The 57,671-nt window shown below is 42.6% G+C and carries 59 protein-coding genes and 1 riboswitch (2 of these 60 running past the window's edge); of the genes, 47 read left to right on the top strand and 12 right to left on the bottom strand.

Annotation, left to right across the window (positions count from 1 at the left end):
* From AC58QC_RS15985 to AC58QC_RS15950, 8 genes are all read left to right on the top strand, one after another.
* A protein-coding gene (locus AC58QC_RS15985; protein ID WP_497416109.1) for an alpha/beta fold hydrolase crosses the window boundary here: on the top strand, positions 1–274 show its end. The gene continues 557 nt to the left of window position 1, outside the view; only the last 274 of its 831 coding nucleotides appear in the window; the start codon falls outside the window, past its left edge; the stop codon is at positions 272–274.
* Positions 275–375: 101 nt separating this feature from the next.
* The gene (locus tag AC58QC_RS15980) at positions 376–1,233 is read left to right on the top strand and encodes a DUF2785 domain-containing protein (protein WP_497416108.1); all 858 of its coding nucleotides are present in this window, start codon (positions 376–378) and stop codon (positions 1,231–1,233) included.
* Positions 1,234–1,352: 119 nt separating this feature from the next.
* Positions 1,353–2,063: a nucleotidyltransferase domain-containing protein gene (locus AC58QC_RS15975; RefSeq protein ID WP_497416107.1), complete on the top strand. Its 711-nt coding sequence runs from the start codon at positions 1,353–1,355 to the stop codon at positions 2,061–2,063.
* 62 nt (positions 2,064–2,125) lie between these two features.
* Positions 2,126–2,704: an LURP-one-related family protein gene (locus AC58QC_RS15970; protein ID WP_497416106.1), complete on the top strand. Its 579-nt coding sequence runs from the start codon at positions 2,126–2,128 to the stop codon at positions 2,702–2,704.
* A gap of 123 nt (positions 2,705–2,827) precedes the next feature.
* Entirely contained in the window at positions 2,828–3,040 is a 213-nt protein-coding gene (locus AC58QC_RS15965; RefSeq protein ID WP_497416105.1) for a CDGSH iron-sulfur domain-containing protein, read from the top strand.
* A 277-nt stretch (positions 3,041–3,317) separates the two neighbouring features.
* Complete coding sequence (locus AC58QC_RS15960; protein WP_497416104.1) at positions 3,318–3,824, top strand: GNAT family N-acetyltransferase; 507 nt, start codon at positions 3,318–3,320, stop codon at positions 3,822–3,824.
* Between the two features lie 2 nt (positions 3,825–3,826).
* Entirely contained in the window at positions 3,827–4,297 is a 471-nt protein-coding gene (locus AC58QC_RS15955; protein WP_497416103.1) for an acyl-CoA thioesterase, read from the top strand.
* Between the two features lie 255 nt (positions 4,298–4,552).
* Positions 4,553–5,020 carry a hypothetical protein gene (locus tag AC58QC_RS15950; protein ID WP_497416102.1) on the top strand — a complete coding sequence of 156 codons (468 nt, stop codon included), beginning with the start codon at positions 4,553–4,555 and terminating at the stop codon, positions 5,018–5,020.
* Positions 5,021–5,191: 171 nt separating this feature from the next.
* On the opposite strand, the gene AC58QC_RS15945 is transcribed toward AC58QC_RS15950, so the two are convergent.
* Positions 5,192–6,910 (bottom strand): S-layer homology domain-containing protein, encoded by a 1,719-nt coding sequence (locus AC58QC_RS15945; protein WP_497416101.1) that lies wholly within the window; start codon positions 6,908–6,910, stop codon positions 5,192–5,194.
* Positions 6,911–7,352: 442 nt separating this feature from the next.
* Here AC58QC_RS15945 and ppsA point away from each other — a divergent pair, with 442 nt between their 5' ends.
* Positions 7,353–9,968, top strand: a complete 2,616-nt coding sequence (gene ppsA / locus AC58QC_RS15940; protein ID WP_497416100.1) for a phosphoenolpyruvate synthase — start codon at positions 7,353–7,355, stop codon at positions 9,966–9,968.
* A gap of 157 nt (positions 9,969–10,125) precedes the next feature.
* On the opposite strand, the gene AC58QC_RS15935 is transcribed toward ppsA, so the two are convergent.
* Complete coding sequence (locus AC58QC_RS15935; protein WP_497416099.1) at positions 10,126–10,695, bottom strand: hypothetical protein; 570 nt, start codon at positions 10,693–10,695, stop codon at positions 10,126–10,128.
* Between the two features lie 148 nt (positions 10,696–10,843).
* On the opposite strand from AC58QC_RS15935, the gene AC58QC_RS15930 reads away from it, so the two are divergent.
* Both AC58QC_RS15930 and AC58QC_RS15925 read left to right on the top strand, forming a co-directional pair.
* Positions 10,844–11,929 carry a CotH kinase family protein gene (locus AC58QC_RS15930; protein ID WP_497416098.1) on the top strand — a complete coding sequence of 362 codons (1,086 nt, stop codon included), beginning with the start codon at positions 10,844–10,846 and terminating at the stop codon, positions 11,927–11,929.
* A gap of 28 nt (positions 11,930–11,957) precedes the next feature.
* Positions 11,958–12,314, top strand: coding sequence for an SET domain-containing protein (locus tag AC58QC_RS15925; RefSeq protein ID WP_497416097.1), 357 nt, complete (start codon positions 11,958–11,960; stop codon positions 12,312–12,314).
* Positions 12,315–12,451: 137 nt separating this feature from the next.
* Here the strand turns inward: AC58QC_RS15925 and AC58QC_RS15920 are convergent, their stop codons facing one another.
* The gene (locus AC58QC_RS15920; protein WP_497416096.1) at positions 12,452–12,814 is read right to left on the bottom strand and encodes a response regulator; all 363 of its coding nucleotides are present in this window, start codon (positions 12,812–12,814) and stop codon (positions 12,452–12,454) included.
* 102 nt (positions 12,815–12,916) lie between these two features.
* A riboswitch (cyclic di-GMP riboswitch) is annotated at positions 12,917–13,005 on the bottom strand.
* A gap of 748 nt (positions 13,006–13,753) precedes the next feature.
* Here AC58QC_RS15920 and AC58QC_RS15915 point away from each other — a divergent pair.
* The 7 genes from AC58QC_RS15915 to AC58QC_RS15885 all read left to right on the top strand — a co-directional run bounded on the left by AC58QC_RS15915 (position 13,754) and on the right by AC58QC_RS15885 (position 17,651).
* Positions 13,754–14,137 carry a VOC family protein gene (locus tag AC58QC_RS15915; RefSeq protein WP_497416167.1) on the top strand — a complete coding sequence of 128 codons (384 nt, stop codon included), beginning with the start codon at positions 13,754–13,756 and terminating at the stop codon, positions 14,135–14,137.
* Between the two features lie 39 nt (positions 14,138–14,176).
* A complete protein-coding gene (locus AC58QC_RS15910) occupies positions 14,177–14,560 on the top strand; it encodes a histidine phosphatase family protein (RefSeq protein ID WP_497416095.1) in 384 nt (127 codons plus the stop codon).
* A gap of 263 nt (positions 14,561–14,823) precedes the next feature.
* Positions 14,824–15,141, top strand: coding sequence for a YolD-like family protein (locus AC58QC_RS15905; protein ID WP_497416094.1), 318 nt, complete (start codon positions 14,824–14,826; stop codon positions 15,139–15,141).
* A gap of 18 nt (positions 15,142–15,159) precedes the next feature.
* Positions 15,160–15,330, top strand: coding sequence for a hypothetical protein (locus tag AC58QC_RS15900; protein WP_497416093.1), 171 nt, complete (start codon positions 15,160–15,162; stop codon positions 15,328–15,330).
* Between the two features lie 16 nt (positions 15,331–15,346).
* Positions 15,347–15,823, top strand: a complete 477-nt coding sequence (locus tag AC58QC_RS15895; protein WP_497416166.1) for an alpha/beta hydrolase family protein — start codon at positions 15,347–15,349, stop codon at positions 15,821–15,823.
* Between the two features lie 115 nt (positions 15,824–15,938).
* Complete coding sequence (locus AC58QC_RS15890; protein WP_497416092.1) at positions 15,939–16,439, top strand: NUDIX domain-containing protein; 501 nt, start codon at positions 15,939–15,941, stop codon at positions 16,437–16,439.
* 261 nt (positions 16,440–16,700) lie between these two features.
* Positions 16,701–17,651 carry an isopenicillin N synthase family dioxygenase gene (locus tag AC58QC_RS15885; RefSeq protein WP_497416091.1) on the top strand — a complete coding sequence of 317 codons (951 nt, stop codon included), beginning with the start codon at positions 16,701–16,703 and terminating at the stop codon, positions 17,649–17,651.
* 244 nt (positions 17,652–17,895) lie between these two features.
* Here AC58QC_RS15885 and tlp read toward each other — a convergent pair whose 3' ends face one another.
* On the bottom strand, positions 17,896–18,117 hold the full coding sequence (gene tlp, locus AC58QC_RS15880; protein ID WP_497416090.1) for a small acid-soluble spore protein Tlp: 222 nt from the start codon (positions 18,115–18,117) through the stop codon (positions 17,896–17,898).
* A gap of 250 nt (positions 18,118–18,367) precedes the next feature.
* Between tlp and AC58QC_RS15875 the strand changes: the two genes are divergently transcribed.
* Positions 18,368–18,574 carry a hypothetical protein gene (locus AC58QC_RS15875; RefSeq protein WP_497416089.1) on the top strand — a complete coding sequence of 69 codons (207 nt, stop codon included), beginning with the start codon at positions 18,368–18,370 and terminating at the stop codon, positions 18,572–18,574.
* Positions 18,575–18,795: 221 nt separating this feature from the next.
* On the opposite strand, the gene AC58QC_RS15870 is transcribed toward AC58QC_RS15875, so the two are convergent.
* A complete protein-coding gene (locus tag AC58QC_RS15870; RefSeq protein ID WP_497416088.1) occupies positions 18,796–19,221 on the bottom strand; it encodes an SRPBCC family protein in 426 nt (141 codons plus the stop codon).
* Between the two features lie 182 nt (positions 19,222–19,403).
* Here AC58QC_RS15870 and AC58QC_RS15865 point away from each other — a divergent pair, with 182 nt between their 5' ends.
* Positions 19,404–20,363 (top strand): stalk domain-containing protein, encoded by a 960-nt coding sequence (locus AC58QC_RS15865; protein ID WP_497416087.1) that lies wholly within the window; start codon positions 19,404–19,406, stop codon positions 20,361–20,363.
* A 30-nt stretch (positions 20,364–20,393) separates the two neighbouring features.
* Positions 20,394–20,705 (top strand): hypothetical protein, encoded by a 312-nt coding sequence (locus AC58QC_RS15860; protein ID WP_497416086.1) that lies wholly within the window; start codon positions 20,394–20,396, stop codon positions 20,703–20,705.
* A gap of 383 nt (positions 20,706–21,088) precedes the next feature.
* Here the strand turns inward: AC58QC_RS15860 and AC58QC_RS15855 are convergent, their stop codons facing one another.
* The 6 genes from AC58QC_RS15855 to AC58QC_RS15830 form a co-directional block, all read right to left on the bottom strand.
* Entirely contained in the window at positions 21,089–22,138 is a 1,050-nt protein-coding gene (locus tag AC58QC_RS15855) for a YeiH family protein (RefSeq protein ID WP_497416085.1), read from the bottom strand.
* Between the two features lie 40 nt (positions 22,139–22,178).
* The gene (locus AC58QC_RS15850; RefSeq protein WP_497416084.1) at positions 22,179–22,970 is read right to left on the bottom strand and encodes a FadR/GntR family transcriptional regulator; all 792 of its coding nucleotides are present in this window, start codon (positions 22,968–22,970) and stop codon (positions 22,179–22,181) included.
* Positions 22,971–23,172: 202 nt separating this feature from the next.
* Positions 23,173–24,330, bottom strand: a complete 1,158-nt coding sequence (locus AC58QC_RS15845) for a UxaA family hydrolase (RefSeq protein WP_497267113.1) — start codon at positions 24,328–24,330, stop codon at positions 23,173–23,175.
* Positions 24,331–24,333: 3 nt separating this feature from the next.
* A complete protein-coding gene (locus AC58QC_RS15840; RefSeq protein ID WP_497416083.1) occupies positions 24,334–24,612 on the bottom strand; it encodes a UxaA family hydrolase in 279 nt (92 codons plus the stop codon).
* Positions 24,613–24,725: 113 nt separating this feature from the next.
* A complete protein-coding gene (locus AC58QC_RS15835) occupies positions 24,726–25,511 on the bottom strand; it encodes a sulfite exporter TauE/SafE family protein (RefSeq protein WP_497416082.1) in 786 nt (261 codons plus the stop codon).
* Positions 25,512–25,544: 33 nt separating this feature from the next.
* Positions 25,545–26,291, bottom strand: coding sequence for a GntR family transcriptional regulator (locus AC58QC_RS15830; protein WP_497416081.1), 747 nt, complete (start codon positions 26,289–26,291; stop codon positions 25,545–25,547).
* A 156-nt stretch (positions 26,292–26,447) separates the two neighbouring features.
* On the opposite strand from AC58QC_RS15830, the gene AC58QC_RS15825 reads away from it, so the two are divergent.
* From AC58QC_RS15825 to AC58QC_RS15775, 11 genes are all read left to right on the top strand, one after another.
* Positions 26,448–27,170 carry a succinate dehydrogenase/fumarate reductase iron-sulfur subunit gene (locus AC58QC_RS15825; RefSeq protein ID WP_497416080.1) on the top strand — a complete coding sequence of 241 codons (723 nt, stop codon included), beginning with the start codon at positions 26,448–26,450 and terminating at the stop codon, positions 27,168–27,170.
* The gene (locus AC58QC_RS15820; protein ID WP_497416079.1) at positions 27,170–28,906 is read left to right on the top strand and encodes an FAD-binding protein; all 1,737 of its coding nucleotides are present in this window, start codon (positions 27,170–27,172) and stop codon (positions 28,904–28,906) included. The genes AC58QC_RS15825 and AC58QC_RS15820 overlap by 1 nt, the downstream gene beginning before the upstream one ends.
* A gap of 58 nt (positions 28,907–28,964) precedes the next feature.
* Positions 28,965–29,378 (top strand): succinate dehydrogenase, cytochrome b556 subunit, encoded by a 414-nt coding sequence (sdhC, locus tag AC58QC_RS15815; protein ID WP_497416078.1) that lies wholly within the window; start codon positions 28,965–28,967, stop codon positions 29,376–29,378.
* A gap of 88 nt (positions 29,379–29,466) precedes the next feature.
* Complete coding sequence (locus AC58QC_RS15810) at positions 29,467–29,829, top strand: succinate dehydrogenase/fumarate reductase transmembrane subunit (protein WP_497416077.1); 363 nt, start codon at positions 29,467–29,469, stop codon at positions 29,827–29,829.
* A 22-nt stretch (positions 29,830–29,851) separates the two neighbouring features.
* The gene (locus tag AC58QC_RS15805; RefSeq protein ID WP_497416076.1) at positions 29,852–30,757 is read left to right on the top strand and encodes a fumarate hydratase; all 906 of its coding nucleotides are present in this window, start codon (positions 29,852–29,854) and stop codon (positions 30,755–30,757) included.
* 15 nt (positions 30,758–30,772) lie between these two features.
* Positions 30,773–31,378: a FumA C-terminus/TtdB family hydratase beta subunit gene (locus AC58QC_RS15800; protein ID WP_497416075.1), complete on the top strand. Its 606-nt coding sequence runs from the start codon at positions 30,773–30,775 to the stop codon at positions 31,376–31,378.
* 91 nt (positions 31,379–31,469) lie between these two features.
* Positions 31,470–32,297 (top strand): response regulator transcription factor, encoded by an 828-nt coding sequence (locus tag AC58QC_RS15795; RefSeq protein WP_497416074.1) that lies wholly within the window; start codon positions 31,470–31,472, stop codon positions 32,295–32,297.
* A complete protein-coding gene (locus tag AC58QC_RS15790) occupies positions 32,294–34,060 on the top strand; it encodes a sensor histidine kinase (RefSeq protein ID WP_497416073.1) in 1,767 nt (588 codons plus the stop codon). The genes AC58QC_RS15795 and AC58QC_RS15790 overlap by 4 nt, the downstream gene beginning before the upstream one ends.
* A gap of 61 nt (positions 34,061–34,121) precedes the next feature.
* The gene (locus AC58QC_RS15785; protein WP_497416072.1) at positions 34,122–35,432 is read left to right on the top strand and encodes an ABC transporter substrate-binding protein; all 1,311 of its coding nucleotides are present in this window, start codon (positions 34,122–34,124) and stop codon (positions 35,430–35,432) included.
* 72 nt (positions 35,433–35,504) lie between these two features.
* On the top strand, positions 35,505–36,404 hold the full coding sequence (locus AC58QC_RS15780; protein ID WP_497416071.1) for a carbohydrate ABC transporter permease: 900 nt from the start codon (positions 35,505–35,507) through the stop codon (positions 36,402–36,404).
* A complete protein-coding gene (locus tag AC58QC_RS15775) occupies positions 36,401–37,231 on the top strand; it encodes a carbohydrate ABC transporter permease (RefSeq protein ID WP_497416070.1) in 831 nt (276 codons plus the stop codon). The genes AC58QC_RS15780 and AC58QC_RS15775 overlap by 4 nt, the downstream gene beginning before the upstream one ends.
* A 107-nt stretch (positions 37,232–37,338) precedes the next feature.
* Here the strand turns inward: AC58QC_RS15775 and AC58QC_RS15770 are convergent, their stop codons facing one another.
* Positions 37,339–39,921 (bottom strand): LamG domain-containing protein, encoded by a 2,583-nt coding sequence (locus tag AC58QC_RS15770; protein WP_497416165.1) that lies wholly within the window; start codon positions 39,919–39,921, stop codon positions 37,339–37,341.
* Positions 39,922–40,359: 438 nt separating this feature from the next.
* Between AC58QC_RS15770 and AC58QC_RS15765 the strand changes: the two genes are divergently transcribed.
* From AC58QC_RS15765 to AC58QC_RS15695, 15 genes are all read left to right on the top strand, one after another.
* Positions 40,360–41,709, top strand: a complete 1,350-nt coding sequence (locus AC58QC_RS15765; RefSeq protein ID WP_497416069.1) for a hypothetical protein — start codon at positions 40,360–40,362, stop codon at positions 41,707–41,709.
* A gap of 138 nt (positions 41,710–41,847) precedes the next feature.
* A complete protein-coding gene (locus AC58QC_RS15760; RefSeq protein WP_497416068.1) occupies positions 41,848–43,467 on the top strand; it encodes an extracellular solute-binding protein in 1,620 nt (539 codons plus the stop codon).
* A 110-nt stretch (positions 43,468–43,577) separates the two neighbouring features.
* Positions 43,578–44,546: an ABC transporter permease gene (locus tag AC58QC_RS15755; protein WP_497416067.1), complete on the top strand. Its 969-nt coding sequence runs from the start codon at positions 43,578–43,580 to the stop codon at positions 44,544–44,546.
* Positions 44,547–44,577: 31 nt separating this feature from the next.
* Positions 44,578–45,444, top strand: a complete 867-nt coding sequence (locus AC58QC_RS15750) for a carbohydrate ABC transporter permease (protein ID WP_497416066.1) — start codon at positions 44,578–44,580, stop codon at positions 45,442–45,444.
* A gap of 15 nt (positions 45,445–45,459) precedes the next feature.
* Positions 45,460–47,433 carry a DUF4838 domain-containing protein gene (locus AC58QC_RS15745; protein ID WP_497416065.1) on the top strand — a complete coding sequence of 658 codons (1,974 nt, stop codon included), beginning with the start codon at positions 45,460–45,462 and terminating at the stop codon, positions 47,431–47,433.
* Between the two features lie 115 nt (positions 47,434–47,548).
* A complete protein-coding gene (locus AC58QC_RS15740; protein WP_497416064.1) occupies positions 47,549–49,351 on the top strand; it encodes a sensor histidine kinase in 1,803 nt (600 codons plus the stop codon).
* A gap of 4 nt (positions 49,352–49,355) precedes the next feature.
* Positions 49,356–50,408: a response regulator transcription factor gene (locus tag AC58QC_RS15735; protein ID WP_497416063.1), complete on the top strand. Its 1,053-nt coding sequence runs from the start codon at positions 49,356–49,358 to the stop codon at positions 50,406–50,408.
* Positions 50,409–50,419: 11 nt separating this feature from the next.
* Positions 50,420–51,358, top strand: coding sequence for a GNAT family N-acetyltransferase (locus tag AC58QC_RS15730; protein WP_497416062.1), 939 nt, complete (start codon positions 50,420–50,422; stop codon positions 51,356–51,358).
* A gap of 102 nt (positions 51,359–51,460) precedes the next feature.
* Positions 51,461–52,297, top strand: coding sequence for a sugar phosphate isomerase/epimerase family protein (locus AC58QC_RS15725; protein WP_497416164.1), 837 nt, complete (start codon positions 51,461–51,463; stop codon positions 52,295–52,297).
* Between the two features lie 20 nt (positions 52,298–52,317).
* Positions 52,318–53,634 carry a hypothetical protein gene (locus AC58QC_RS15720; protein WP_497416061.1) on the top strand — a complete coding sequence of 439 codons (1,317 nt, stop codon included), beginning with the start codon at positions 52,318–52,320 and terminating at the stop codon, positions 53,632–53,634.
* A 2-nt stretch (positions 53,635–53,636) separates the two neighbouring features.
* Positions 53,637–54,932 carry a M20 family metallopeptidase gene (locus tag AC58QC_RS15715; protein WP_497416060.1) on the top strand — a complete coding sequence of 432 codons (1,296 nt, stop codon included), beginning with the start codon at positions 53,637–53,639 and terminating at the stop codon, positions 54,930–54,932.
* 6 nt (positions 54,933–54,938) lie between these two features.
* Complete coding sequence (locus tag AC58QC_RS15710) at positions 54,939–55,334, top strand: Rid family detoxifying hydrolase (protein WP_497416059.1); 396 nt, start codon at positions 54,939–54,941, stop codon at positions 55,332–55,334.
* Between the two features lie 38 nt (positions 55,335–55,372).
* On the top strand, positions 55,373–56,131 hold the full coding sequence (locus AC58QC_RS15705) for an SDR family NAD(P)-dependent oxidoreductase (protein WP_497416058.1): 759 nt from the start codon (positions 55,373–55,375) through the stop codon (positions 56,129–56,131).
* A 14-nt stretch (positions 56,132–56,145) separates the two neighbouring features.
* On the top strand, positions 56,146–57,261 hold the full coding sequence (locus tag AC58QC_RS15700) for an alanine racemase (protein ID WP_497416057.1): 1,116 nt from the start codon (positions 56,146–56,148) through the stop codon (positions 57,259–57,261).
* Positions 57,239–57,671, top strand: partial view of a hypothetical protein gene (locus AC58QC_RS15695; RefSeq protein WP_497416056.1) — the beginning only. The gene runs 3,281 nt beyond the window's last position; the window shows 433 of its 3,714 coding nt (coding positions 1–433); its start codon is at positions 57,239–57,241; its stop codon lies off the right edge, out of view. The genes AC58QC_RS15700 and AC58QC_RS15695 overlap by 23 nt, the downstream gene beginning before the upstream one ends.

The raw sequence follows: 57,671 nt of genomic DNA, 5'->3' as shown, positions 1-57,671 counted from the left end.
TTTAGCATCTGAGTGGAGGAAAGATGGGTATTATTTTAAATTTGATCCCTTTGAAGCTATTGAAGACCTACAACAACCGACACTAATCGTACTAGGTAAGCAAGACGCTATTTGCGGCTTTGAGGATCAATTGAAGCTCTTGGGTAAACTGAGTCATGCTTCGTTTGCAATACTCGATCAAGCAGGACATATGATTCAAATTGAACAAAGGGAGTTATTGATGAATTTGCTGACAGATTGGCTACAGCGAATGGGAAATATGCATAACGGCTAATCGTTAGGACTCAAGTTTGAAAACCTCAGGATCTAATTCAATTAATCAATGAAAAGATTTGATTTTTTCTTGTCAAAGCACAATTAATAAGGAGAATCACAGTGGCAACTGTCTTGAATTCATCAGAAAGTGATCTTCTTTCACGTTTGAAAATAATAAAAGCTAATAATTTCGAAGTTCATGATGAAATAAACCCTTTTTCTCTTGTAGAGGAAGTAGTTAATAATCTTGGCTGCCTCGATCCAGAATTGCGAGACGATTTCGGATATACATTGCTTGCCCATTGGATATACAGACAAAAATTGTTTGCACCACAACAATTACTTTATCTATTATCACGTTTCAATTCAGAGAAAATGTGGTTTAACAATATTGGTGTTGGAGACTCTCCAAGCGTATTTTTGAGAAGTTTTACAAGCTTAGGAATCAACTTGTTGCTTCGTGTTGATGCTATTGAGCCATTTATGAATTGCGATACATGGGAACTCCTACTTATAAATACTGTTGATTACTGTAATCAGGAGAGAGACCTCAGAGGTTATGTAAACGATAATGGTTGGGCACACGCCGCAGCTCATGTTGCTGATGTTTTAAACACTTTTGCTCAGCATCCGCAGTTTACATATAATCATACATTGAAAATTATGACTGCTTTGCGAATGATCATTGATAACTCCCAGACAGTATTTATTCATGAAGAAGACGAAAGGATAGCACAGGTTCTAGTATCACTTTGTGAAAATGGACATTTATCTTTTGAAAAACTTTCCGTCTGGTTTGAGGATGCTCACTGTAATCTTGAAACATATATTGACAGCATGCAAAGAAGAATTACGTGGAAAAACGTCTATCGCTCTTTGCTAGTACAACTTTCCCGCAAAAAACTGTTTAGTTCATTTGAAAATCCCGATAATGAACTAGTACAAGTAGCAATAAAGTTCGAACCATATAGAATGTGATCAGCTTGGATGCCAGCCACAAGTATCTATTTCAATGATCCCGATGGAAATAGTCTTGAACTTATAGCTCTATTGGAGGGTAAACCAAATGTCTATTCAAGAAGGGGGAGCGGATCAGCGTGCAAAAAATAAACCCATTAGAAGCAGCAAAACAATTTGTTTCCCGTTATTTTCCAAATTGCCAAGGAGCGTTATTAGCAGGAAGTGTTGTCAGAGGAGAAGCCACAATAACGTCAGATTTGGATATTGTTGTATTTGATAAGAACCTGATTTCAGCTTATAGGGAATCACTTTTTGAATTTGAATGGGCAATTGAGGTTTTCGTACATAATTTAACCTCTTATAAGGATTTTTTACAATCTGACTATAAAAGAGCGAGACCATCATTACCGAGAATGATCTCGGAGGGGATTGTCCTAATAGATACAGGCATAATTGAATCTATAAAAAGTGAAGCCAATGAGTTATTGGATAGAGGTCCAGAAGCTTGGACGCAAGAAACAATTACTACCAAAAGGTATTTTCTTACTGACGCATTAGATGATTTCATTGGTTCTTCAGATCGAAGTGAAGAAGTTTTTATCGCTAACCACTTAGCAGAGGCTATTCATGAGTTTGTATTAAGAACCAATGGTCATTGGATTGGTGCTTCTAAATGGATTGTTCGTTCATTAAAAAGTTATGATCAACAGTTTACCGAGGTTTTTTTAGAAGCATTCAATGACTTTTATAAAAATGGTGAAAAAGATAAGGTCGTATCACTAGTGGATAACATACTTGAATCGCATGGTGGTAGATTGTTTGCTGGGTTTTCTCTAGGAAAGCAATAAGGGAGAAGATTGATCTATTGAATAGAGACTCAGTTGAGTCTAGAATCCAGGGGGGCAAAGACTTGAATCCAAAATTCAATCATCAAAAATTCGTGGTTAGAAAACAGATCCTTTCTCTGGTTGGCGCTAAAATTGATATTTTCGACATGGATGAAAAGGCAATTTTGTTCTCGAAGATGAAAGCCTTCAAGCTGAAGGAAGACATCCGAATATACGGGGATGAAACAATGCAAAAAGAGTTGATCAGCATTCAAGCGCGAAGCGTCATTGATTTCTCCTCAATCTTCGACGTAGTTGATGTCGAAACCGGGTGTAAGGTAGGTTCATTGCGACGCAAAGGGATGAAGTCGATCTTCAAGGATGAATGGGCGATTCTGAGCCCAAGTGATTCTGAGATCGGATTGATTAAGGAAGATAACGCACTGCTTGCTCTTTTGCGAAGATTCCTGACGAATTTGATTCCTCAGCATTATAACGTGGAGGTGAACGGGACCAAGGTCGCAGAGTTCAAACAAAATTTCAACCCGTTCGTCCAAAAGCTAAACCTCGATTTTTCCGCTGATCACAAAAACAAGCTTGATCGCCGCTTGGGACTCGCCGCCGCGGTGCTACTGATCGCCGTCGAGGGCAATCAGGGATAGCCTAATACTATATTTAACACTGTGGCTCCTCTGCCGATCTGCCATTTGAACGGTTGGCTCGTCTTTTTCTGGTGATCGTTGAATATACTTGTATATTAACAATCGAACATAGGAGGCAAACTAATGGCAGAAGAAAACAAAGTGACAATTAAAGTGAACGATAACGGATCACTTCGGGTGACGGGGCCGGTCGAGTTGGTGGACGCAGAAGGCAACCTGTTCGAGCACAAAGAATCGTTCTCTTTGTGCCGGTGTGGGGAATCGAACAACAAGCCGTTCTGCGATGGCAGGCACAAGTCCATTGGTTTCGAAAGCACGCCGAGAGCAAAGAAGTAGTAAATCATGGCAAGTGGCAACTCGTTCGTGCATGAAGGGTAAAAAAGGTATACGCCCAATATTTACCAATTGAAGCGATTGCCTTACGAAGAAAGAAATTACAGGAGCTGAATTATATCAGCTCTTTTTTTGATTTCATTAAAGTAATGGGTAGATTAGTTAACATGTAATGGGGGCTATTGCTATATAAATGGGAAAAGGAAAAGTATGGGCATTACACGAATAATTTAATGAACTATTTTTATCCCAAGTTAATCATTTACGAGGAGAATGTTGAGTGGAAACACAACGTTGTAGCATTAAAATAACCAATCAAGCTGACTATATTGATCTGAAAAGCTTATATAATGATATTAAAGTATGGGATTATTTGGGCGGTCAAAGAAGTACACAGCAAATCGAGGAGAGAATCACAGAATGGATAAATCCAAAACAAAATTGCCAATATTGGACAGTTAGAGAAATAGTTTCAGGTGCATTTTTAGGATGTATTTTATTAACACCACACTATGATGGAGAATATACTCAAATTTCATATATGTTTCTATCAAGTTATTGGGGTAACGGTTATTCATTTGAGGCAATAAGTCAAGTGTTGTGCCATTCCTTTGAAGATAAAGTATTTAATAAGCTCTTTGCTGAAGCGCAATCCGCAAACACTTCTTCATGTGGCTTATTAAAGAGGCTTGGATTTTATGAATTAATGAGAGTTAATCGCTTTAATGCCGAACAAGTAATTTTTGCTATTGACCACACCAAGCTGAATAATAGAAAGGATGATTAACAATGAGAGAAATACCTTATGTGCAGCCTGACTTGCAGGGATGGCTTGGAAAGTTCAACTTCTTGATTCCCATAAAAGTGCGATACCATGAAACGGATATGACGGGCCATCTCAATAATGTGAGTTATTTTATTTATTTCGAACAAGGACGTATTGATTATTTGGATCATCTCCAGTTGGCGGATGATCTGTTTAACGAAGAGACGGTTGCGGTTGTTGCGGATTTGGAATGTCAGTTTTTAGGGCAAATTCTGATCAGGGATCCTCTAAAGCTCTATGTAAGAATAGCAAAATTGGGTCGCTCCTCCATGGATTTTGAATACGCTATTGTAGAGACGTCCATGAATCAAATAAAAGCAGTAGGCCGAGGCGCCATGGTTCATATCGACAAAAAGAACGGGAAAAGCATGCCCATACCCAACGTTGTCCGGGAAAAAATCATTGCCTTTGAAAGGACAAATCTCAGTAATTAATGCCTTCTCGAATTTATAAGAAGCATTTGAGTATTTGCTTTTTCATGTCTTTCAATATTGTTAAAGCTCAATTATTGAGGTGGAAATGATAAATTTCATTTAGAAAGATAAAAATTACGGAGAACAATTGTCGTTATGGGAGGAGAATGTAGCAAGGAATTTTATGTTTCTCGACTGAATTGACCTTAGCTGAGTCATATTTTCTTTTCATGAATAAAGTGTATAATCAATTTTTCAAAGAAGGGAATGTATGATATGCCGCAAAAACCACGGTCTTTCATATACCATGACGAGAAATACGGATTTATTCTGAATATCCCCCGCTGGTGGAAACCATATTATGTTATCAGAAAACAGAAACACTTGTATGACAGATCGGTTTACTCCGTTGTATTTAAGTTTAGATATAAAGGCAAGATGTACGGCAATATTGTTGATGTTTCGGTGTTCCAGATGACCCGTAAGAAATGGGAGAAGTTCTATCAAGGCAGCTATCTGATATTTCTGGCTGAATCAAATGGTCTAGTGTTTGCCCTTAGTACTCCTGGAGAGCCACCTTCCGAATTTTATAATGACAACGGTGAAAAGATTAAAAAATATGAAGTTCCACTCCGCTTGCTTGAACGAATGATTAACCAAGATGTGCCCCGCATCATAAAGACGTTTCGTATCCTGAGAAAAGTAAGGATAGTCCGTTCGGTCCCACAACTGTACCAGAAGTAGAACTATGGAAAGAAAAATCATTAGCTTGTGTTCAAGAGATATACAGACGGGGAAGTTGATTTTCACATAAATGGCAACGAGGTTGCCAACATGGATCAGCAACCTCGTTGCGCTAGAGTAAACTCAACACATTCAGCCTAATGTATTATATTCCTAGTAAAGATGGTTCAATTACTCAGGAATAACCCAACCTTGAACCAAGTCCAGCATGTCCTGCTTGGCGAGTTCCTTCTGCCCGATGACCGTCGAGCTCAGCGTGTATCGGATCCTGGTGTCTGGCTCGCCAGACACCGGCCGAAACAGGCTGACAACATAAGCCGTATGCTGCTTGCGATCGGGATCATCCGCAAATGTAAACTGTCTTTCCACCATTGAAGCTGGCCCATGCGGTGTTGAGATCGTTTCCTCCGAGACCACAATGTCATCTGGTTGTCGTACAATCACAAGGCCCTTTCTTTCAATGGACATGTACGCTTGCAATGCTAGATTTTTGTAGGTTGCGAGCTTTCCGTCTTCCAGCAAATTTTGTCCATCCGGGGCGACAACATAATGGGTTGGTTTTGTTGTGGGATCAGGTTTTGCATAAAAGGACACTTGAATGCCTGTTATCGACGTATGGATATAAACGTCTAACGTTGAAAGAGAGAGATGGTTCGATCTACTGTAATCAAGTTCGGGGTCGCCCATTCTGAGTTCCCAATCTTGTACCTGGGCTTGATCTCGTACGAGAATCTTCATCTCATCTACTAAGGTATTACTGGTCAGGCTTCCTTCATTCTCACCTAGAAGGCTGATCAAGGAGCTTCGAAGCTTGTTGATGTAGTAGTCATCGAATTGCACGGTTTTCTGCTGGTTGCCCCAAAAGCGGTGAATGTTCAACTGCATCGCTTTATTCTGGGAGTGATCGAGCTCCTCGAAAACCTCATATTCGAAAGGTTTGTCGAAATAGGGGAGACCCGTTGACTGTAAACTCATATCGTACGTGCCAAACGTGATTAAGACTGCAGCATTTCCCTTTCGACTATAGGACAAGCTTAGTTTCTCTCGATCTGGATCATACAAGCTGTTCGCGATAGCATAGACATGCTCATTCATATGCGGATTGTACTTCTCTTTAAGGCGGACTCGATAGGAAGGATCCTCGGGACCCACTTTATTATTGGTGAACACGACACTTCCTTTGTCGACCTCGTATGTAAAATAAAGGATGGGACCGGATTGTCCATTGCTGGTCTGATATCCCTTCAATTTCTCGCCAGGGAGACTGTTTAGCTCCGATGGATCCGAAGGGGTGCTTGGTCGTACTTTCACCGTCGTCCAACCTTTTTCTTGAAGTCCTTTGACGAAAGTTAACGCTTCCGCCCGGGTCAAATTCTCTTCCCCTCGATATCCATACACTGTGATCCCTGAGTATTCTGTATTGATTTTACCTTGAGCATAGCCCTTCTGAAGCAAATACCTTACGGCTTCCGGACCTGTATAATGTTTGCCGTCTGCACCCGACACCAACTCGGCTACCTTTGTCCTGCTGATGGGCTTGTTCCGATCCTCAATCTGAATGGCTCCTCTAACAGGCATGTTGTAATCCTGTGCAGTCTCGTAGTAGGGGGCGGACCAATCTACTCCGGGATCAACGTTCACCTGCGCACCGAAGCTTCGAAGAAACAAAGTCACAAACTCCGCTTCCGTCATAGTTCGATCGGGCTGGAACGTCATATCAGCGTAACCGTTTACTAACGCTTTCTCTGCTCCCCACGTAATGGCTGTCTCTGCCCAATGGCCTGCCGTATCCGTAAATTCGGCATTGGCATGGCCAGAGCTAATTCCAGTCGAAATTAATAGGCATAGTCCAAATCCTAAAGTTAATCGGTGTGCTGTTCTCTTACTCATTAGAATCCATCCTCAATTGGTTAGTATGTAAATAAATGTAACAATACAATACTAAAACTGTATTTCATTATTCTAATTATTTAAAGAACTATTTTTAATGGTTCTTTGTATCTATATTTCCATCGGCATATGACTGTGCGCGAGCCTGTGCGGATGTTTTCAGAAGTTGAGGGTTATTTAAAAAGAGGCAATAATGCAGTGACGGAGTTCGACTCGAACCATGATTTTGTTGTGACCAATGATAGCGGAAAATCAAAAAAGAACCTGAGTAGCCTACTCAGGTTCTTTTATATTGCATATAAACTGACACGATGATATAATCAGACTACGACTTTGTATAAAAATAGAAAATAGTTAATCTATCTTACAATTTAATTGTACCATGCCGGGTAAACTCTTGTCAAATGGTTTTTCTCAATTTAATGGATCGGAGTGATTTTGAATGAGTTCTTTGATTCTCGGTTTTCAGGAAATGGAAAAAACGCAGCTTTTGCTGGTTGGTGGAAAAGGGTTAAATTTAGGGGAATTATCAAAAATTGAAGGCATACAAGTACCAGAAGGATTTTGTGTTACAACTGTGGGATATCAAAAAGTCATCGAACAAAACGAAACGTATCATGCTTTGTTGGATCGACTTACAATGCTAAAAGTAGAAGATCGAGATCAAATTGGTGAAATCAGCAGGAAGATTCGACAAATGATTGCTGAAGTAGAAATTCCTTCCGATGTTGTGAAAGCAGTTACTCACTATCTCTCCCAGTATGGTGATGAACATGCTTATGCAGTGCGTTCTAGTGCGACTGCTGAAGACTTACCACATGCCTCTTTTGCTGGTCAACAAGACACCTATTTAAATATTATCGGCGTCGACGCCATCTTGCAGCATATCAGCAAATGTTGGGCTTCCCTATTTACGGATCGCGCGGTAATCTACCGTATGCAAAATGGATTTGACCACAGTCAAGTTTATTTATCCGTCATCGTTCAAAGGATGGTATTCCCACAGGCTTCAGGAATTTTATTTACCGCGGATCCAATTACTTCCAACCGAAAATTGCTATCCATCGATGCCAGTTTTGGACTTGGAGAAGCGCTGGTCTCTGGTTTGGTATCTGCCGATAGTTATCAAGTACAGGATGGGGAAATCGTCAATAAGAGGATAGCAACAAAAAAATTGGCTATCTATGGACGAAAAGAAGGCGGAACAGAGACACAGCAGATCGATCCTGATCATCAAAAGACTCAAACACTTACTGAACAACAAATTTTAGAACTGGCGCGCATAGGAAGACAGATCGAAGCTTATTTTGGTAGCCCACAAGATATCGAATGGTGTTTGGCCCACGATACATTTTATATTGTCCAGAGTCGTCCAATCACGACTTTATACCCCATCCCTGAAGCGAATGATCAAGAAAATCACGTCTATCTGTCTGTCGGGCATCAACAAATGATGACAGATCCCATAAAACCATTGGGATTGTCTTTTTACCTGTTAATTACTCCTGCACCTATGCGTAAAGCCGGTGGGAGGTTGTTTGTTGATGTTGCACCTAGGCTGGCTACACCTGTCGGCCGGGAAACTTTATTAAATGCCCTGGGATCCGATCCGCTCATAAAAGGCGCACTCATGACCATCGTAGCGAGAGAGGATTTTATAAAATCGTCACCTGTTGATGATAAACAAATACCTAGTTCCATTAAAAGCAATGAAGAAATATCGTCTTGGGATTTTCAAGCACGAATCGAAAATGATCCGACAATCGTTTCTGATTTGATTAAGCGTAGTCAAACATCGATAGAAGAGCTAAAACAAAACATCCAAGCGAAATCGGGATCGGATTTGTTTGATTTTATTCTAGAAGATCTCCAGCAATTAAAGAAAATTTTATTTGACCCACAAAGTTCGGCTGTGTTTATGACTGCTATGGATGCTTCTTCATGGATCAATGACAAAATGAATGAGTGGTTAGGCGAAAAAAATGTAGCCGATACGCTTTCTCAATCTGTACTGGGCAATATAACTTCGGAAATGGGTCTGGCGCTATTGGATGTCGCGGATGTGATCCGTCCTTATCCAGAAGTAATTGATTATTTACAACATGTAAAAGACGATAACTTTTTGGATGAACTGATTAAATTTGATGGAGGACAGGAAACCCAAGACGCTATCTATGCTTATCTCCATAAATACGGAATGCGATGTGCCGGAGAAATCGATATGACTAAAATGCGATGGAGTGAAAAACCAATTACACTTGTCCCGATGATTCTGGGTAACATCAAAAACTTTGAGCCTAATGCTGGCAAACGGAAATTTGAGAAAGGGCGGCTGGAAGCTTTAGAAAAAGAACAAGAGTTATTAGAACGATTGAAACAATTACCGGATGGTAAACGAAAAGCCAATGAGACAAAACGAGTGATCAGCCTAATCCGAAATTTCATCGGTTATCGTGAATATCCAAAATACGGTATGATTAATCGCTACTTTGTATATAAGCAGGCCTTACTGAAAGAAGCGGAACAACTCGTACAAGGTAGCATAATTCATGAAAAAGAAGATATATTCTATCTCACTTTTGAAGAACTTCACGAAGTCGTACGCACAAATAAACTGGATTATCAGATCATCAGCAAACGAAAAGACGAGTACAAATTCTATGAAAAACTAACTCCCCCACGTGTTATTACGTCTGATGGTGAAATCATTACGGGTGAGTACAAAAGAGAAAATCTCCCAACCGAAGCTATTGTAGGTCTACCTGTTTCTTCTGGAGTGATTGAGGGTCGAGCACGTGTCATCTTATGTATGGAAGATGCCGATCTAGAAGATGGAGATATATTAGTCACCTCCTTTACTGATCCTGGCTGGACACCTTTGTTTGTATCCATTAAAGGACTAGTCACCGAAGTTGGTGGACTGATGACCCATGGAGCAGTTATCGCACGTGAATATGGCTTGCCAGCAGTTGTCGGTGTGGAAAATGCTACCAAACTGATAAAAGATGGGCAACGAATTCGTGTGCATGGAACAGAAGGGTATATTGAAATATTGTAATGTAGGTGATCGCTTGGAAAGTGCCGGTTGGTATGGGCTTGACCCGGTGGGTTATTCGATATTTGGGGACGCCTTGGAGGCGGACAGAATAGAGTCACAAAATGTGCAGGCACCCATTTTTGGGTGCCTTTTTAACTTGCCGTTAGAGATTCTTAATCTAGGTTGTGCCGGAACCTTTACCAGTACCACCGGTTCCGCCAGTGCCTTTACCAGTTCCGCCAGTGCCTTTACCAGTTCCGCCAGTGCCTTTACCGGTTCCGCCAGTGCCTTTACCGGTTCCGCCAGTGCCTTTACCGGTTCCGCCAGTGCCTTTACCGGTTCCGCCAGTGCCTTTACCGGTTCCGCCAGTGCCTTTACCAGTACCACCAGTGCCTTTACCAGTGCCACCAGTGCCTTTACCCGTACCTTTTCCTGTGCCTTTTCCCGTACCTTTTCCTGTGCCTTTTCCTGTGCCTTTTCCTGTGCCTTTACCCGTACCTTTACCTTTACCTTTACCAGTGCCTTTACCAGTACCGCCAGTGCCTTTACCGGTACCACCAGTGCCTTTACCAGTACCGCCAGTGCCTTTACCAGTACCACCACTGCCTTTACCAGTACCACCACTGCCTTTACCAGTACCTCCAGTACCGCCAGTTCCTTTGTTTGACACAGGATTTCGAACTAAGAACTCATCCAGCCCGATATCTTGAGCTTGTTTAATTAAGTCTAATATTTGAGTATCTCCCATAGTGACACCCCATTCGTAAAATTCCTTGAAAATCCAGGTGCTGTATTTTATGTAAAGCGCTTTTTATTTGTTCTAGTCTTAAGTCTAGATTTATTATCAACACCACTTACTTCCTCATATGATATAAAAAAAGCAAGGGAATGATTTAATGGAACATACTGCTATTCCTACTTATCGTATAACAATTGAGCCGAAAGATCTTAAGGTATTAAATAACGATGTATGGAAAGATGACCCTGTTCCTTCCAAATTAATTGTAGACAACATTCCTTATGAGATTGGGATTTCATATCGGGGGGATCATACCCGTAAATTTCGAAAAAAATCCTATAGCATCGACTTTAGGTCATATAAAGAAGAATTTGCTGGGCGTGAGATACACTTAAATGCGGAATACCGAGATCCATCCTTATTACGCAACAAGCTTTCTTTTGATTTTTTCCAGAGCATTGGATGTATTGCTCCAAATAGTAAGCATGTATTTTTAGAATTGAATGGGGAAAAAAAGGGGATTTATCTAGAACTTGAATCAGTGGATGAATTTTTTTTACGAAAAAGAGAACTACCGCAAGGTCCTATTTATTATGCCACGATCTACCATGCAAATTTTTCTTTATTAACACCGAAGCAAAATCCAAAACCTTCACTCCTATCTGGATATTTTCAAAAAATGGGTAGTGAGAAGGATAATCAAGATTTAGAAAGGTTTATTATGAAAATAAATACAATTAACCGAGACCAATTTGGTGAAGCGATAAAAAAGGATATGGATATCAACAATTATTTATTGTGGTTATGCGGAGCAGTTTGTACCCAAAACTACGATGGGTTTATTCATAACTATTCTTTATTTCGAAATGAAGAGACGGGATTATATCAGATGATCCCTTGGGATTATGATGCAACTTGGGGACGAAATTGGAATGGTGAAATAATGGAATATTTTGCTGTTCCAATTGAAGGCTATAATACACTCACTGCACGCCTTTTGGATGTAATGGAAATAAGGCAGCAATACCGTCGTATGATGGAAGAAGTTTTAGAAACGAAATTTACGGTTAAAGCTATAGAACCTATGGTGACAAATCTCCATAAGCAATTAAACCCCTATATTTCTTTGGATCCATTTAAAAAGGAATCCATTGCGCTATTTAATAGTGAGCCGGAATTAATCCTACGCTTCATTGAAAAACGCAACGGCTATCTTCGAAAGCATCTAAAGGATCTTGCATAAAGGAGGGAGTACGCTGAAAAAAATTGAAATGAAAAATACAGGGAAATATGGTAGAGGAGTTTTTGCAACCGAAAATTTTAAAAAAGGTGACTTAATTGAGTCAGCTCCGATTATTGTTGTCTCCAAAGACGAATGGGAAGAAATGAGGGAAAGCATTCTCAAAAACTATGTTTTCCGTTGGGGAGAGGATAAAGCTATAGTTCTAGGATACGGTGTTTTATATAATCACTCTTTTTCACCAAATGGGAGATATTTATCGAATAAAAATAATTTAACCATGGACTTCTATGCCTATAAAGATATTAAAGCGGGTGAAGAGATATTGATTAATTACAATGGAGACCCTAAGGACCAATCTTCATTGTGGTTTAAGGTTATCGATTAATACAAAGTGAAACAGATAGTTTAGTCTTACAAGAAAGGGTCATCCCGCAAAGGATGGCCCTAAATTTTGCCGTTACAGACAGCGCGGTGAACCGTATGTTAGATGTCAGTATAACTAAAGTATCCTTTTTGTCGACCTCATAAAGTTAGTAACTTTTGTACTGCATCTGCTATCCTGTCTTTATCAAAAGGCTTCACAATAAAATCGTTAGCACCTAAGGAAATAGCCTCAATAACAAAAGATTGTTGCCCCATCGCTGATACCATGATTATCTTTGAATCACTTGCGTATTTTTTAATTTCCTTTAAAGCAGTAATACCGTCCATCTGTGGCATTGTAATATCCAACGTAACAAGATCTGGGGAATGTTGAAGAAACATAGATACTGCCTCAAGTCCATTCGATGCTTCAGCAATAATTTCATGACCTAATTCTGTTAAGATGTTCTTTATCATTAATCGCATAAACATAGAATCATCTGCAATCATTAGTCTTGCCATTTAAATTTCACTCCAATGTGTGGGCTTATTTCCCGTTATTATCTATGAACATAAAAATATCCCCTTATAAAGAACAAAGGGGATTGTATCTCTCTCCCTGGGTTCGGTAACTGGCAAGCGTAGCGAAATATCTCGCCTTAGCCCCTTTAGCTTTGCGTCACTAATTTTCATTAGTTTTGCCCTTATCGTACAGAAGAACTAATATCATGTTACTAAAAATTATAACACCTCTATTACTAGTAATAAAGTCCTATATTTAGAGGAAGCGATTATTAACGTTTTAATAACATAAGTCCAAGCCAATATAATAGCCAATTCATATACTGTTACTATCTTGTGATCAAGAGGGTGATAGGGATGGGATTAATATTTAATCGAAATGTTAGAGTTACTTTTTTCTCGGGTTTTAACTTTACTGGAAGAAGTCTAACATTTAGAAGAGGCGTGGCAGTTTCAAATCTGGGATTATTCGGTTTTAACAACATCATCTCCAGTTTTCGGCTAAGAAATGTTTTTTTTCCTAGTCAAGTTACGTTAGTACTGTTTTCAGGGCGCAACTTTACAGGGAATTTTCGGATTTTCCGTGGCAGCCAGAACATTTCAGACTTACGAGCTTTCAACTTTAACAATGTAACCTCGTCGTTTATTCTAGTTGGATTCCGGATAACAACTTCTCAGATTCGTAGCCTTCAACGCACAGGCAGTATGCCAAGCGGCATTTCCGAATTATAGGCTAAAGGGACGCTGAAAAGCGCCCTTTTTTCTTGAAATTTTTTTTTGATTCAAACCTAATAAAAAAAATGTTGCATATAACTACAAAAGAATTTAATATAGTAAAAATTACCATTGGAGTTATGTCAGGTGAGTGACGTTATGGTTCCCCGCATTATTGGGATGGGCGGTTGGGTGAGAGATTATTTAAAAAAAGGAGCTAAACATATGATCGAATTTGAATGTATACATCATGTAAGTATAGCTGTGAGAGACTTAGAAAAAGCTAGGGGATTTTATTCAGAGGTTCTTAAATTACAAGAAATCGAACGTCCACCTTTTAAATCCAAAGGTATATGGTATGCAATTGGGAAACAGCAGCTTCATCTATTAGAACATCCAGAAGCTGAAACATTACGTAGAAGTGGAATTGATTCTGTTGATGGTCATTTTGCTGTTTGGGTTAAAAGCTACAAAAACACAATACAATGGCTTGAAGAATCTGGCATTCCATACGAAGCTAGACCTCAAAGTGTTGCAGGGTTTGCCCAAATATATATTCTTGATGTGGACTGCAATATTATTGAATTTGATGCTGCATATGACTCATAAATAAAAAACGAAGAAGGATAGCTACTTGTGGTGATGTGAGTGGCGTTCCGTAGACGATTCTCCCTCACTGGAGATGAATCGGTTAAAACAGCTGAAATACTTTCAAGAGCCCTTAGTAAAGATCTTGTAATCGATCACAGACTTGTCGAGCAAAACTATGGGGTATATGAAGGAACTTATCGCGACAATGAAAATTTTAAAGAAGCAAAAAGACATTTCCCAAATAAGCTTTCTGGTGGGGAGTCAATTTTAATGGGTAGAACCGCTGCGGAAAGATTCGGTATTATATTTCAGTACATAGAAGCTCAAGCTACTCAGCTTTCGAAAGAGGAACAGAGATCTGCTTCGCGGTCGTTGTTGAAAATTAGGTTGCAAATCCCTCATTTGCCAGAATGGCAGTTGGGGGATCTTTATTGTTTTTAGTACTTGCATGGCGAATACGTGTTCGGTATATAATAACTAATACGAACGTACGTTTTGTTATGGCGGTGGGAAATTTGAGTGTTATAGAGATGGAGGAGCTGAAGATAGATAAAGACAAAATCAACCACGAATGCAGTCGGTATTCATGTAGAATACAAAGTCCGAGGAAATATTTACTTGGCAACGGACAGGGCCGGTAAAATTGGGGGGGCATTATAGATGAGTAAAAACTAGAACTGAATGGTCTATGGGAATCAAGTCGGATGATGCTTCCTCAACATAAAGAGTCCGCAATCAGGGGTCAGAAAGAAAAGCAATACATTCAGCGACAAGCACTCGATGAGCAAGAAATTCATTTCATCTCTGCTACACTTAGCCAATCCCAAATTTACAAAAGAACTGTACAACTCACCATTTATGACAAATACCAGTCACGTACTGTTTCGGGTGTAGTGACGCGCTGCAAGCATGGAGAATTTCGTTTGGACACCGTTGATCCGTGCAGCGGGTTAGAGGATTGGGATTGGATCAGATTTCAAGATGTATTGAAAGCGGAGCTAAGTAAAGAATGGACAGAATGATTAGGGGGAATTTGGATAATGAGGATGGGGTTATCATGTAACGATGAAAATGGTTCAATTCTGTATCAAGCGGAAGTTGAACTTATACAAAGCAATCATTCAAGTTATGCTGAGGCATTTCGAATTCTCTACAAAAGCGATGGACTCAAAGTAGTCGGTTTTATTGTAAAACCTAAAGGGGCAAGATAGGTTTGGCGGTGATGATATTAATGATGTAATCAATCTAATCAAAGTTGCTGATCAATTACCTTATATAGATACAACGAGGAAAGTAATGATAGGACAGTCCAGAGGTGGATTGATGACATACTTAGCAATTAAGAAAAAGTTAGATCTTAAAGGGGCAGTCATTTTAAGTGGTATTACTAATTTGAACGATCTTTATAAAAGCCGTGGAGAATTTATGAAAGATATTCTTGAACGTTTAGTTGGAGACCCTATTATTAACGAGGATGAATACATAAAACGCTCACCTATTAATTGGGTTGATGAAATAAATATTCCGCTCCTAATAATTCATGGAGCCAATGACATGGATGTCCCAGTGCAGCAAGTAAGGGAATTTGTTCAAAAATTAAACGAATTAAACAAGAACTTTAAGTATGTGGAATACCCCGAAACAGATCATCTCCTTAATAACAAATTGGAAGAAATTAAGGGGGAAATCATTCGTTTTTTTTAGTAACCAATTATAATCATATCAATATTGGAACGAATTCATCTAAAATCAATTATGTTATTAATAGGATCCAAACATTATCATAATCTCATCCATAATAATCCAAAGGGTGAGAAAATTGAGCGTTAACTGGCATGAGTCTTATTTAGGCAAAGTTCGCAAAGTTATTGGTACACAAAAGATTATCGTTAACTCAGTACGGGCGATCCTACTTAATGATCTTGGCCAAGCCTTGTTTATAAAGCGTCGCGGCGATAAACAGTGGGGTATGCCTGCAGGGGCCATGGAATTAGATGAATCAGTATTTGATGCCCTAAAGCGAGAAGTTAAAGAAGAGACGGGACTTAACGTTCATAAGGCTACATTAATAGCAATTTACTCTTCCCCTACAACACAAACATTCACAGACCGATGGGGGAATGAACATCATGTGATAGAATATTTATTTAGAGTGGATCAGTGGAATGGAGTGCTTGAAAAAGTGACAGATGAAAGCGTAGACGCTGATTTTTTCCCATTAGATATTCTACCTGAAACATCAAGTGAGCATTTTGCAAATCATCACAAAAGAGTATTTAGGGATTTTGAAAATTTTGATGGAGAATTAATATTGGAATAGTAATCGCAATGCGCTAACACAGAACGAGAGTTAAGAAATTGTTACATGATTGAAATCTTATATTCATCTTGCATTACTCATTCGGGATTATAATAAAACTCGACCCCCTTTAAAATATAAACTTAGACCCTCAGCCCGTTGCTGTAGGTCTCTTTTTGATTTTAAACTATATAGTGCAGATTAATTATTTTGATTTTTTCACAATATAAGATATAATAATTAAGCAAATTGAAAGCGATTTCAATACAGGAGGTAATGTATATGACAGCGTCTTATATTCGTACATTAAATTTGAAGGATTTTACTTATGGAAACACAGAGCAACGCAAGGCATTCGCTGAAGCAGTCGGTGCAGGATTAAAAGAAACAGGGTTTATTATTCTAGAAGGACATGGTGTGAACCCCGATCTCATTGATAAAAACTACGAGCTTTGGGAAAGGTTCTTCGGTTTAGACGTAGAAACTAAGAAAAAATATGAAGGCGTTAAGGGTGGAGCACGCGGGTATACAGGTTTTGGTAAAGAACATGCAAAAAATCGTACAGTTGGTGATTTAAAAGAATTTTATCACATTGGTCAAGAACTGCCATTAGGACATCCAATGTCACTCGATTATTCCGCTAACATTTGGCCGGAAGAAGTATCTGAGCTTCGTAAAGATGGCATTAGCTTTTACAAAGAATTGGAACGTGTTGCCCGCAACATGCTTGAAGCATTAGCACTACATATGGATTTGCGTCCAAGCTTTTTCACTGAAATGATCACAGATGGTAACAGCATTCTTCGTGCCATCCACTATCCGCCACTAGATGAATCTATGGATAAAAATGCAATCCGAGCTGCCGAGCACGAAGATATTAACTTGATTACATTGTTGGTTGAGTCTACTGCGTCAGGTCTCGAATTATTAACTCGTGAAGGAGAATGGATGCCGGTTATCGCGAAAAAAGGACAAATTATCGTCGACGCAGGTGATATGTTGTCACGAATTACAAACGAAGTGATTCCTGCTACTACGCACCGAGTGGTAAACCCAGTTGGTTCGAACACATCCCGTTACTCGATGCCATTCTTCGTGCATCCTTACAGTAATTTCATACTGGAAACTATTCCTGTCTGTATATCGGACAACAATCCGGAAAAGTATCCTCCAATTACAGCCGGGAACTTCTTGTATGAGCGTTTAGTTGAGATTGGATTAATCAAAAAATAAGTCAGACTAGAAATGACCGCCACAGCATTTGATTGTGGCGGTCATTTTTTTGAGGGGAGTATGAGTCTTTCTAATGATGAAGATCCATAGTCCGTTATGATGGCTCACTACCCATTGGGTAACTTCCCCGAACAAGGAAGGACTTTTCAACGTATTGAAAACACCCCATAGCAGATTTTGGTTGAACCAGAATGGTTCTCCGATATCACTACTAAGGGGGCTATTCAACAAGTGGGAAATTCTGTTATTCTTGTGCGTTGGATTCGTCTTGTTTCTCAGCGATAAATCCTTTGATGCTCTCTTTGCGGCGAGCATTTTTGGATTCGATGCTCTCTTTGTCTACAGCAGAAATTTCATCCGCATGTTCATCCAAATAATCCTCAGCTTCATTTAGATTGGCCATTGTATTATCGATGGCATTCTGAATACGGGCTGGGTTATCTTCGCGATTGTCTGGCTTAGCCATGGTTAGTAGTTCCCTCCCTTTGTGTCGTTAGATTGACATCCTGTTATATGATTTCAAATGATCAATCAGATTATTCATTCAAACAAAAAAACGACTACGCCGTCCTTCTAGGACGACGAGAGCGTTTATTAGAAATATAGCCAATATATTGTGAGACATATAAAGTCCCTATTGACCCTAACACTGAGGTCAGGGTTTATAATGAGATAATCTCGAGCAGAAATCTACTAGAAAGGAAATTAGATACGTAATGAATATTACTCCACAAGAAGAAAACATGATTAAGGCTCTTCGTGAGGCTGCATTACCCCCTTTATTTGTGCTCATACGAATTAGAAATGATATTTCAAATGACACTTTAAATGTTGAAGAGTACCGAAGAGAAGACGTCGTAAAAACATTAGAAAAATACATCGGACCACTATGGAAAGACTATCATGAGAGGAAGAAATCATAACTATACAGTGGCTGCAATCCCGCACCACTTAGATTGATATTAAGCTCTAACGATGTACAGTTTGGCAGATAGCCCAGTAGAATTCAAAGCGTAAAGCAGATTTATCCTATTCAGCAGTCTCTAACTTTAATTTACTTAGCATAAAAACCCTTCCGAAAGGAAGGGTTTATGCTTCAATAACTATGATTAAAACCGCATGTTCGATTCACTTTATCCTAATATTATTCTGAAATTTCACAATATTTTTTAAAATTGTCTAGAAACGCCTGCCAGCCTGCTTTTTGCATCTCAATGGGATTGGTGGTTTCTGCTTCAAAAGCTTCAATTACCTTAGTATCGTTTTCTTGACGAATAAAAGTGATTGCAACTTTTCTTCCATCTCCCAAAGTGTAAGAAATAAATTCATTAATTCTCACTTCATCATAAACTCCACCAAGATCAAATCCAAAGCTTCCATCCTTTGCTTCCAATCTTGTAAGAAATTTACCGCCAACCCTTAAATCATTTTCGGCATTTGGTGCATGCCAATCATCAGAAGCAAAAGACCATTTCGTTATATGCTGTGGTTCAGTCCAATATTCCCACACTTTTTCAGCTGGTGCATGTACCGTGGTTTCTACCGTTATTGTTTGATTAACTGTTTCCATTATAATTACCGCCTCACTATATGTAATTTAGATTATCTAGAGTTTATTATACCATTAAACTATTGGAAGACCATAATTGAGGGGCTTGCTTCGCGTAAAATAACATCAAATAAATTCCTTATTTTTACAACAAAATGGAACCTTTTGCGTCTATATTTATAACAACGAAAAGGGGTGTCGTATTGAAAAAATTTATTGTGGGATTAGGCTTTGGTTTGGCTATTGCTTGTTCATCTGTTGCTTTTGCATCGAACACTATTCAAGCTTTACTATTCCCAGCAAGTTTTGAAATTAATGGTGGTAATGTTGCATTAAACAATGAATACAAGGTCCTGAATGTAGATGGACATGCTTATGTACCCATTCGCTTTATATCTGAAAATTTAGGGGCAACTATCGACTATGATGCGGAATCACAAAAGATTTTTGTCAAAAATAAAATCTTGGACTTAACAGATCCAGATTACAAAAATATATCCGTTGGTAATTTAATATTAACTAAAAATGGTAATAGCACAAAAGTTACAGGGCAATTGAGAATGGCAGGTGTTGGAAGTTCAAAAAATAAAATAGAAGCATACTTAACCTTTTATAATGATAAAAGTGAGAAAATTGGCGATATTGCAATAAGCGGAAATGATTTCGGGGTTGATTCTCAAACATTCGTGTCAGAGGGTTCAGGTGATTTCAGAGCATATTCAGCGGTTAACCTTCATATCGGTGTTGTAAATGATCGTATTATTAGTGAAGCACCAAGCATTCTTTATGAAAACACCAAATATAAATTCACTCTCGGACTTCCTAATACTTGGGAAGGTAAGTATGATGTCGAAGAAATAGTAAGCGAAAGTGAAGCTGGGAGTAAAGACTATTATAATTTTATTGATAAAGCAAATAAAGGATATGGGGGAGTTATTTTCACGATCACCGTATGGACAAAAGAGGATTGGATTAAAAACGGTCCATCAGCTTTGGAGATTGGTCAAATTTATAAAATAGGAGAAGAAGGGAATAAAATATTCACATTGAGCCCTCCTGGAGATGTTGAATACAATCCACAGGATGAAATGTTAAAGGCAGAATTCCTTTCAATGTACGACCACATAAACACAATTAAAATCACTTTTAAGATTAAACATTAGTGAGAATAAAATGTATCTATGTGGGTGACAATGGTTAAAAAGGAAATAGAGGGTGTACAAATGAGACAACGAAATGATGAAATAATGATCCACGAAAATGACGCAATTTTAGCAGAAATAACACTTAAGCATATCCGTCAAGGAAGTTACGAGTTAAAGGCATTTTCAGAAGCTGCCGAGCGTATAGGAAGCAGTATCAGCGCGTGTTCATTCAGATGGAATTGTATAGTTAGAGAAGAATATGAAGAGGCAATTAATGCGGCTAAAGCTGAACGTATACACCAAAGAAATAGCGTGCGAAATAGATCAGGATCTTTATTTCTGATAAGTAATCGGGGATAAGGTTTTAATGATTACAAAGCCACTTGCCAAGGTGGCTTTTTTCGTTTGACAAATGGGGAATTGGTTGTCCATTTATATCATTCATTCGTTTAGTTGATTGACAAAATATAAAATCACATGTATTATTAATACAAGTAAACCAATCGGAATTAAAATGAATGTGAGGCTGATCACTATGTTTTTACTTAAAGAAATTATATGCAGTTTATTGTTATGTGTCTCGTTCCTTTGTTATTTTAAAGAGTTTAAGCAAGGTGATTGGCGGTCGGAAGGGAATTAATCAAAAGTAAGTGAGGCAGTTCAATAACAAAAAAAACGGTATACCATCAGATTGACGGCTACCGTTACTGTTGAACACCAATTGTAAATATAGATGAGAAGAATTAGTAAAAAACGGATATAAGTACCTGCCCCAGTATTGTCAGCGCAACAAATCCCACAATAGCCATAACAATCGTGTTTCTTCCTACTTTTTTGAAATCCGTCATGTTGATACTCAGTCCAAGTCCTGCCATTGCAATAGACATTAAGAAAACGCTTGCCGCAACTAAGAAGTGAATAATGGACGAAGGCAATAGGCCAGTCGTGTTTACCAAACTCATAGCTAAAAATCCGAAGATGAACCAAGGAACGGGTAAGTTTCTCCAACTCTTTTTGTCCATTTCTGTTCGCTCATCGGTACGGTAGAAGAAACTCAATACAAGAGCAACAGGGATCAGGAGAGCCACTCTTCCAAGCTTGACTAGAATAGCTGTCTCACTGCCTATATCTCCGCCGGGAACTCCAGCTGCTATGACGTGTGCCAGTTCATGCAGTGTAGAACCTGCAAAAACTCCGTAAGTATAAGGGTCAAGCCCAAAATAGGGGTATAAGAAAATATAAAAAACAGCTCCAATAGTCCCCAAAATTGCTATGCAAGCGATGGAAATAGCCGTTTGTTCTTTTTTTGCGCCTATTAAAGGTGCAACAGCGACAATGGCAGCCGCGCCACAAACCGCGGTGCCAACGGCAATCAAAACCCCTAACGACTTATCCACCCGTAACCATTTACCCAAGAAGATCATGATTGTCAAAGTAAATGCAATCACGATCATGTCGATCAAAACGACTCGCATTCCAGCATGCAAAATTTGATTAAAATTTAAGCGAACTCCCATCAAAATGATTCCAGCCCGAAGTAAAAACTTGCTGCTGAACGTTATGCCGATACTGGCACCTACAGGGATATCCATCACGGATTTCCATAGGACACCCAGCATGATGGATATAATCATAATTCCCATTATGGAAAAGAATGGAGCCTCTGCAATACGGCCCGCCAAAACAGCAAGAGTCGCCGTCAAAGCGATGCCTTTTAGAGGCTTTTTCCAACTGGCCATATCACTTACAGCGGTTGTTCCGAGAGGACCCGGCTGTGCATTAGGAATCTGCAAACTGACATCTCCCATCATCAAATTTCGTTCTAAAAATTAACTAGAGCGGCTTCACAGATATGTCAGAAGGTTCTTCACTTTCATCCTTTAAGCTGACTGGTATTCCTGCTAGTTCTAGTTCAAGGAGAAGAGTTCTTTCGACACTGCTAAGATGTTCGAACATTCTCGAGCGCGCCAGCTTTGCGTTTCGATCTTTAATGGCCTCTGCAATAAGCATGTGTTCCTTCAGGGATTGTTCGACCCGCCCCGGGATTTTCATGGATTGCATCCTGCTTTCCCGCAGTAAATCAATCAAATTGGTCATGACCCGCATAACAACTTCATTTCCTGCTGCTTCAGCGACTGTCAGGTGGAACTGCTGATCGGATTCGGACATAAACTTATCACGTTCTTCTTTGGTTTGAAACTGTTGCTGCACGATGACTTTATTGTAACAATCACGTGTCGTTTCGTAGATTTGGTTCAAGAAGTCAGATGTTCCCCGCTTAGCCGCTTTGGCGGCGCTCTCCGTTTCAATCATCTTTCGAACTTCGAACAATTCATAAATCGTGTCTGTCTGCAGAAACAAAAAGGAGGCTAAATTGTCAAGTCGCGCGCTTTGATCTGCAACAAAAACGCCATGCCCCTGGCGTATGTTAAGTAAATTCATTGCTGATAAAATTTTGAATGCTTCTCGAATGGTTGGCCGACTAACATTCATCATTTCCGCCAATTCGCGTTCAGATGGAAGCTTATCACCCGGCTTAAGCTGACCGGAAGCGAGTAGTTCGTGGATGTGTTCGACCACTTTGCGTGAAAATGTTTTACGTTCCTCATTAATCGATTTAAACACTCGAATTAACCTTCTTTCTCTTAACCCTGCACAAGGGACAGACTTAACTTCGTGAATGAACGGATCAATTATAGCAAAATAGTGATCTAAAGACATCCATTTCACGATACTCGGAAGGATGAAGCTCACAATACATGTATAGTTGGATACCTCGGAGGGCATCCAACTATGATGAATTGCAGCGTATTTGAACTCAAGTGTCTTAAGCGCTTCTATACAGCTTGGTCATAACGAATTCTTTATGTCCAAGCGCTTCTGCTGCAGTCAAACGTCCGTTTACAACACGGCAGAGGTAATCCATCAGCAGATCGCCCGCTTCAGTTAAATTGATCTCACGGGATAATAGTCCACTGCAGTCAACATCGATATGTTCACTCATTGTGTTTACTGTTTTTGGATTTGCTGTAACTTTGATAACGGGTTCAATCGGATTGCCGATAATGTTGCCTTGACCGGTAGGGAAGAAGTGAAGAACCGCTCCACCTGCTGCCATCAGCGTAATGCATTCGGCGGCTGCAGAAGATGTATCCATAAAGTACAGTCCAGGTCCGTTTTGCGGCATTTCACCTGGTTCAAGAGCGCCAATTACCGGCTTACAGCCTGTTTTCTCGATATTGCCAAGTGCTTTTTCCTCAATCGTCGACAATCCTCCGGCAATGTTACCTTGCGTCGGTTGAGAACCAAGAAGGTCGACTCCTTGAGATTTAATTTCACTAATGTAATCGTCGTAAATGGACATAAACTTCTGGCGGACTTCTGGGGTAGCACAACGATCAGCAATCAGATGCTCGCCGCCTGTCAGCTCAGAGGTTTCGCCGAAAAATACAGTTGCACCAGCATCGACCAGACGATCAACGGCTTGCCCGACAGTAGGGCAAGAGCCTAGTCCTGTCGTTGTATCAGACTCACCGCATTTAATGCTAACTTTCAGTTCGCTTAGTTCGATAGGTTCACGCTGCAACTCAGAAGCCCATTGAACGAATTCTTTCGCTTTCCAGGAAGCTTGACGAATAATTTCCAAATCACCTGTTCCTTCGATGGAGAAGGAGGCGACTGGCTTACCCGTTTTGGCAATACCATCAGCAATGACTTTTGTCCAATTCGGCTCAATTCCAATGACGATAACTGCTGCAACGTTAGCGTTGCAACCTGTACCGATCATAGTACGGAAATGCAGCTCAAGGTCTTTGCCATATTGAAGGCGCCCGTAAGCGTGGGGAAGGGACATAACGCCCTGAATGTTACGTGCTACAGCTTCACAAGCCGTATTGGAGATATCGTCTACAGGAAGAATAATTACATGATTGCGAATACCTACATCGCCGTTTTCTCTACGATAACCATAAAGTTGTTTTGTCATCTTCTACCACCTCAAAGTTTTAATATTGTGGGTATGAACATAATCACCGATTTTAAACCCGTTTGGTGCATATCCGATTGGCAAGCCATATTCCAGAACATGACCTTTTGGAGCCAATTCGGCAATGGACACTTTGTGACCGAGCGGGATGGAGCTATTGGCTATAACCTCAATAGTTGACTCGTCATCCATAAAGACGCCGATTACTTTCTCGCCGGATTCGATGTCAGACGTAGCCACGCCGACATGATCTCCTTGTTTGTGAATTAGAAATTTGTGCATCGTGTAAGCCTCCTTGTAGATTTTTTGGTACCTATCATAAGTGAAATAGGTAAGTGGTATTACCAGTTATGAGTTCAGTATAATCTGACAATTCGGTTTTGACAATAACAATTTCAAAATTTTGGTACGAGACCATAAACATGAAGTAGATCCGCCCAAATTTTGAACGAAACGATAATGATCGCAACAGACATAATGGCATGTAAAGATTTAGATTTCATCCTTTTCCCGAGTCGTGATCCGATTAGTCCGCCAGGGACAGCACCAATGGCCAAAATTAAACCTTCGAGCCACGGGAAACCTGTTCCAGCAGTTCCAAACGTTTTTCCGATAAGGGCACCAACCACAAGAAGTAATCCAACCGCTAGTCCAGTACCTACTGCTGTTCTAGATTCGATTTTAAATAGATTTATCATAACTGGTAAAAATAAAAAACCAGCGCCTAAACCAAATAAACCGCCTAATAAACCGATGCCGAGGCCTAAACAAACAGCCCATATCTTGTTGCGGTACGGTGTGGAGTTCGCTTCAACCCGCCGCATTAACATAGAGGCCGTTGCAATCAAGGCAAGTATGGCAAAAATGGCGGTCAGCAGCTCATGGCTCATCAGTTCCGATAAAGCGCTGCCTAAAGCTCCGCCAATCAATGAGGGTGGTCCCATATATCGAGTCAGGTACTTATCAATGAGACGGCTTCTCCAGTAAGTAACCAATCCCGAGCTTGAGGAAAAAAGAGTCTGAACGATAACCATTCCCGCTATCATATGCATGTTGTATTCCTGTCCGAACAAAGGAGGGGTGAGCAGCAATAAAAAAGTGAGAATTAATCCACCTCCAACAGACATTAGCCCCGTTAAAATGCCACCGATTAATCCAATGAGTATCAAAGCAAATGACATATCATCCAACTCCTCATTAGCTGCTGATTTGTCCTATTTTCTAATCCCATCAACCAAGAAGGAATTACCCGGTACATTCATGTTCAGTTCACATAAGTCAGACCGCAAATAAAGCTTGATATGCTCGATGGGCTGCTCTTCCGCGGTGAAGCTAGTTCGCGACAACTGGAGCAATGGATCTTTGGCCGGAATCTTCAAGAGTTCAGCTTGTTCTTTATTGGCAGAAAGGGATCGAATGGACAGGCTAGCATTTTTCAAAGAGTATCCTCCATGCTTAGTGAGCAATGTGTAACCAGCATTTTGTTCGGCCAATTGCCAGGTTACGGTGGAAGCTAGACTCACTGGCAAATACATGAGACTGAAACCAAAAATCTCTTCATCGCGGTAGTACATCCTTTTGAGGAAAAGGGATTGTGTAAACTGTTCCCCCAAAATGCTCACAACATCATCTGGTGTATCGGTAACCTTCATTTCAAGAAGCTTGGGTACAAGATCTTTTTGCAAGAAAGAATCATAGAACGCTTCCATGCCGCCCAACTCTTGTTTAAGCATCGGACCAATGACGAAAGTTCCTTTCCCTTGCTTTCTGACAACTAATCCTTTTTCATGCAAAATTTCAATAGCCTGCCGGGAAGTCATACGGCTAACATTGTATGTTTCCATTAGCTCTGCTTCAGTAGGAATTTTCTGATCAGGTTGAAGCTCTCCCAATTGAATGGCAGACTCGAGAATCGCTGCTATTTGAGCATACATACTGATGTGGCTAGTGCGATCTATCATGAAAATAACCCTCCTAATATAGAAATTTAAAAAAATTCAATACAATTAATTTTCTGAAAATTAAAGATTGACGAATCGTTCTATAACATTATAATACATATTATAACGATTGTGTACAATACGAAAACGAAAAGATTTTGAAATGAGGGGATCCTTGTGGCAGATGTCAAAATCAAAGTGCTTCGCTATCATCCAGATGTCGATACGGAGGCACGGTATGACTCATATACCGTGGATGCGAAAGAGAATATGACGGTATTGGATGCGCTATTTATTATTCTAACCGAACAAGATCAGACGGTTTCTTTTCGATGCTCCTGCCGTCTCGGCATGTGTGGTTCCTGCGGAATGATCATGAATAATAAAGAAGGACTCGCTTGCCGGACGAAAATTGCGAAGCTTGGCTCGGAGATTACGGTGCGTCCACTGAGGAATTTACCGATCATTAAAGATCTGGCTGTTAATATGGATCCATTCTTTAAACAGTGGCAGCGTATCAAACCTTATTTTGTACCAACTGCTGAAGCGGAAAACGACTTTGCTGTGATTCCCCCAGATTCGGGCAGCCGTGAAATTATTGATCAAAACATAGACTGTATTACTTGTGGAGCCTGTTATTCAGCTTGTACTTTAGTATCTTTAGACGATAGCTACATCGGTCCTGCCGCATTAAATCGCGCTTATACGCTTGTTGCGGATGAACGGGATCAAGGGACTGGGCAGCGGATGGAAGTGGCTGCAAGTGAGGATGGTGTTCTCCGGTGTCATACCCTTTTCAACTGCATGGAAGTTTGTCCGAAAAAGCTAGCTCCAACTTGGTCCATCCAAAAATTGAAATCACGCGCAGTCACCGCTGCATTAAAGGGAGGTAGCAAATAATGGAACGTGTCCAATGTGATATTCTCATTCTTGGAAGCGGAGGTGCGGGTCTATTTGCCGCTCATCATGCTTACGACCGCAATCCGAATTTGAAGATTATTGTAGCTGCAAAAGGACTGGTCGGGAAAAGCGGATGCACCCGAATGGTTCAAGGTGGTTATAATGTCGTTCTGAATCCGAAGGATTCCCTCGAAATGCATTTCAAAGATACCCTTAAAGGCGGCGGTATGATCAACAACCAAGAATTGGCGTGGACGTTAGTCAGCGATGCACCCAAACGAATTCGTGAATTGGAAACGAAGATGGGCTGCTTCTTTGACCGCAATCCGGATGGAACGGTTCATCAGAAGGCTTTTGCCGGACAATCGTTTGACCGCACGGTACATAGAAGAGATTTAACGGGAATAGAAATTATTAACCGACTCAGGGATCAACTTTATGCAAAGGAAAGCGTTATTTGCTGGGATGAAGTGCGTGCTGTCGAGCTTTTATATAATGACGATCAAAGTGTTGTGGCTGGGTGCTTAATGTTAAATCTACGAACGGGGAAATTTATCGTGGTAGAATCTTTGGCTGTTATTATCGGAACTGGCGGCGGAGCAAGCATGTATCGAATTGCTGCTCCATCCCTGGAAAAAGCCGCAGACGGCATGGCAATGGCTTATCGGGCGGGTGCTAATTTCATTGATATGGAAATGATGCAATTCCACCCAACGGGACTGCTAGCCGAAAACTCGCGTTTGAATGGCGGCGTATTAGAGGAAGGGCTTCGAGGTGCTGGCGGTCACCTGTATAATTCACTCGGTGAACGATTTATGCAAAAGTATGATCCGGAACGAATGGAACGTTCGACGCGGGACCGTGTAGCGCGAGCAGCCTACATGGAAATTATGGCCGGACGCGGTACTCGTTTGGGCGGTGTACAAGTATCCGTTGCTCATTTGGGGCGTGAAAAAGTGTTGCAAATGTTCCCGGGCATGGTTGATCGATGCAAAGATGTTGGTCGCGATCTAAGTATGGAGCCCGTAGATGTAAGTCCTACCGGACATTTCCACATGGGTGGAGTCACCATTGATAAGGATTGCTTTAGCGGAATACCCGGTCTGTTTGTTGCCGGTGAGGATGCCGGTGGAATTCATGGTTCGAATCGCCTTGGAGGAAACGGAGTGGCAGACTCCACAGTTTTCGGAGCACGAGCAGGAGATGCTGCTGCTGAATATGTGATGGCAGTGAAACGCCATAAAGTTTCTGAAAGCCAGGTGGATCTATTTGTTGATCAAATGATGCAGCCTTTCAAACGGGAAAAAGGTGAAAACCCTTTTCAATTGCGTAAAGAAGTTGGCGATTTGATGTGGGAGAAGGTAGGGCTCGTAAGAAATGGCCCCGATCTCAAAATTGCCCTTGAGAAGTTAGCGGAATATGCTGAACGTGTGAATCGAATTAGCGTAGCTGGGGTAAGAGACTATAATCTCGCATGGCATGAAGTGTTGAATGTTAAAAACATCGTGCAAATTGGCCAAATGATCGCATTAGCTTCCTACTTGCGGACAGAAAGCCGTGGTTCCCACTTCCGTACTGATTGTCCGGTAACAGATAATGAGAATTGGTACAAAAATATTTTCATGAAGCAAGGTCAAGATGGGCCTGAGACAGAAATTCGTCCTGTTGAATTTACTCATGTGCAGCCTGAAGAAATTTTCGGTGAAGTTGCTAGAGTTAAGTTCGCAGCAAGTTAATAAGGTTAACTCGCGATGAAGGCTTTCCTAAAGAAGGCCCCTAGAAAGGGTGAAACAGATGGCGGAATTTAAAATAACGAAGGATCATAAATTAGTAGATGTCGATCCCCAGATTCACAAGGTAGATGTCTTGCGACGCCATTCCGTAGGGATGAAAGCATGGCTGGTTCATCGTATTTCCGGAGTAGGATTATTACTATATTTACTAGCTCATATTGGCACGATGGGAACGGCGATGTTCATGGGGGAGGACGCTTTTCAGGGAGTTTTTAAAGTGTTGTTTCATAATCCTGTCTTTCTCTTTTTCGATTTAATCATTCTTGCCGGTGTTATTATTCATTCTTTAAATGGAATTCGATTGGTGTTACTGGATATGGGTTTTTTTGTGAAACAACAAAAAGTGTTGTTTGCACTCATTTGTTGTCTTGCTGTAGGTATATTTATTTGGCTGTTTACTCGAGCATTCCTTTAACTAAACCCCAAAAAGTGACGTTATACTTTGTAGCTTATTCCTATTACTTTTCGGGGACCCCATACCTAATTAGGAAGGAGATATATCCATGGATACGACATCTAAAATAAGAAGAAATGTTCTCACTTGGTTTTTTCAAAGAGTCAGCGGTGTCGCCCTTATATTTCTAATTTTCATTCATATGTGGAACTTGCATTATGCTCATCCCGACGTGCATCCAAGTTATCCGAATTTAATCGAGCGTTTACGTACAATCGGGTATATCGCCTTGGATTTTAGCTTGCTTGCTCTTGCGTTATTTCACGGGTTAAACGGAGTCCGCAATATCGTTCTTGATTATACAAGCAACAGACGTGTAATTAAACGCTGGAGCCTTGGTTTAATGATAGTCGGAATTGTATTTTCCCTTTGGGGTGGGGCTGCTTTAATAAAAATTATGACCATGGGTTAACAAAATTGGGGAGGGTATGGGCATGAGCAACATGCAAACGATCTGGCAAGTCGAGGAAGACATATATAAGGAAATAGAGAACGCTTGTAAAGAAATATATATTCGGTCATTAAAAGATCTTCCTCCTGATATTCGGGCAGCCGTACAGCGGGCTTATGATAAAGAAACGTATGCGACCGGAAAACAAATTTTAAGTACGATCTTAAAAAATATTGATGTGGCGGACGAAGAAAATATGCTGATTTGCCAGGATACAGGCATACCTGTGTTCTTCATTAAAATTGGCAGAAATGTTCGTTTCGATGGGATTCGACTGGAAGAAGCCATTCGTGAAGGCACGAAAAGGGCCACCCTAGAGCATCCTTTACGATCAAGTGTATGCGATACGATTACTCGTAAAAATACAGGAACTGCTATTGGTAAGAAAGTTCCAGTGCTCAATTGGGAGTTTGTTGAGGGATCGTCCATCGAGTTGATGGCGCTGCCCAAAGGTTCCGGATCTGAAAATATGAGTTATCTCAAAATGTTATATCCGGCAGAAGGGCTTAATGGCGCGAAAAAGTTTATTATTGACTGCGTAATCAATTCAGGAGCGAATCCATGTCCTCCAACCTTAGTAGGTGTTGGTATGGGCGGTACGGCAGATCTCTGTACGGCATTGGCTAAGAAAGCTGCGGCGAGGGAGATTGGTAAACCTAATCCTGATCCAACCATTGCTGCACTTGAAGAAGAACTGCTAGATGCGATCAACCTGACTGGCATTGGTCCAAATGGATTGGGAGGAGCTGTTACGGCGTTAGCCGTTCATATCGAAACGGCTGATACACATATTACGATGAATCCGGTTGCTGTCAATATGATGTGTTGGCCTGCACGCCGGATAAGAGCTACCTTTGAAGAAAGTCAACCGGTTGTAATTAGTTATTAATGAAGGGAGATTCTCATGGCACACCATCATCTTCAAACGCCTATGACAGACGAATTCGTTAAGCAGCTTCGTGTAGGAGATACCGTTACAGTCAACGGACATATCTTCGGTATTCGCGATGCGAACCTGATCCGGATGTTTGATCATAAGATTGATCCGCCGGAAGATTTAATCCCACAACTTAGAGGCGCCGTAACCATTCATACAGCTCCAGGTGTTAAGAAATTGGAAAATGGAAAGTACGAAAAGGTATGTATTGGTACAACAACAAGTACGCGAATGGATCGTTTTGTAGAAGGATTGTTCGAGCGATTCGGCGTTAAGGCGATTACTGGAAAAGGCGGTATGCTTGAACCCGGTGCGCAAGCTTGTGTCAATGTTGGCGGAGTTTATTTCTCCATCGTAGGGGGAGCAGCAGCACTAGAAACCACACAGATTGAAGAAATTGAGGATGTGTGGTGGGAAGATTTAATGCCCGAAGCGATTTGGAAACTGCGAGTTAAAGACTTCGGACCACTGCTCGTTTCCGTGGACAGCTATGGTGGGAATTTGTATAAAGATGTGAAAACCCAGGCAGTGAATAATCTCGATAAGATATATGAGCGGTTAGGTATAAAATAGCAACAAAAACGGAGCCAGCGAGATTACGGGCTCCGTTTTCAACTTATTAAGTAGTATTCAGATTTGACCTATCGGGAATGGGGAGCTCTGTATGCGAATTGTAGTTGTGGAAGATCAACAGGAATTGTGCAACGTATTGGCCAAACGAATTTCCAGGCTTCATGATGATTATGAGATTGTTGGCAAGGCGTACAACGGTTTGGATGGTTTAAAGATGATTCAAGTAACGCGGCCGGATGCAGCCTTTATTGATATCCGCATGCCCTTTATGGATGGCTTGGAGCTACTTGAACGGTTAAGCAAGGAAGAGAAGCAGCAAACGAAATGCATTATTTTATCGGCTTATTCCGATTTCCCGTACACGCAACGATCTATTCGCAGCGGTGCGTTCGATTACTTATTGAAGCCTATATCCAATTCTATTCTTGAAGAGGTACTGGTACGGCTGGCGGAAGACATGGATGCGCGAATCGGTTTGATTACAGCCAGCACGTCAACTGTGTTCGGTTTGCCCCAATATCCGCTGGGAGCATATGCAGAAAAGCAGTTAAACTTATTGATTCATGAAAAGAAAATTACGGATGAGATTGTCCTACAAGTACTAAGAATTATCAGTACAGAGTACATGCATGCTATTACACTGACCAGTTTGGCTGAGAGATTACATGTCAGTGAAAGTCACTTGTGCCGCATATTCTCAAGAAGGGTAGGGATGAACTTAATTCAATTTCTGAACAGTTTTCGCATCAATCTTGCTAAAACCCTTATGGACGATACGGAAATGAAAATCGGCGACATCGCCAAAATGATAGGTTTTGGCAATATCACCTACTTTGGCCGGTTATTTCGAAAACAAACGAGTTTATCCGCTTCGGAATACAAACAAAATTCTATTAAACCCAATGAGTTTTCGATATGAGGGATTCAATATATCCATCCCATATGAAGTCGTCCCTCCGCAAAAAGATTGTGATTGGATTTATTGTTTTTATTAGCATACCTCTCCTATTCTTTGAAATTGTCCTATTTCGCTCTTGGCTAGGCATTACTCGGGGGATTGTTGTCCATCAGTATGAAACGATTCTCGGGGATTCCATACAATCTCTTCGTCAAAACCTCGTTTCCATAGAGAAAATGAACGATACCATTTACCGCGATTATCAATACGATAACTTGCTTCTCGACAAGTTGAAATTGTTATCGGACAACCCATCTCTACCAAATGACTCCTATGTGAACGCTGTATTTACTCAACTAAGCAATCAGTTTTTCAGTCAAATGAATACTCAGTTAATGTTCACCTACCTCTCTATGCAAGGTAATATTATTTATCAACGCTCCAATCAATCCGCGCAAGTGCATGTTTCAAACTTTTTATCATCATACAAGGAAGAACCATGGTTTCAACAAATTAAGACAAACGGTCCGGTCAATTCGGTGTTCTCGGCTCATGGATCCTATTTTCAAGCTGATGATCCATCAACTTACATCTCATTTGGTCAAGTGATTCGCAGCCCGGTCGATCTGCGGCCCTTGGGTGTTAGTTTGATAACCGTAAATACATCCATCTTCGAGCAATTACTAAAGTCGCCTTCTGATAACAAATTGATCAAAACGGTTGTAACCGACTCGCAAGAGAAGCTCATTTATACAAATGACCATACCGAGCGTATCCCGGTGGATGCTTCCCATATATTTAAGCAAACGATCCAGCCTTACAACTGGGAAATCAAGGCCTATCTCTCTAGTGAGCGTCTTTCACAGCGTTACATCGTGCCTTTAATCCAGAACAACGGGCTATTTGTCATTGCTAACCTCCTTATGCTGGCTGTGATTATCGGGTTTGTAACTCGTCAATTAAAGCCTCTATACATATTGGCGGACAAGATGGTGAAAGCCAAGGAAGGTCATTTTCATGTGAAAATCGGTAAATATTCAACCGATGAGCTCGGGATGCTATGCGATATATTCAATGAGATGACGACGGAAATTCAGCGTCTATTCGAAAATCAGAAGAGGGAATATCAGGAAAAGCTTCACTTCCAAATGAAGTCACTGGAGTCGCAAATCAACCCTCATTTTATCTATAATATGCTCGACTTGATCCAATGCCGTGTATACGAGGGAGATCCAGATAAATCATCGGATTTAATCGTAGCACTGTCAGTCATTTTACGGTATACGACGACCCGACCCGGTGAGAAGGTGACGTGCGCAGAAGAACTCAAATGGTTGAGAGATTATATCTTTCTACAGCAGCAGTTGATCGGCAAGCGGGTGGACGTTCAGATTGAATTCGAGGACCGGATCATGCCCAATAAGGTGAATAAGCTCATTCTACAACCCATTATAGAGAATGCATTCATTCATGGGTTCGAACAAATAAGCATAGACGCCAAACTGCTGATAAAAGTCTATGAGGATGCTGGCCGACTTTGCTTTGAAGTAAGGGATAACGGCCGAGGTTTTCCGGAGCCGATCGATCTGCACTTGACTCGGAACAACGTAGACGAGTTGAAAGATTGGGGAACCGGGTTATACGTGACAGCACAACGTTTTTTACTTCAGACTGACAATGCAACTATCCATTTACACAGTGTCCCTAATGAGGGTACGCACATCGTAATGAAGCAAGATTATGTATCTCAGCAAATCTGTACGAATGATATGCTAATTCCGTAGGATAGAACGAAAAACGAAAGCCTTTTATAATAAATATAATATATAAAAGGAGGTTGTGCCTTTGTTCCGTAAAACTATTTCATGGGGTGTCATCAGTGCGCTGCTGCTAGTGTTGTCGGTAGGGTGCTCAAGCAACGAATCGTCCAATGTCAGCACAGACAAGCCGCTTCCGCAAAGCAGCATAAAGCCCGAGGTGAAGAAGGATCCGGTTACTCTCACGATGCAGATCGCTGAAGGGTTGATCGTCAACAAGGATACGGTATTAGGTATGATTAACGAATTCAAGAAAGTGCATCCTGAAATCAATGTGGAACTGGAGACACTTCCCGCCGATCAAAGAAATGCAAAGCTGCAAACGATGATCACGACAGCTGAAATGCCAGACATTTACCAGCTCAATGCGCTACACGAGTTGACCGCACTGTCTAACAAGGCGGGTTATCTATATGATATGAGTCAGTTGGAAGCAGCCAAGAATTTCTCTGAGGATGTTCGCAAAGGTGTTACTGTGGACGGGAAAATGGCGGAATTTCCAACCGGTCTTGGCTTCGTGGGATTTGCGTACAACATCCCCCTCTTTGAATCCATCGGCTATTCGAAGCCGCCGCAAACTTGGGAGGAATTGATGGATGCCGGAGAAAAGCTGAAAGCGAAGAACGTACCGCTCCTTGTATACGCCGGCAAATGGGCGACGGCGATCGGTAACGTGTTCCACTGGACTTTCGGGAATAAAGGGCTAACGGATAAGGATTTCCAGACCGCCTATTTAAACAATAAAGTGGATTGGACAAAATACAAGGATGTTTTGTTAGAAGGCTATGACCGATTCAATAAGTTGAATAAATACGTGCTGACCGGAAGCTACACATATGCCATCGAACAAGGCTTTCAGGCTTTTGCAAAAGGCCAGGCGGCTATGGTGCTTGGTGGAACGTGGTCTACGCCAAATATCGAGCAGAATAACCCGAACTTCAAATGGGGCTTCATGAACTTGCCTTATGCGCCAGATAAGGATAATAGCTATATTTATACGATTGAGGACGGTTTGACTATTAATGCGAAATCGAAACATCTGGAAGAATCCAAAACGTTCATGAACTGGTTCTTTAGCAAAGAAAATTTTGCCAAGATTATTAAGGCCAAACAAAACATGTCGGCGATGCCAGGCATTGGCGAGGTCTCACCGGTATTTGCCGATACGCAAAACTGGCTAAAATCCGGTAGAGTCACTACATTCGCCAACCTGAAACCGATGACGAACCCGGTTTTCATCAAGTTGGCTGAGACGGCGCAAGGCGTTACATTCGGCAGTGATGTGAACAAAGCTGCAGATGAGTGGATCAAGGAATACAACGATAAAATTAAAAAATAAACCGATGTTTCGGTTGGAGGGAAGACTTCATGCTTCTCTCCTTTTTTGCTAAAAGTTTGGAGGAATGCGCACATGAGAAGCAAAGGTTCATTAAACCTCAAAACGTTTTGGATCGGCATTCTGTTTTTGCTTCCTATTTCTGTTATGATTGTCACGTTTATGCTCATCCCCGTATTTCAAACCATGTACTACAGTTTCACGAATTGGGACGGACTGGGTGAGTACCGTTTTATCGGCTTCAGAAATTATCAGCGAATTTTTTCGGATGCGTCTTTCGTCAAGACGTTGTATCGCACACTTTGGATGGGAGTTGCTATCGCCTTACTGACGAATGTTATCGGTATGCTGCTCGCTCTCGCCGTCAACCAGGCATTCAAGACGAAAAATGTGATGCGGACGCTGTTTTATTTCCCTAAACTACTTCCAATCGTTTTAGGGGCGTACGTGTGGGGCTATATTTTGGACACGAATAATGGGTTGATGAACAAACTCCTCAGCAGTCTAATGGGAAAACCAGTAAAAGTTTTATGGGTCGATTCACCCGACTTTGTGGCCTACACCATAATCCTGGTTGCCGTTTGGCAGCTGACCGGACCAATTATGATCGTTTACTTGGCTGCCTTGCAGTTCGTTCCCAATGAGATAAAAGAAGCGGCCATCATGGATGGGGCATCGCCCAGCCGCAAATTTTTCAGCATCATCCTGCCGATGATTGCACCCGGTATTACGGTAAACACCCTGATCGGGTTGGCGTCCGGGCTCAAGCTATTCGACCTGCCGTTTGCCTTGACGGGTGGAGGTCCTGCACGTGCTAGCGAGACACTCGCAATCCGCATATACAGAAACGCTTTTCAATCGCTTGATTTGGCCTACGGAATGGCGGCAGCCTGCGTATTGGTCATATTTGTACTGGCCATTACACTACTGTTCGTCGTTGTGACCAAGAAATATGAGGGGAGGGCTTACGAATGAATCCGCGAATGAAAAAAAGACTGTTCGAAGGATCCGTCCTACTACTAGCTCTTCTATACAGCATCCCATTGTATTTAATAGCGGTCAATTCGCTGAAATCTAATAAGCAAATTCAACAGCACCCCTTGTCTTTCCCAGATTTTAGCATCGGGCTGGATAACTTTGTTCGAGCATTTAAAGCAATGGAAATACTTAAAGCTTATGCCGTCACTTTTACCATTGCCTTAATCAGTTTAACGTATATCATTTTCTTCTCCGCCATGGCCGCGTACGCCATCGCTAGAATCAATCATTGGTTTTTTCAATCCGTTTACTGGTTTTACGTTTCACTCATTTTGATGCCGATTCAGGCGGCTTTCATCCCACTTATCTTCGTCTTGAAAAAATTTCATCTGTATAACAACTTGTTCGGCATCTCCGCAGTTTATATCGGGGTGCTTTCCTCGTTCAGCATTTTTATGTTTGTTGGATTTATCCGGGGAATCTCCATTGAACTGGAGGAGGCCGCCAAGATAGAAGGCTGTTCGACGATCCGTTTATTCGTTCAAATTGTCTTTCCGCTGATGAAGCCGATTAGCGCCACACTATTTATTTTTCAATTCGTACACATATGGGATGACCTGTTGCTGCCCCTTGTATTACTAACCTCGAATAAATATCCTACAGTTACATTAAGTTTGTACAAGTTTTTCTCAGACCTTGGTCAGACCGATTTAAGCTTGCTGTTTGGAGGATTTATACTCGTATTGGCTCCGGTTATCGTCATGTTCTTATTTTTGCAAAAATACTTTGTCAGCGGGCTGCAGGCAGGAGCTTTAAAAGGTTAAGGCCAACGGAAGATGAGTAAGGAATCGTTTTTTGCATCTTAAGCACAAAGAAGCCAAACCCACAGTTAGTGGGCTGGCTTCTTCTGCAGTTATTACAGTTACTGGGATTAACGTCCCAGCTCGTATTGATCCATGATTTCGGTACCGCTTAGTGCACGGGTGAAGACGCGAGTATCATCGATCCAACCCTTCCAGAGGTTCCCGAAAGTTTTACTTGCGCCAATGATCATCCCACTTGCTTCGGAGGAGACGGTTCTAGCAGCGGAATTCTCCAGAACACCGTTCATGTAGATTTTCGCCGTCGTACCATCGTACGTTACTGCAAGTTGAACCCATTGGTCAACTGGAATGTTCGTAGTACCGATTAGCGGTAACCCGCCGAGGTATGTTCCGACAACGCCTGTGCTGTCGCGATATAACCAAATCTTACCATTGGTACCGTCTTGTTGTAATACATATTTTGCAGTACTGGCAGCACCATCATGTTTCACCCAAGCAGTTGCAGTGAAGCTGCTAGTGCCTGGATTTGCGACGTTAGGACTAGTTGCATAGTCGTTTACGCCATCCAAGTATAGGGCATTACCAACTCGACCTGTAGCGAAGCTAGCGCCGTTAATCAATGTGGCTGCTTGGCTATAGCTTGCGGAGTCGCTGCCTACAGTACCGGAAGTCTCGTTGAACTTCCACCAAGTACTATTGTACTGGTCCTTGATCTCGTTCGCGGTCAGCTGACGGTTGTAAATGGCAACCTCGTCAATACCTCCGTTGAAGAGGTTGCCGAGAGTCTTACTTGCACCAATAATCATTCCGCCAGTAGGTTCAGAATTCATTGCGATCGTGCGAGAACCATCCTGTACACCATTCAAGAACAGGCGGACCGTCGAACCATCATAGGTAACGGCAACGTGTGTCCACGAATTGAGTGGAATAGTCCCAGTCGAGAACGTTCCAGTACCGCCGAGGAAAGTTTCCAGGCGACCGTCTTGGTAACGCAACAACCAGACCTTACCATTGGTTCCGTCCTGCTGGAGAATGTATTGCGAAATGCCCGTGTCAGTGTCCGGTTTCACCCAGCCCGAAGCGCTAAATGCGCCATAGTTCGATGGGGAAGCTGGATTCAAGATGTGTGGAGTAGTAACATAAGTAGAAGAACCATTGAAATCCAAGGCGTTGCTAATCTTACCACCGATCCAACCGCCACCGTTTACCACTGTCCCATTACGAGCATATTCCGTGCTGTCAGCCGCAACTGCACCACTGGTTTCGTTGAAATTCCAATAAGCCTGACGCTCCAGGTCGGTAACATTCAGCGTCGTAAACACTGCAAAACTTTGCGAATTTAGGCGCACTTGGGTATGTCCGATGAAGTCAGCCGAAACTGTACCTTTATCGGTAATACCACCATCACCATTCTCATTCCAAACGAACAATCGGAACGCTGTGTTCGCGCCAACTCCGTTAAAAGAGATGGTTGTCGTAGCACCAGTGTCGTTCAGTGCGTAGACTGCCAAATTGCTAGAGCTTGGATCTTTGAGGGCATTCACGATCTTGCCACTAACCGATCCTGTTACACTCACGAGGTTCCAGTGGCTGTTAGCCGTGTGTGTGAACAACCGCGTTGCGTTGTACACTGGCTTCAATGGGTAGCCGTCTGTTCCACTACCGATTTCGCTGTGGTACTGCGTACCATTATCATACTTCGCTTTGTAAGCATCCCATTTAGTCAGGGCAACGAACTTCCTCTTCATTGCATTCATCGTAAATTCGGCATGTTCATAAGCGATGATTACGGTATCTCCGATAGGGGTAGATGTGCCGTTTAGGCAACCTGGGTCGTAAGTGCAAGTGGTTTTCTCACCACGCACCCCGTACTCCATGATGTACACCGGCTTCTGCCCAGCTGCCGATAAACCGTTAATAATGGTGCGTACGCCATCTAAACGATCTATCCCATACTGTACATCATCATAATCCCAGTAAATGTGTATGGAGTAACCATCAAGGATATCGGTCATGTGGGCATCCATGTAATCGAACCAGGACTGTTGATTAGTAAGCAACAGATCGCCACCGATAAATTTGATACCGCTCTTGATTCCAAGTGTTGTAAGCTGCGTGTTCAGAGTTCGGTAGAACGTTTCATAATCGCTTTGCGTGATCGAGGTCGAGTTGACTTCGTTCTGAATCGTTACGTACTTGACATTGGAATAACCCAGCGTAACTTTCAGACGGTACAACTCGTTCGCAAAAGCCTGCATCTGCGTCGTGATATTGGTGTAAGGACCATGCCAATAGGTGATGTTAACTTCAGCACCCGAGCTTTGCGCCAACGCCACAGTTTGCTCGAAGGAAGCCATATAATCTGGATAAGTGACGGTATCTTCGCCTTTGGAATCGTAGAAGATTCGAACGATCTGCGAATCAAGCGCTTTTACTTTACTTTCCAACAGACCAACGTTACCTGCAGTAATTCCGTCTACTGCGCTGATCGTAGAGTAAAGGTTCTGATTGTACTCCGTACCACTGCCGACGAAATCGGATTGCAACACGGTACCTGTATTTATTGTGAATTCGGATGCAGCAAGTGCGTTCTGAGGAGGGAGAGTTAGGACAGCGGAAGCAACAGTTAGAAGAGTAACAGCAGCGGATATTACGGACTTCTTAAACAATTTGAAAGACTTCGATCTCATCACCGTTTCACACTCCATTTCCGGATTTGTGATCGGGACATCCAGATGCAATCATCTCTTGATGGCAGTCAGTATTAACATATACGATGACTACAAACTTGATGTGCATCCGACCAATGTGTAATTGGTACATTTGAAACCTTGACTTTCGAAACTAGTTGTATTAGTTGGAACTCAGTTTCCTTACTTAAGGCCTCCTTTCCATGAAATAGGTTCCCTGCATCTCTAGATATAGCGGAAATAGATTGCCATGTATATGTGTTTTTTTATTAATTCATGGCGAAATCGATTGTGGAAGCGCTTAATATTCATTTTTTTGATGCAGTCATAAAAACACATGATTTTTGCCGTCTGTACATATTCCTTTTTCATTGCTCCCAGTACTATTAAGATAAGTAATTGAGTTGGCGGAACTTATGCAAATAGGAGTTGATTCATTTGAAATTCGCGGTCGCAAAACAATGCATTACGCCCGATACTCCTGTTTTTTTAGCCGGCTTCGGAACTAGGGATCGAAAGAGCGAAGGGGTGCTGGATGACATCTTCGTTAAAGTTGCCTGGCTTGAAAACATGGGTCAGCTTGTTGTGATTACGTTGGATGCACTTGGTGGGGATCGCAGCTTTGTAATGGGCGTTAAGAAAGCGTTAAAAGAAGTATTCGGGTTAAATGCGGAACAGGTGTTGATTAATTTTTCACATACACATTGCTCCGTATTTTTGACGGGCGAGGCACGGGAAGGACGCAGAGGCGGGTACAGCCTTGGGCAGGAGCAATGGCCGGAGAAGGACGAGGATATCGATTATGGGGAGGACATCCGCTATTATCGTTATATTCGCGATACGATAGTCGGCTTGGTGCAGCATTGTTCGGAAAACTTAGCAGATGGCACGCTACAACTGATAAAAGGGATTTCTAAAGCAGGGGTTAGTAGACGGCTCATGACGGAAGAAGGCTTGATGTTCAAGCCCAATTTCCAAGCGGAAACAGATCAAGACCTTTTCGTGCTCCAATTGCTTGATTCACAGGGCGAGCATAAAGGACTGTTGTTCAGCTACGGTTGTCATCCGACCTGTATTGGCCCGAATAAGGTTTCAGCGGAGTTTGTGGGTCTTGCTTGCACGGAATTGGAAGCGTCGTTTCCGGACAGCATTGCGATCTTTTTACAGGGCTGCGGGGCGGACATTAAACCGCTGAAAACTGTCATCGGAGACCGCTTTAAATCGTGTACAGTAGAAGAAATGCGAGAAGCTGGGGTGGAATTGGCAGAAGATGTAAAGCGGACAATGTCCGAGTGTGAAGCTCTGCAGCTTACAGGATCCATGCAGACTGCTGAGGTGGGAGTAAGACTTTTCACAGAGCCATGGGGGCTTACTGAAATGCTCGCCATCGTAGAGGACGAAACGAAAACCGAGTACAGAAGACGAGCGGCCAGACGAACGGTTGATGCTATTTACGAGGGCAGTGTGCGCCAAATTCTTCCTTTTACAATCACAGTGTGGGGTTTGGGTGATGGGTTCCGGATGATCGCATTGGAAGGAGAGGTACCCTCTCAATATGCCATCTATATCAAAAGGTTGTTCTCAACAATGAACGTAATGGTACTAGGCTACAGCAACGGAGTTCCTACTTATATTCCCACACGTCAAATATTGATAGAAGGCGGATATGAAGCGGAGGCATTCGTCCTTCACGGGTATCGCGGGCCTTTCGTACCGGAGAATGAATGGATTATACTAGGTGCCGTCAAAGAGGCAGAGGAAAGGCTTCATACACCAAAAGAGATGTAAACATAGTAAATAAGTCATAAAAGCACATAACATCAACTATTTCTTCCATATTCGAATGTATCTATTTCTTTTAAGCTAGAAGAAACGTATAACGTTTAAGCATGGCCAATTTGAAGCAAGGTGAAGGGGGAAAAACGCATGAAAAAGTGGTTACCCGTAGCACTCACAGTCACGATGAGTATTTCCGTATTGCTTACAGCATGTAGCACTAAAGATGCGCCTGCAGCAACAGATGCTAAAGCAACTGCAACAGAAACATCCAAGGCAACAGAGGCACCTAAGGTTCAGGCAACGTTTAACGTTATATCCAACGATGGTGGATACGCTTACACCAAGACGGCGACTAAAGAGGATCCGTATCACATGGAAATGGCAAGATTATTCTCCGAATTTTCAGGTCAGCCGACCACTATTAAGTATGAATTTATTCCATCGGCCGATTATACACAGCAAGTGACCGTTCGTTTCGCATCTGGTGACATACCAGAGGTTGTTACATCGGACTCCATTCTTAACTCTGCACACGCTACTGCGGTGGAGAATGGCATATTTCTACCATTAAACGATTTGCTAGACAAGTACGGTAAAAATATTAAGGCAAAAGTTCCACAAACGACTTGGGACCTTCCCGCTTTGAGCAAGGATGGGAAAATTTATGGGATTCCGAAGCTGCTAACTCCAATCAACCCTCAAGCACTTCTTATCCGTAAGGACTGGCTCGATAAATTAGGCATGAAACAACCTGAGACGATGGAAGAGTATCTCGCTTTCTTCGAAAAGGTGAAAACGACAGATCTGAATGGCAATGGAAAAAATGACGAAGTCGGTTATGAAATTCGTGGTTTGTTTGGATTCAGTAACTTCTTCTTCTATGCTCAAGGTATTTCACCGGGTGAAAATGGAGCGCTTGTTTGGCACGATGTAAACGGCCAGTTCCTCCCGGATATTATTAATCCGAAAATGAAAGAAGCTATGCTGTTTTACAAAATGCTATACGATAAAGGCTATATTAACAAAGACTTTATTAACGTAAAAGACGCGGATTGGACGAAGGCGATTCAAGACGATAAAGTTGCGACTTGGAGTCATGATTTGCGGAATTTGAATAGTTGGACGCCGGATAAATTTGCTGGAAAAAGCGCGAAAATCGACTTGCTGCCAGGTGTGAAGCAAGCCGATGGGAAATATATACTCGGTCCAAAAGGAACTGGTATTGCTAAAGTGTATATTCTGACCAAAAACGCGAAAAATCCAGAGCGCTTCATCCAATTCCTTGACTGGACCTACTCGGATAACGCGAAGAAAGACACTTTCTTCCGTTACGGTATCAAAGACCGTAACTACACAGAAGCAAACGGTCAAATTACTTGGGATCCTAAAGCTCCTGTTAACGCGAATGAAAAGCTGCAATACCAAACACTCGTGAATCCGGCAGGCGATACACGGATGGATCCTGAAGTGATTAAAAGAGAAGGCGTAATTGATCCTGAGTTGGTTAAAAAAGGCGTTGGATTCGAAGAGAAAAACTTGTTCGAGATCCCAAGTATGAGCATGCCAACGCCAGATTCGATCAAAACAAAACCAGAACTTGGTTTCGCTGCCGGTTCATTGTTCCTGGATACGCTAACCCAAATTATGATTGGCAAGATTGATCCTGACAAAGGCTTTGACAATTTCGTGGCTGATTGGAAAAAACGCGGTGGAGAACAGGCGATCAAGGAAGCAAATGACTGGTATGCTAAAAACAAAAAGAAATAATGATGATCAACTTGAGGGGGAAGTGAAAACTTCCCCTTTCACTCTAATTTCCATCATTCAAAGAGAATACGTTATACGCTGTTGAGCAATCAAGCAAAGGTGGTTTTCTGATGAGCAACACTTCCCCAACTAAAAATATCGCTCCAAATCGGAAGCTGTCACGTTTTAACATCTCATTACTAATTAACAAGATCGGTTCCAATCGTAAGCTGGCTCTATTCCTTATTTGCTTGCCTGGGTTAATACATTTTGCAATATTCAAATATATCCCTTTGTTTGGGAATGTTATTGTTTTTCAAAAGTATGACATTTTCAAAGGTATTTTCGGCAGTCAGTGGGTAGGCTTTTTGCATTTTAAGAACATGTTTTCATTATATGATTTCTACCATCTACTTAAAAATACCCTTATTATCAGTTTTTATAGGTTGTTTTTTAGTTTCCCAGCACCGATTATTCTCGCTTTGTTTCTGAACGAGATCAGGCACATGCTGTTCAAACGTACGATACAGACTATGTTGTATTTCCCTCACTTCTTGTCATGGGTAATCGTTGGAGGGATTTTCTATCAGCTGCTTGATCCTCAAGGGATTATTAATGATCTCCTCGCATGGTTCGGTATGGATAGAATCATCTTCCTACAGGATTCTCGGTTTTTCAGAGCAATTGTAGTTAGTTCTGCTATATGGAAAGAAGTTGGCTGGGGCATGATTCTTTATTTAGCAGCTATTGCGGGGATCAATCCTAATATTTATGAAGCTGCTACTGTTGACGGTGCGAACCGCTGGAAGCAAATGTGGTACATTACGCTGCCTAGTTTGCTGCCTACACTTGTTATCTTGCTCCTGTTGCGTATCGGACACATACTGGATACCGGTGTTGAAGAAATATTGATTTATGCTAACTCGCTTAACCGGAACGTTGCGGATGTGTTTGATGTCTATATTTATCGGGTTGGTATTCAAGGTGCCCAATACAGTTATACGACGGCCCTCGGCTTTTTCAAAGCAGTCGTAGGACTAATATTGATTTTTGGAATGAACAAGTTAGCTAAACGCGTAACAGGAGAGAGTATCTACTAAGGGTTGTTTTGGCGAGAGGAGGGACTGTACATTGCCAATTTATAAATCTGAACGATTGTTTCATTTCATTAACGGTTTGTTTTTTACAGTGCTTAGCCTCACAATGCTTGCTCCTATGCTGCATGTGCTTGCAGTTTCTCTAAGTTCTAACGAATTTGTGAAATTAAATCAAGTCTTCTTATGGCCTAAAGGGTTTAATACGTCAGTATATCAAATTATACTTACTCAATCCCATATGTGGAGGGCTATGGCCGTTACTTGCTTTATTACTATTATGGGGACTCTTGCCTATTTGTTTTTTACCTCCACGATGGCCTATGCGCTTTCAAGATCGATGATGCCTGGACGTAAACTAATATTGAAGCTCATTATTGTTACCTTCATTTTCTCAGTGCCGCTCATACCTAAATTTCTAGTCATCAAAAACTTAGGAATGATCAATACGTACTGGGCTCTAATTCTTCCAGGAGCGGTGGGCGCGTTCGGCGTCATTATTATGAAAACGTTCTTTCAGGGAATCTCAGCAGAGTTGTTCGATGCTGCTGCAATTGATGGATGTTCTGAATTCGGGATTTTTGCCCGAATTACGATCCCACTATCTCTGCCCGTATTTGCAACTTTAGGACTTTTTCATGCGGTAGGCGAGTGGAATTCATATTTTGATGCTTTGATTTACATCCGAGACAAACAAATGTATCCACTGCAAATTATTTTGCGGGGCATCGTCCAAGATAGTCAACTTTCACTCGAGTTCGACCAAGCACAAATTCTCGAACACACCGTCGAATCGATGAAGTCCGCTGTCATCATATTTGCAACGGGCCCCATTATTCTCGTATATCCATTCTTACAAAAGTACTTTGTCAAAGGTGCTAACGTGGGTTCTTTGAAGGAATAGGAGGAGATACCGCATATGGTATTGAACAATGCACAAGTTAAAGTAATGACGATTGCGATAATGAATGATCAACCGACCATCCATTTTGCCATTGAAGAACTTTCGAAATATTTACTTCTCATGTCACCCGAGTACCTAATTAACACACGTATTGATGCCCCCCATACCGAGAGTGAAGCAGCTTACCTTCGGGTAGGCTTGTTCGGTGAATTGGGCATTTCAATGCCAGAATTGGCAGATCCTGAGTTGGACGATGCTATTAACATGAACGTAACGGACGGAAGGGGACATATTGCCGGTTCCAATCCACGCAGCGTTCTGCTTGGCGTGTATAGGTTCCTCGAAGAGGCCGGATGCCGCTTTCTACGACCTGGAGCAGATGGAGATTATATACCCAAGAAAGCACTTGAGACCATTAATGTTAACGTTAATGAGAAAGCAACCTATCGGCATAGAGGCCTTTGCATTGAGGGAGCAGTGAGCATTGAGAATATGCTCGATAACATTCATTGGGCGCCGAAAGCAGGCTTCAACTCCTACTTCCTGGAATTCAAAACTCCGTATACGTTCTTTGATCGTTGGTATGGTCATCGGCATAACAAGTACAAACAACCCGAGACTCTTACAATCGAACAAGTGGACGCTTTTACGGTTGAAATGGAGAAAGAGATCAAAAAACGGGGTCTCATCTACCATGCTGTAGGTCACGGTTGGACCGGAGAGCCTCTCGGACTTCCTTGTCTAGGCTGGGATTCCGTTGATTATAAGGTCGAAGAAGAGAAATCTCGTTATTTTGCGTTAGTGGATGGAAAAAGGGAGCTATGGCACGGCGTGCCGTTGAATACGAATTTATGCTTCTCCAATCCGGAAGCAAGAAGGTTGGTCGTGCAATACGCTGCTGATCATGCGCAAAATAACCCCCATATCGATATGCTGCATTTCTGGCTAGCCGATGCGTTCAATAACCACTGCGAGTGTGAAAATTGCGTTAAGGCGTTACCGTCAGATTTTTATATCATGATGTTAAACGAATTGGACGAGGAATTGACGTTAAGGAATCTGAGCACCAGAGTCGTGTTCCTGCTTTATTTGGATCTATTGTGGGTACCTGAGACAGAAACATTGAAAAATCCGGGCAGATTCATGCTCTTATTCGCACCCATTAGCCGAACCTACAGCCAAAGCTATGATTCGGATACAACGGGTATCAAAATCCAACCTTTTGTTCGAAACCGTCTGAAGTTCCCGACGAACATCCGAGAGAATGTGGCATTCTTGAAAGAGTGGCAGCAATTATTTGATGGTGATGGCTTTACCTACGAGTATCATCATATGTGGGATCATTATCTGGATCCTGGATATTTCCAAATGGCGGATATGATTAGCCAAGACGTGAAAAATTTAAAGATGCTTCAGTTAAACGGAATCATCAGTGATCAAACACAGCGCTCCTTTTTCCCAACTGGCCTAGGCATGTATGTGCTTGGAAAAACGTTATGGAACGATGAAGCGGACTTTAGGCAATTAGCCAAAGCGTATTTCCTTGCTTCCTTCGGGGATGAGGGTGAAGCTTGTTTAACTTATTTGGAAACGATCTCTGACCTAATTGATCCACCTTATATGAGAGGGGAGAAGCCAAGGGTCAGCAGCGAAGCAGCTGAGAAACTGCGGTCTGTACAAGAGGTAGTGAACGCTTTTCGACCTGTTTTGGAGAGAAACCTAGGTTCTGAGCTCCATCCAACGATCGCAAAGTCATGGGATTATTTACAAATTCATGCGAATATCATAAGTCTTCTTGCTTCTGCTTTAGAGGCTAGGGCGGATGGTAAGGCAGAGGAAGCGCGACAACTTTGGGCACAGACGTCCGATTATGTAGAGCGGAATGAAGATCTGTACCAACCAGTGTTTGATGTTTTCCTGTATATTCAAACGCTGCACAAGATGTTTGATGATGAAACAAAAACTCATTTCGGCGGCGAAGTCACCTAGGAGTCTGTCCGATGGAGTATTTCCATCGGACAGACTCCTAAGTCGTAAAAAGGTTGTCCAAAATGAAACGCTTCCATGGTATAATAAATTTTAAAAGCTGTTAGGTGGGATAAGGATGGTCCAAATTAGGAAGCTATCGATGCATGTGAAATTGGCCATCCTGGTTCTTGGCTTTGTCTGTGTCCCTTTTTTAGTATCTGGCATGATCTGGTACGAAAAGTCAACACAAAGTATCGAAAACAACGCGATACACTACAGCCGACAAATTGTGGAACAAATTAACGATAACCTCGACTCATACTTCGTGGAGCTTGGCACCATCACATCTCCCGTTTTAACTTCTCCATTAGTGAATCAGTTTTTAAATTCAAAAAATGTAGACACTTATGACATGTACGTTATGAAAAGAAAAATAGACAATGAGCTATTTTTAAATATATTATCAGTGCGAACAGACATTATTAATCTCTCCATTGTCTCAGATGACGGTTTGATCGTTAGCAGCTACGAGGACCGCGGTTCTCTTGAAGCTTTTAACGAATATAAGGGGAATCGTACAACGAACCGGACATTCAAAAACTTCAACATCGAAGGCGTCCGAAAAGTTAACTCCACGAATGTACTTACGATCACGCGCGATTTGCGGGATGTCTCAAAAAACAAAATAAGAGCAATGCTCATCATTGATGTGAACTATAAAGTGATTCCCCGTTTACTGGAAAACGTAAAGCTAGGTAATTCCGATTTGATCTGGGCGATGGATTCAGAGAATCGAATCATATATCACCAGGATGAAAAGTTGTGGGGAAAGTACGTTAATGAGGCAGTTCCAACTTACACTGGTCTGCAAGGAGAAGAGAAAAACGGCTTTTATATCGATCAATCATCAGGCAAGAAGAAACTCGTCATTTACGATGATCTTAAATCTACAGGCTGGGTCATTGTGGATGAGCTCCCGCTAGAGGAGCTCATCGGCAGCTTGATGAATCTGCGTTATCTTACGCTCGGAATTGGTTTAGTTCTAGTTGCTTTGGTTTTAGTTGCGGTTGGGACTTTCACACTCTCCATAACACGTTCATTGCTCCTCCTGCAGAAGCTTATGCGCAAAGCTGAAGACGGTAATCTGGACGTTCGTGCGCCAGTGCATAAAGGCAAAGAAATTGGCAGCTTGTTCGGGAGCTTTAACAACATGGTCTCCGAAATCAAAAGGCTAATTGAAGTCGTACATCTTGCTGAGTTGAAACAAAAGGAAAATGAAATCAAGCAAATGGAGTCCAGCCTCCTTATCTTGCAGTCGCAAATTAATCCACACTTTCTTTACAACACGTTGGAGGTAGTGAATTCATATGCCATTGAAGCTGGGGTACGGCCGATTAGTAAAATGGTGACATCCATCGCCAAAATGTTCCGTTATAACGTCGGAAATCCACAAAAAACAGTCACACTTCTGGAAGAAATTGAACATATGCAGACATACTTGTCTATTCAAAAAGAGCGCTATGAACGCCTCAAAGTTGAATGGGATGTTGATGAAGTTGAAGCGATGCAAGTTTCCACCGTACGTCTCATTTTACAACCGCTTGTGGAAAATGCCTTTCAGCACGGTTACGAAGATCATGATCGTAAGCCGGAGTATTTGAAAATATCTGGAAGGTTTACAGATGATCGGGTATACGTCATTTCTTTAATTGACAAAGGGAATGGAATGACTCAGGAGACGTTGAACAGGTTGAACCGATTATTTAAGGAGGTCACTATTCAACAAATGGTTCGCGAGCATCAGTTTCAAGAGAAAAATCTTGGATTGTGGAATGTGCACAGCCGTCTTAGACTTACGTTCGGAGAACCTTACGGATTATACATCCGTGAGTCAGGGCCAAACGGTACACATATGGATATTACATTGCCTGGGAGGTAACGGCATGTATAAAGTGATAATTGTGGATGATGAGCCATCAGTGAAACGCAGTTTAAAGACAATCATTGAGCGGGAGACTTCTTCATTTGAAGTAAGTGCATTTGCCGAGAACGGTCAAGAAGCGCTTGATCTCATTTGCGACTCCTTACCGGATGTTGTCATTACAGACATTCGAATGCCGGTGATGGATGGGTTGCGACTGGCTGAGGAGATCGTAAGCCGTGGGATCCAGACTGAAGTGATTATCATTTCCGGATACAGCGATTTTAGCTATGCGAAACAGGCACTTCGACATGGCGTTTCCGATTATCTGCTTAAGCCGCTTGATGTTGACGAGGTATTAAGAGTACTTTCTTTAACCGAGAAGAAACTGGGCAATGAACGTAAAGGCATCATTGAGCGGAGTGAATGGATCGCTGTGTGTAAGGTAGAAGCGGAGACAATGGCGAAGCACATGTGGGTCCTCAACGTGGCTGCCGTTTGGGAGCAGCTTGAAGGGATACACCAGCGGTTGCAGACATATCGAGCCAATTCAGCGAGACTCAAGGAGATGTTTATACACCTGTTTTACTTGCTGCAAGCAGAAATAGCGGGTCTGAGCGGTAACAGAATTCAAATAAAATCTCTTCCCGACTATGAATGGAACGGTCAAGCCGAGCAATTGAAACGACATATTGAACTGGTGCTGCAATGCGCAATGGAAGAAATCCGGCATATTCGGAATTGGGGTTCGCATAAAAATATGTTGGAATCCATGAAACAGATTAATCAGAATTTTGCGAACGAATCATTTTCCATGATGAACGCAGCTGAACTTGCAGGGATGTCGCCTACGTATTTCAGTAAGTCGTTCAAAGAAGAAGTGGGCGTTAGTTACACACAATATATAGCCAAATTACGAATGGACAAGGCGATCGAGTTATTGAGTGATCCGAACAATAAGGTGTACGAGGTTGCCTATGCGGTCGGCTACAATGAATATGCTCATTTTGCTAAAGTGTTCAAGAAGTATTACAAGTTTTCTCCGACGGAGTACCGCCATTCCTTAGAAGGATGAGGAGGTTGGAAATGCGAACAGTGAGGCTAACCCCAAGCCATATGGAACGAATTTGCGAACTGTGGAATCGGGAGATAGGGAGCGATTTTCCGCTCAGCACACGTCTATTGCTTCAAAACAGTTTGAACCACCCGGATTTTTTATCGGAGGGTTCTTTCGTCGTTGAGGAAGAATCATCCGGCTATACAGTGGGGGTTGTCATAAGCAAAGTTCAGCGATTCGGTGTGGGTTATATTTCAATACTGCTCGTTGACTCTCGCTATAGAAATTTAGGTATTGGCGATAAATTGCTTAAATTGGCTGAAAAAGCGTTAAAGGACGTAGGAATGAGCTCTATTGCCCTAGGCGGGGATTCTGGACATTTCTTTCCTGGAGTACCCTCCCATTATGAAGGTATGAAACGTTGGTTTGAGAATCGTGGGTTCAAGCAACGGGGAAGCACTAACGATCTGTTAGGTGATTTTCGTTGTAAGGTAATCGTAGAGGAAGATGTGGGGGCGGAAGCAACGTTGTCTGTTGCTGGGGAAGCAGATCGTGAAGATTTGATCGCTTTCATGAACATAAACTTTCCCGGGCGTTGGGAAGAGACGACAAACCGGTATTTTGCATCAGGGGGGACAGGCAGAGAATTTGTTCTCTTGCGTAAGTCGGGTAGCATTATCGGTTTTTGCCGTATTAATGACGAGAATTCCCCCATTCTGGCTGGCAATCAATTCTGGAGTCCATGTTTTCAAGAGCCATGCGGTGGCATCGGTCCACTGGGCATTGCGGCTCCATATCGTGGGTATGGGTACGGAAAAGCGGTTCTACTAGCAGGTATGCGGGTTTTACAAGAACGGAATCATCATCTGATGGTCATCGATTGGACGTCGGAAGTTGATTTCTATGCCAAAGTAGGTTTTTCTATCTGGAAAACCTACCATCTATATGCCAAAGAAGGTTACTCATGAAAAGACATATTTCCATATAAAATACCATCCCGATTCTGGAAAAAATAGAATAAAGTTAGGGTATCTCCCAATGGGTAAAAAGGAGGAGTACCGGTGTTGAAGATGAAAGTAGCATGCCACTTAATTACGTGGGAAGAAGATTTCGTTAAAGGGATGGAGGAAGCGTCGTCTCTGGGCTTCCGAGCTTGTGAAACTTTTACAAGAATCGCACTGAAATACGAAGATCGCATTCATGAATTCAAAGCATTATTTGAGCGATATGGTCTTGTTTTGTCTGCGTTATATGGTGGGGGCCGATTCAGCGATGCTTCGCAATTCCATGAAACAGTGGAATATAATACGCGTGTCGCTAGATTTGCCGCTCAGAACGGCAGCGATCGGATCGTACTTGGACCGAGAGGACCGAGAACAGCGGGAGGTACGACGCTAGAGGAATTAAAGACTGCCGCTAGAGCGATTAATGAATCTGCCAAACGATGCTACGATCTTGGTGTGAAAGCCTGTGTGCACCCGCATTTGAATACAGAAATTCAAGATGAAAACGAACTCGATGCCATTATGGAAATGACGGATCCCAATTTCGTCTTCTTTTGTCCGGATACAGCTCATCTAACGAAGGCAGGTATGGATCCTGTCACCGTGATGCGGCGATACAAGGATAGGATTGCTTATATGCATATCAAGGACGTCACTCCGGACGAACCGGATCGTTCTAATTTTCCTGTTTTTTCCGGAGACGAGGCGTTGCCGATTTTTTGCGAACTGGGGCTTGGATCTATTGATTTCCCGGCTGTTATTCGTCTTTTGGAGGAAATCCAATACGACGGCTGGATGACCATTGAAATTGATCAGACCACAAGCACCCCTCTGAACAGTCTGAAGGTCTGCAGGGACTATGTCGAGCAGAAACTCGGCATAACCGTGAGGAACCGGATGTAGAAGAGAGGAACGAACAAACCATGATTGAATGCGGCTTATGCGAAATTGATATCACACCCCCGCTGGGGTTTGCCATTCCAGGTTATTTTACACCTAGACCTGCAATTGGGATTAAAGACAACCTGTACGTCAAAGCCGTTGTAATTGGAGATGGCAAGCGGTTGTCGGCCATCATCGTACTCGATACGATAGGGATAGAGAAGGAAGAAGTGGATGCCATCCGCAAACGGGTGACAGCGGATACCGGAATTCCTGCATCCCATATTTTGGTTGCTGCTACACATACCCATACAGGTGGACCCATTTATCGGGATCGCGGTCCAGATGGTGACGAGTACACGGCTTACTTAGTCAAGAAGGCTGCGGATGCAGCGGTTTTGGCTTATGGAAACAGAAGAGCCGCCCAAATTGGTTTCGCTAAAGGTGAAGAGGACGGGATCTCATTTAATCGTCGTTATTTTATGCGGGATGGAAGTCTGCGGACTAATCCAGGATTTAACAATCCAGACATCTTAGAGCCGGCGGGTCCTATTGATTCAGACGTATTCGTCATTCGATTAGATGGCGAGGACGGCAGTCCGCTTGGAGTCATAACGAATTTCGCCTGTCATCCTGACACGATCGGTGGTAAACGGTATAGCGCAGACTACCCAGGAGAAATTAGCCGTGTATTGAAAGCGGTTTACGGTAATTCGTTCATAAGTCTTTTTCTTAACGGGGCATGTGGAAATATTAATCATCTTGATTTTATGCATACCTTACGACCCGAGCCTGACGCTTTTCGCCGATTGGGGCGAGTGTTAGCGGGTGAAGTTATCAAAACTAGAGAAAAAGCTGTCATGGAGAATTCGCTTCATGTAGAGGGGCGATGCGAACTGCTTTCACTTACTGTACGCAAGCCGTCATCAGAGGATCTCCAACAAGCTGAAGATCTGCTTCGAGCGTCAGAACATCCTGAGAATAAGAAAGCAATAACAGAGGCGGACTCCTTTTTTGCCAGGCAGCTTCTCACTCTTAGTGAGCGGCAGGAAACGGAAGTATTCGTTGAAATTCAGGCGCTTCGAATTGGGGCGTCAGCAATTGCAGCCTTCCCATGTGAATTATTCGTGGAGTTCGGTCACGACCTTAAACAAAGATCACCCTCCCCACACACACTAATCGCTGCTTATGCGAACGGCGTCAACGGATATGTAGCAACCCGAGAAGCGTTCGTTCAGGGCGGATACGAGACTCGTTTAACTTCTCGAACCCGGCTAGCCCCTGACTCCGGTGAACGGATGGTCAACACGGTGTTTGGGCTCTTAAAACAATTATGCGATTCGGATGGAGGGATATGAGATTGAGTAAAGCGATATTTGCCGAACAAGATTTGGAAAGCTGGGTACGGAATCAAAAAGACCATCTTGTAAAGATGCTTTCGGAGATGGTGTCCATTCCGAGCGAAAATAAACCACCCAATGGGAACGAATTGCCCATGCAGCAATACCTGGAGAAGGCGTTAATGGAGCTCGATTTCGATGCAGAGTTGTACCCATTATCTGGCGTAGACGGATTGAGAACGCATCAGGCTTACTGGGGAGAACGCAACTATACGGATCGGCCGAATTTATATGCTTACAAAAAGGGGAAGGGCGAAGGAAGATCACTGCTCTTTGCCGTTCATGCAGACGTCGTGCCAGGCATTCCCGGCAAAACAGCAGAGGACCCCTTCCAACCTGTCATCATAGGGGGCCGTTTGTATGGTCGCGGTTCAAACGACATGAAAGGCGGTACCGCTGCCGTCTTGCTTGCTTTTCAATATTTGCAGGAAAAAGGAATCCAATTGCTCGGTGATCTTAGCTTCGAGAGCGTAGTGGATGAAGAGATGGGTGGTGCCAACGGAACTTTGGCAGGCCGCGTCCGCGGGAATCGAGCAGATGCTGCGATCGTTCCAGAACCTACTAACATGAGGGTCTGTGACTCACACATGGGTGGAGCTGCCTGGAAGATAAGTGTTCGAGGCAAAGGTGGCATGGGTTTTGGCGGTGAAGAACTGCGAAATCCCGTTTACGGAATGGCACACCTTATTCGAGCTATTGAGAGTTATCAGAATGACATGCAGAAGCGTAAATGTTTCGTTACACCGACTGGCGAGTCCCAAAGTCCAGGGGTCGTGCTTTCGATGATCCAAGCAGGGGGCTTTGAGCCTGGAATGGCAGACGGGATCCCGGAAACTTGCATGATTGAAATTTGGGTCGAATGTTTGCCAGGTGAGTCGTTCTCAGTCTTGGAGTCGGAATTTATTGGTACGATACGTTCGTTAAGTTCACAACCGGAACTAGCTGGGCTTGAGGTCGACTGGGAGTTGATCACCCGGTTTATCCCTGGAAGCCGATCTGAAACACCACTTACGAACATTTTGCTGCAGCATGCGGAAGAGGAGTGGGGTATGCCAGTTGGAGCCTATACGGCACCATTTGCTTGTGACGCATTTATGTTCAATTGTTACTCAGACACTCCGGCTATCATACTTGGACCGGTTGGAGAGAATGCTCATGCTCCGGACGAGTTTGTAGACATTGAAAGTTTGATCAAGCTTACCAAAATTTATATCACCGCCATTGTTGAATGGTGCGGAGTAGAAAGCGGGGGATAATTTCAAATGGCAAACAAGTGGGTGAAAGAAGAGATTAGCACAACCGGAGCGCCGCAAAATACAGGTCCTTATTCACAGGGGATTCGGGTAGGTAATCTTATTTATACTTCAGGAGAAGGACCGTTAGATCCTGTAACGGGGGAGATCGTGGAGGGTACGATCGAGGAGCAGACGCGGCTTGTGTTTCGTAACTTAGAAGCGATTCTAAATGCGGCAGGAGCTACATTGCAAGATGTGGTTAAAGTTACGGCGCATTTAGAAGATTTAAATGATTTTGAACGGTTTAACAGTGTATATAAAGAGCTTTTTCCAGGACCCGTTCGCCCGGTTCGCACAACGGTCGGCAGCCAATTGACCGTACGTGTGGAAGTTGACGTTGTAGCTGTCATACCGGAGGGTTAAGAATCCGAGGGATAAGGTATTGACTAGGAGGACTCACAATGAGACTTGAAGGTAAAGTAGCGATCATTACTGGAGGTTCGCTCGGTATCGGACTGGCAACAGCCGTTCGTTTCGCTAAAGAAGGCGCTAAAGTGGCGATTGCAGGACGCAGCCTTACCGCTCTAGAAGAGGCGGCAAGCCTTATTCGACGCGAAGGCGGCGAGGTAATGACGGTTCAGGTTGATGTTCAGGTGAAAAGTCAGGTTGACCGATTGGTGGACGTGGTCATCGAACGCTGGGGTGCTGTACATATATTGGTTAACAACGCAGGCATTTGTGGATTGAGCGCATTCTTAGACATCTCGGAGGAAGATTGGGATGAGCACATGAACGTGAATTTGAAGGGTGCTTTTCTCGTCGGACAGCGAGTTGCTCGAGAAATGATGGAACGACGGACGGGTGGCTCTATCATTCATATGTCAAGCGTGAATGGCATTAACGCGGAAGCCATGCAGGCACATTACAATGTGACAAAAGGCGGCATGAACCTGCTTAGCATGTCCATGGCGCTTGAGTTGGCACCTTACGGAATCCGAGTGAATGCGTTATGTCCCGGCTTTATTGAAACTCGACTTACAAAGTCGATGATTGACGATCCTCCGGCTATAGCTGATTATGTCAAAACGATACCGATGGGCCGAGTCGGTCAGCCGGATGAGATAGCGGATGCTGCCTTGTTCTTAGCATCAGACGAATCTCGTTACATGACCGGCCATAATCTCGTGGTGGATGGCGGTCAAGTCATCAAACTTGCGTAAGGGGAGAATCGATTATGACTGAAATCTATGAACTGCCTGATGCTCTCCAAACACTCGAAACACCTAGTGTATTCGTAGATTTGGATATCATGGAGCGCAATCTCCAAAGGATGGCTCAATCGGCTCTTTCTGCTGAGGTCAAGCTCCGGCCTCATACAAAAACCCACAAAAATACATGGATTGCCCAAAAACAGCTTGAATTAGGGGCGAACGGGATTACGGTGGCAAAGCTTAGTGAGGCAGAAGTGATGGCAAACGCTGGGATCCGAGATATATTGATTGCCTATCCCATCGTAGGGAAGACAAAGCTGGAGCGCTTGCGGCAATTAATGCTGCGTGCGGATGTGACGGTCAGTACAGATGACCTTGAGGTGGCACGCGGATTGTCCCATCTCGGGGAGGCCATGGGCTGCAAAGTGGCGGTTTACGTTGATGTTAATACGGGGTTGAACCGCTGCGGCAGAGAGCCTGGGGCGGAAACAGCGCTATTAGTGAAGGAAATGAGCCGTTTTCCTGGTTTGAAAGTTACCGGGCTCATGACTCATGCCGGAAATTCATACGGATCCAAAAATACGGAAGAACTGCGTTCAGCAGCCAGAAACGAAGCCGAACTGTTAGTGATGACGCAGGAGATGTTGAAGAGAGATGGGATCTACATCGAACAAATTAGCGTGGGGTCAACGCCAACTGCAGCCTTCATAGCTGAACAAATCGGTGTAACCGAAATGCGTCCTGGTTCCTACGTGTTTAACGACGGCATACAACGGGATCTTGGCGTTGCGGGATCTGACGATTGTGCCCTCTACGTGGCAGCTACTGTTGTAAGCGCTCCGCGTGAGGGGATGGTCATCATCGATGGGGGTTCCAAGACTTTTTCCAGTGATTTAAATCCCCATCGGAAGGGCTATGGAACGTTATATGGCCGTGAGGACGTAATCATTGAACGGTTAAGCGAAGAACATGGAACTGTGAGGGTTCCAGAAGGAATGAATCTATCTGTTGGACAGCAGCTTCTGTTTCTCCCAAACCATTGCTGCACAACGACCAACATGCATGATCAGTTAATCGGCATTCGTAAAGGCCGAATGGAAAGGGTGCTACCTGTAGATGCGCGTGGAAAAGTACAATAATCAAGAGACTTATCCTATTTATCTGGTACATGAACACAACAGCTTCCTCGAAGCTCCCCATTCTGGGAAATTTAAGGTTGCCGATCTGGGCTTTCGAGCGAAGATTGTTCAACTAAAGGACTCAGATCACGCTATTTCATTCCGTGCCTATACAGAATTAGATAATTTCCGCCTAAATTTGCGTTTTGAGTCTGTCCCTCCCGAAGCCGACGGCGAAGTCGTGCTTTTTTTCGATTTTGGCCATACGCGCAGGAAACGACATGGGGCATTTTCGATGAAGTTTAAACAGGATGGCAGCGTGGTGTATGAGGAATTCCTGTATGAAATTGAAAAGCTGGAGATTCCCCCCGACATTGATTATTCGATTTCTACTTCGGATGGCTTTGTAAACCTAACGTTGAGTATGCCGC

Source organism: Paenibacillus sp. J22P51, assembly GCF_059692215.1.
The sequence above is the reverse complement of the archived record's forward strand: the minus strand, read 5'-3'. Positions and strand labels throughout refer to the sequence as shown.

Coding starts and splice junctions, on each gene's coding strand:
- AC58QC_RS15965 (WP_497416105.1), top strand. CDS start 2,828: ATGGCAGAAGAAAACAAAGTGACAATTAAAGTGAACGATAACGGATCA.
- AC58QC_RS15955 (WP_497416103.1), top strand. CDS start 3,827: ATGAGAGAAATACCTTATGTGCAGCCTGACTTGCAGGGATGGCTTGGA.
- AC58QC_RS15950 (WP_497416102.1), top strand. CDS start 4,553: ATGCCGCAAAAACCACGGTCTTTCATATACCATGACGAGAAATACGGA.
- AC58QC_RS15945 (WP_497416101.1), bottom strand. CDS start 6,910: ATGAGTAAGAGAACAGCACACCGATTAACTTTAGGATTTGGACTATGC.
- ppsA (WP_497416100.1), top strand. CDS start 7,353: ATGAGTTCTTTGATTCTCGGTTTTCAGGAAATGGAAAAAACGCAGCTT.
- AC58QC_RS15935 (WP_497416099.1), bottom strand. CDS start 10,695: ATGGGAGATACTCAAATATTAGACTTAATTAAACAAGCTCAAGATATC.
- AC58QC_RS15930 (WP_497416098.1), top strand. CDS start 10,844: ATGGAACATACTGCTATTCCTACTTATCGTATAACAATTGAGCCGAAA.
- AC58QC_RS15925 (WP_497416097.1), top strand. CDS start 11,958: ATGAAAAATACAGGGAAATATGGTAGAGGAGTTTTTGCAACCGAAAAT.
- AC58QC_RS15920 (WP_497416096.1), bottom strand. CDS start 12,814: ATGGCAAGACTAATGATTGCAGATGATTCTATGTTTATGCGATTAATG.
- AC58QC_RS15915 (WP_497416167.1), top strand. CDS start 13,754: ATGATCGAATTTGAATGTATACATCATGTAAGTATAGCTGTGAGAGAC.
- AC58QC_RS15905 (WP_497416094.1), top strand. CDS start 14,824: ATGATGCTTCCTCAACATAAAGAGTCCGCAATCAGGGGTCAGAAAGAA.
- AC58QC_RS15900 (WP_497416093.1), top strand. CDS start 15,160: ATGAGGATGGGGTTATCATGTAACGATGAAAATGGTTCAATTCTGTAT.
- AC58QC_RS15885 (WP_497416091.1), top strand. CDS start 16,701: ATGACAGCGTCTTATATTCGTACATTAAATTTGAAGGATTTTACTTAT.
- tlp (WP_497416090.1), bottom strand. CDS start 18,117: ATGGCTAAGCCAGACAATCGCGAAGATAACCCAGCCCGTATTCAGAAT.
- AC58QC_RS15875 (WP_497416089.1), top strand. CDS start 18,368: ATGAATATTACTCCACAAGAAGAAAACATGATTAAGGCTCTTCGTGAG.
- AC58QC_RS15870 (WP_497416088.1), bottom strand. CDS start 19,221: ATGGAAACAGTTAATCAAACAATAACGGTAGAAACCACGGTACATGCA.
- AC58QC_RS15860 (WP_497416086.1), top strand. CDS start 20,394: ATGGTTAAAAAGGAAATAGAGGGTGTACAAATGAGACAACGAAATGAT.
- AC58QC_RS15845 (WP_497267113.1), bottom strand. CDS start 24,330: ATGACAAAACAACTTTATGGTTATCGTAGAGAAAACGGCGATGTAGGT.
- AC58QC_RS15840 (WP_497416083.1), bottom strand. CDS start 24,612: ATGCACAAATTTCTAATTCACAAACAAGGAGATCATGTCGGCGTGGCT.
- AC58QC_RS15835 (WP_497416082.1), bottom strand. CDS start 25,511: ATGTCATTTGCTTTGATACTCATTGGATTAATCGGTGGCATTTTAACG.
- AC58QC_RS15830 (WP_497416081.1), bottom strand. CDS start 26,291: ATGATAGATCGCACTAGCCACATCAGTATGTATGCTCAAATAGCAGCG.
- AC58QC_RS15820 (WP_497416079.1), top strand. CDS start 27,170: ATGGAACGTGTCCAATGTGATATTCTCATTCTTGGAAGCGGAGGTGCG.
- sdhC (WP_497416078.1), top strand. CDS start 28,965: ATGGCGGAATTTAAAATAACGAAGGATCATAAATTAGTAGATGTCGAT.
- AC58QC_RS15810 (WP_497416077.1), top strand. CDS start 29,467: ATGGATACGACATCTAAAATAAGAAGAAATGTTCTCACTTGGTTTTTT.
- AC58QC_RS15805 (WP_497416076.1), top strand. CDS start 29,852: ATGAGCAACATGCAAACGATCTGGCAAGTCGAGGAAGACATATATAAG.
- AC58QC_RS15800 (WP_497416075.1), top strand. CDS start 30,773: ATGGCACACCATCATCTTCAAACGCCTATGACAGACGAATTCGTTAAG.
- AC58QC_RS15795 (WP_497416074.1), top strand. CDS start 31,470: ATGCGAATTGTAGTTGTGGAAGATCAACAGGAATTGTGCAACGTATTG.
- AC58QC_RS15790 (WP_497416073.1), top strand. CDS start 32,294: ATGAGGGATTCAATATATCCATCCCATATGAAGTCGTCCCTCCGCAAA.
- AC58QC_RS15780 (WP_497416071.1), top strand. CDS start 35,505: ATGAGAAGCAAAGGTTCATTAAACCTCAAAACGTTTTGGATCGGCATT.
- AC58QC_RS15775 (WP_497416070.1), top strand. CDS start 36,401: ATGAATCCGCGAATGAAAAAAAGACTGTTCGAAGGATCCGTCCTACTA.
- AC58QC_RS15770 (WP_497416165.1), bottom strand. CDS start 39,921: ATGAGATCGAAGTCTTTCAAATTGTTTAAGAAGTCCGTAATATCCGCT.
- AC58QC_RS15760 (WP_497416068.1), top strand. CDS start 41,848: ATGAAAAAGTGGTTACCCGTAGCACTCACAGTCACGATGAGTATTTCC.
- AC58QC_RS15755 (WP_497416067.1), top strand. CDS start 43,578: ATGAGCAACACTTCCCCAACTAAAAATATCGCTCCAAATCGGAAGCTG.
- AC58QC_RS15745 (WP_497416065.1), top strand. CDS start 45,460: ATGGTATTGAACAATGCACAAGTTAAAGTAATGACGATTGCGATAATG.
- AC58QC_RS15740 (WP_497416064.1), top strand. CDS start 47,549: ATGGTCCAAATTAGGAAGCTATCGATGCATGTGAAATTGGCCATCCTG.
- AC58QC_RS15735 (WP_497416063.1), top strand. CDS start 49,356: ATGTATAAAGTGATAATTGTGGATGATGAGCCATCAGTGAAACGCAGT.
- AC58QC_RS15730 (WP_497416062.1), top strand. CDS start 50,420: ATGCGAACAGTGAGGCTAACCCCAAGCCATATGGAACGAATTTGCGAA.
- AC58QC_RS15725 (WP_497416164.1), top strand. CDS start 51,461: ATGAAAGTAGCATGCCACTTAATTACGTGGGAAGAAGATTTCGTTAAA.
- AC58QC_RS15720 (WP_497416061.1), top strand. CDS start 52,318: ATGATTGAATGCGGCTTATGCGAAATTGATATCACACCCCCGCTGGGG.
- AC58QC_RS15710 (WP_497416059.1), top strand. CDS start 54,939: ATGGCAAACAAGTGGGTGAAAGAAGAGATTAGCACAACCGGAGCGCCG.
- AC58QC_RS15705 (WP_497416058.1), top strand. CDS start 55,373: ATGAGACTTGAAGGTAAAGTAGCGATCATTACTGGAGGTTCGCTCGGT.
- AC58QC_RS15700 (WP_497416057.1), top strand. CDS start 56,146: ATGACTGAAATCTATGAACTGCCTGATGCTCTCCAAACACTCGAAACA.